This window comes from Thermosulfurimonas dismutans (assembly GCF_001652585.1).
GTDB classification, from domain to species: Bacteria; Desulfobacterota; Thermodesulfobacteria; order Thermodesulfobacteriales; family Thermodesulfobacteriaceae; genus Thermosulfurimonas; species Thermosulfurimonas dismutans.
Genome location: NZ_LWLG01000010.1, coordinates 1 through 56,523 on the forward strand (window position 1 = coordinate 1; position 56,523 = coordinate 56,523).

54 protein-coding genes and 1 tRNA gene (1 of these 55 only partly in view) are annotated in these 56,523 nt (G+C 52.9%); 35 read left to right on the forward strand and 20 right to left on the reverse strand.

Annotated elements, in window-relative coordinates; genetic code table 11:
- Positions 1-97 precede the first annotated feature (97 nt).
- The 5 genes from TDIS_RS06850 (at position 98) to TDIS_RS06870 (ending at position 4,580) form a co-directional block, all read left to right on the forward strand.
- Complete coding sequence (locus tag TDIS_RS06850) at positions 98-1,780, forward strand: flagellin N-terminal helical domain-containing protein (RefSeq protein ID WP_068670661.1); 1,683 nt, start codon at positions 98-100, stop codon at positions 1,778-1,780.
- 62 nt (positions 1,781-1,842) lie between these two features.
- Positions 1,843-2,226 (forward strand): flagellar protein FlaG, encoded by a 384-nt coding sequence (locus TDIS_RS06855; protein WP_153303798.1) that lies wholly within the window; start codon positions 1,843-1,845, stop codon positions 2,224-2,226.
- A gap of 320 nt (positions 2,227-2,546) precedes the next feature.
- Positions 2,547-3,878 (forward strand): flagellar filament capping protein FliD, encoded by a 1,332-nt coding sequence (gene fliD, locus TDIS_RS06860; protein ID WP_068670663.1) that lies wholly within the window; start codon positions 2,547-2,549, stop codon positions 3,876-3,878.
- Positions 3,875-4,330, forward strand: coding sequence for a flagellar export chaperone FliS (gene fliS, locus TDIS_RS06865; protein WP_068670665.1), 456 nt, complete (start codon positions 3,875-3,877; stop codon positions 4,328-4,330). The genes fliD and fliS overlap by 4 nt, the downstream gene beginning before the upstream one ends.
- Positions 4,296-4,580, forward strand: a complete 285-nt coding sequence (locus TDIS_RS06870) for a hypothetical protein (protein ID WP_153303799.1) — start codon at positions 4,296-4,298, stop codon at positions 4,578-4,580. Before fliS ends, TDIS_RS06870 begins: the two co-directional genes overlap by 35 nt.
- Positions 4,581-4,629: 49 nt before the next feature.
- Here TDIS_RS06870 and flgL read toward each other — a convergent pair whose 3' ends face one another.
- The 12 genes from flgL to TDIS_RS06930 form a co-directional block, all read right to left on the reverse strand.
- On the reverse strand, positions 4,630-5,571 hold the full coding sequence (gene flgL, locus TDIS_RS06875) for a flagellar hook-associated protein FlgL (protein WP_068670669.1): 942 nt from the start codon (positions 5,569-5,571) through the stop codon (positions 4,630-4,632).
- 11 nt (positions 5,572-5,582) lie between these two features.
- Entirely contained in the window at positions 5,583-9,146 is a 3,564-nt protein-coding gene (gene flgK, locus TDIS_RS06880) for a flagellar hook-associated protein FlgK (RefSeq protein WP_068670671.1), read from the reverse strand.
- Positions 9,147-9,148: 2 nt separating this feature from the next.
- Positions 9,149-9,487, reverse strand: coding sequence for a hypothetical protein (locus tag TDIS_RS06885; protein ID WP_068670673.1), 339 nt, complete (start codon positions 9,485-9,487; stop codon positions 9,149-9,151).
- On the reverse strand, positions 9,480-9,836 hold the full coding sequence (locus TDIS_RS06890) for a rod-binding protein (protein ID WP_068670675.1): 357 nt from the start codon (positions 9,834-9,836) through the stop codon (positions 9,480-9,482). The genes TDIS_RS06885 and TDIS_RS06890 overlap by 8 nt, the downstream gene beginning before the upstream one ends.
- Positions 9,837-9,847: 11 nt before the next feature.
- A complete protein-coding gene (locus TDIS_RS06895; protein WP_068670798.1) occupies positions 9,848-10,927 on the reverse strand; it encodes a flagellar basal body P-ring protein FlgI in 1,080 nt (359 codons plus the stop codon).
- A 23-nt stretch (positions 10,928-10,950) separates the two neighbouring features.
- Positions 10,951-11,646, reverse strand: a complete 696-nt coding sequence (locus tag TDIS_RS06900) for a flagellar basal body L-ring protein FlgH (RefSeq protein ID WP_068670677.1) — start codon at positions 11,644-11,646, stop codon at positions 10,951-10,953.
- A complete protein-coding gene (gene flgA / locus TDIS_RS06905) occupies positions 11,646-12,386 on the reverse strand; it encodes a flagellar basal body P-ring formation chaperone FlgA (RefSeq protein ID WP_068670679.1) in 741 nt (246 codons plus the stop codon). The genes TDIS_RS06900 and flgA overlap by 1 nt, the downstream gene beginning before the upstream one ends.
- A gap of 3 nt (positions 12,387-12,389) precedes the next feature.
- The gene (gene flgG, locus TDIS_RS06910; RefSeq protein ID WP_068670681.1) at positions 12,390-13,172 is read right to left on the reverse strand and encodes a flagellar basal-body rod protein FlgG; all 783 of its coding nucleotides are present in this window, start codon (positions 13,170-13,172) and stop codon (positions 12,390-12,392) included.
- 15 nt (positions 13,173-13,187) lie between these two features.
- Positions 13,188-13,955: a flagellar basal-body rod protein FlgF gene (flgF, locus tag TDIS_RS06915; protein WP_068670683.1), complete on the reverse strand. Its 768-nt coding sequence runs from the start codon at positions 13,953-13,955 to the stop codon at positions 13,188-13,190.
- A gap of 133 nt (positions 13,956-14,088) precedes the next feature.
- Complete coding sequence (locus TDIS_RS06920; protein ID WP_068670685.1) at positions 14,089-15,678, reverse strand: AsmA family protein; 1,590 nt, start codon at positions 15,676-15,678, stop codon at positions 14,089-14,091.
- Positions 15,679-15,684: 6 nt separating this feature from the next.
- Positions 15,685-16,758: an LptF/LptG family permease gene (locus TDIS_RS06925; RefSeq protein WP_068670687.1), complete on the reverse strand. Its 1,074-nt coding sequence runs from the start codon at positions 16,756-16,758 to the stop codon at positions 15,685-15,687.
- Positions 16,755-17,840 (reverse strand): LptF/LptG family permease, encoded by a 1,086-nt coding sequence (locus TDIS_RS06930; protein WP_068670689.1) that lies wholly within the window; start codon positions 17,838-17,840, stop codon positions 16,755-16,757. The genes TDIS_RS06925 and TDIS_RS06930 overlap by 4 nt, the downstream gene beginning before the upstream one ends.
- 16 nt (positions 17,841-17,856) lie before the next feature.
- Here TDIS_RS06930 and TDIS_RS06935 point away from each other — a divergent pair, with 16 nt between their 5' ends.
- The 13 genes from TDIS_RS06935 to pnp all read left to right on the forward strand — a co-directional run bounded on the left by TDIS_RS06935 (position 17,857) and on the right by pnp (position 30,417).
- Complete coding sequence (locus TDIS_RS06935; protein WP_068670691.1) at positions 17,857-19,413, forward strand: hydantoinase B/oxoprolinase family protein; 1,557 nt, start codon at positions 17,857-17,859, stop codon at positions 19,411-19,413.
- Positions 19,413-20,540: a radical SAM family heme chaperone HemW gene (hemW, locus tag TDIS_RS06940; protein WP_068670693.1), complete on the forward strand. Its 1,128-nt coding sequence runs from the start codon at positions 19,413-19,415 to the stop codon at positions 20,538-20,540. The genes TDIS_RS06935 and hemW overlap by 1 nt, the downstream gene beginning before the upstream one ends.
- Before the next feature lie 71 nt (positions 20,541-20,611).
- Positions 20,612-20,686 (forward strand) — tRNA-Gly (locus tag TDIS_RS06945).
- Between the two features lie 91 nt (positions 20,687-20,777).
- On the forward strand, positions 20,778-21,245 hold the full coding sequence (locus TDIS_RS06950; protein ID WP_068670704.1) for a ribosome maturation factor RimP: 468 nt from the start codon (positions 20,778-20,780) through the stop codon (positions 21,243-21,245).
- Between the two features lie 11 nt (positions 21,246-21,256).
- On the forward strand, positions 21,257-22,507 hold the full coding sequence (gene nusA / locus TDIS_RS06955) for a transcription termination factor NusA (RefSeq protein WP_068670706.1): 1,251 nt from the start codon (positions 21,257-21,259) through the stop codon (positions 22,505-22,507).
- Positions 22,494-22,808, forward strand: coding sequence for a YlxR family protein (locus TDIS_RS06960; RefSeq protein WP_068670708.1), 315 nt, complete (start codon positions 22,494-22,496; stop codon positions 22,806-22,808). Before nusA ends, TDIS_RS06960 begins: the two co-directional genes overlap by 14 nt.
- Positions 22,786-25,374 carry a translation initiation factor IF-2 gene (gene infB / locus TDIS_RS06965; protein WP_068670710.1) on the forward strand — a complete coding sequence of 863 codons (2,589 nt, stop codon included), beginning with the start codon at positions 22,786-22,788 and terminating at the stop codon, positions 25,372-25,374. Before TDIS_RS06960 ends, infB begins: the two co-directional genes overlap by 23 nt.
- A gap of 8 nt (positions 25,375-25,382) precedes the next feature.
- Positions 25,383-25,673, forward strand: coding sequence for a DUF503 domain-containing protein (locus tag TDIS_RS06970; protein WP_068670712.1), 291 nt, complete (start codon positions 25,383-25,385; stop codon positions 25,671-25,673).
- 16 nt (positions 25,674-25,689) lie between these two features.
- Positions 25,690-26,037, forward strand: coding sequence for a 30S ribosome-binding factor RbfA (rbfA, locus tag TDIS_RS06975; protein ID WP_161939497.1), 348 nt, complete (start codon positions 25,690-25,692; stop codon positions 26,035-26,037).
- Positions 26,012-26,989 (forward strand): DHH family phosphoesterase, encoded by a 978-nt coding sequence (locus TDIS_RS06980; protein ID WP_068670716.1) that lies wholly within the window; start codon positions 26,012-26,014, stop codon positions 26,987-26,989. Before rbfA ends, TDIS_RS06980 begins: the two co-directional genes overlap by 26 nt.
- A 2-nt stretch (positions 26,990-26,991) precedes the next feature.
- The gene (gene truB, locus TDIS_RS06985; protein WP_068670718.1) at positions 26,992-27,930 is read left to right on the forward strand and encodes a tRNA pseudouridine(55) synthase TruB; all 939 of its coding nucleotides are present in this window, start codon (positions 26,992-26,994) and stop codon (positions 27,928-27,930) included.
- A gap of 80 nt (positions 27,931-28,010) precedes the next feature.
- A complete protein-coding gene (gene rpsO / locus TDIS_RS06990; protein ID WP_068670720.1) occupies positions 28,011-28,280 on the forward strand; it encodes a 30S ribosomal protein S15 in 270 nt (89 codons plus the stop codon).
- A gap of 19 nt (positions 28,281-28,299) precedes the next feature.
- On the forward strand, positions 28,300-30,417 hold the full coding sequence (gene pnp, locus TDIS_RS06995; RefSeq protein WP_068670722.1) for a polyribonucleotide nucleotidyltransferase: 2,118 nt from the start codon (positions 28,300-28,302) through the stop codon (positions 30,415-30,417).
- Here pnp and argF read toward each other — a convergent pair.
- Entirely contained in the window at positions 30,406-31,314 is a 909-nt protein-coding gene (argF, locus tag TDIS_RS07000; protein ID WP_068670724.1) for an ornithine carbamoyltransferase, read from the reverse strand. The genes pnp and argF overlap by 12 nt on opposite strands.
- Before the next feature lie 53 nt (positions 31,315-31,367).
- Between argF and TDIS_RS07005 the strand changes: the two genes are divergently transcribed.
- On the forward strand, positions 31,368-32,033 hold the full coding sequence (locus TDIS_RS07005; RefSeq protein WP_068670726.1) for a 5-formyltetrahydrofolate cyclo-ligase: 666 nt from the start codon (positions 31,368-31,370) through the stop codon (positions 32,031-32,033).
- Here the strand turns inward: TDIS_RS07005 and TDIS_RS07010 are convergent.
- Together TDIS_RS07010 and TDIS_RS07015 are read right to left on the reverse strand one after the other, a co-directional pair.
- Positions 31,927-32,928 (reverse strand): potassium channel family protein, encoded by a 1,002-nt coding sequence (locus TDIS_RS07010; protein WP_068670728.1) that lies wholly within the window; start codon positions 32,926-32,928, stop codon positions 31,927-31,929. The two genes, TDIS_RS07005 and TDIS_RS07010, sit on opposite strands and share 107 nt — an antisense overlap.
- Position 32,929: 1 nt before the next feature.
- On the reverse strand, positions 32,930-34,612 hold the full coding sequence (locus TDIS_RS07015; protein ID WP_068670730.1) for a phosphoheptose isomerase: 1,683 nt from the start codon (positions 34,610-34,612) through the stop codon (positions 32,930-32,932).
- Positions 34,613-34,729: 117 nt separating this feature from the next.
- Here TDIS_RS07015 and TDIS_RS07020 point away from each other — a divergent pair, with 117 nt between their 5' ends.
- From TDIS_RS07020 to TDIS_RS07040, 5 genes are read left to right on the forward strand one after another with little or no spacing between them, the layout of a single operon-like run.
- Positions 34,730-35,614 carry a branched-chain amino acid ABC transporter permease gene (locus TDIS_RS07020; protein ID WP_068670731.1) on the forward strand — a complete coding sequence of 295 codons (885 nt, stop codon included), beginning with the start codon at positions 34,730-34,732 and terminating at the stop codon, positions 35,612-35,614.
- A 2-nt stretch (positions 35,615-35,616) separates the two neighbouring features.
- A complete protein-coding gene (locus TDIS_RS07025; RefSeq protein ID WP_068670733.1) occupies positions 35,617-36,564 on the forward strand; it encodes a branched-chain amino acid ABC transporter permease in 948 nt (315 codons plus the stop codon).
- Positions 36,545-37,315: an ABC transporter ATP-binding protein gene (locus tag TDIS_RS07030; protein WP_068670735.1), complete on the forward strand. Its 771-nt coding sequence runs from the start codon at positions 36,545-36,547 to the stop codon at positions 37,313-37,315. Before TDIS_RS07025 ends, TDIS_RS07030 begins: the two co-directional genes overlap by 20 nt.
- A 37-nt stretch (positions 37,316-37,352) precedes the next feature.
- On the forward strand, positions 37,353-38,522 hold the full coding sequence (locus tag TDIS_RS07035; protein ID WP_068670800.1) for an ABC transporter substrate-binding protein: 1,170 nt from the start codon (positions 37,353-37,355) through the stop codon (positions 38,520-38,522).
- Entirely contained in the window at positions 38,509-38,958 is a 450-nt protein-coding gene (locus TDIS_RS07040) for a phosphatidylglycerophosphatase A family protein (RefSeq protein ID WP_068670737.1), read from the forward strand. The genes TDIS_RS07035 and TDIS_RS07040 overlap by 14 nt, the downstream gene beginning before the upstream one ends.
- A 279-nt stretch (positions 38,959-39,237) precedes the next feature.
- Here the strand turns inward: TDIS_RS07040 and TDIS_RS07050 are convergent, their stop codons facing one another.
- Together TDIS_RS07050 and TDIS_RS07055 are read right to left on the reverse strand one after the other, a co-directional pair.
- Positions 39,238-40,446 carry a type II secretion system protein gene (locus tag TDIS_RS07050; protein ID WP_068670744.1) on the reverse strand — a complete coding sequence of 403 codons (1,209 nt, stop codon included), beginning with the start codon at positions 40,444-40,446 and terminating at the stop codon, positions 39,238-39,240.
- A 69-nt stretch (positions 40,447-40,515) separates the two neighbouring features.
- Positions 40,516-41,187, reverse strand: a complete 672-nt coding sequence (locus tag TDIS_RS07055; RefSeq protein ID WP_244147492.1) for a precorrin-2 dehydrogenase/sirohydrochlorin ferrochelatase family protein — start codon at positions 41,185-41,187, stop codon at positions 40,516-40,518.
- Positions 41,188-41,280: 93 nt separating this feature from the next.
- Here TDIS_RS07055 and deoC point away from each other — a divergent pair, with 93 nt between their 5' ends.
- The 5 genes from deoC to TDIS_RS07080 are packed head-to-tail and all read left to right on the forward strand — an operon-like array spanning position 41,281 to position 44,729.
- A complete protein-coding gene (gene deoC / locus TDIS_RS11250; protein WP_068670746.1) occupies positions 41,281-42,408 on the forward strand; it encodes a deoxyribose-phosphate aldolase in 1,128 nt (375 codons plus the stop codon).
- A complete protein-coding gene (locus TDIS_RS07065; protein ID WP_068670753.1) occupies positions 42,384-42,941 on the forward strand; it encodes a UbiX family flavin prenyltransferase in 558 nt (185 codons plus the stop codon). Before deoC ends, TDIS_RS07065 begins: the two co-directional genes overlap by 25 nt.
- Positions 42,942-43,796, forward strand: coding sequence for a 4-hydroxybenzoate octaprenyltransferase (locus TDIS_RS07070; RefSeq protein WP_068670755.1), 855 nt, complete (start codon positions 42,942-42,944; stop codon positions 43,794-43,796).
- A gap of 15 nt (positions 43,797-43,811) precedes the next feature.
- The gene (greA, locus tag TDIS_RS07075) at positions 43,812-44,282 is read left to right on the forward strand and encodes a transcription elongation factor GreA (RefSeq protein WP_068670757.1); all 471 of its coding nucleotides are present in this window, start codon (positions 43,812-43,814) and stop codon (positions 44,280-44,282) included.
- A complete protein-coding gene (locus TDIS_RS07080; RefSeq protein WP_068670759.1) occupies positions 44,283-44,729 on the forward strand; it encodes an Lrp/AsnC family transcriptional regulator in 447 nt (148 codons plus the stop codon). It abuts the gene before it with no gap.
- On the opposite strand, the gene TDIS_RS07085 is transcribed toward TDIS_RS07080, so the two are convergent.
- The 3 genes from TDIS_RS07085 to TDIS_RS07095 all read right to left on the reverse strand — a co-directional run bounded on the left by TDIS_RS07085 (position 44,724) and on the right by TDIS_RS07095 (position 46,431).
- Positions 44,724-45,344: a DedA family protein gene (locus tag TDIS_RS07085; protein WP_068670761.1), complete on the reverse strand. Its 621-nt coding sequence runs from the start codon at positions 45,342-45,344 to the stop codon at positions 44,724-44,726. The genes TDIS_RS07080 and TDIS_RS07085 overlap by 6 nt on opposite strands.
- A 60-nt stretch (positions 45,345-45,404) precedes the next feature.
- Positions 45,405-45,617, reverse strand: coding sequence for an FmdB family zinc ribbon protein (locus tag TDIS_RS07090; RefSeq protein ID WP_068670763.1), 213 nt, complete (start codon positions 45,615-45,617; stop codon positions 45,405-45,407).
- Between the two features lie 70 nt (positions 45,618-45,687).
- The gene (locus TDIS_RS07095; RefSeq protein ID WP_068670765.1) at positions 45,688-46,431 is read right to left on the reverse strand and encodes a tRNA lysidine(34) synthetase; all 744 of its coding nucleotides are present in this window, start codon (positions 46,429-46,431) and stop codon (positions 45,688-45,690) included.
- Between the two features lie 21 nt (positions 46,432-46,452).
- Here TDIS_RS07095 and TDIS_RS07100 point away from each other — a divergent pair, with 21 nt between their 5' ends.
- The 6 genes in view from TDIS_RS07100 to TDIS_RS07125 are tightly spaced (at most 58 nt apart) and all read left to right on the forward strand, a layout consistent with a single transcriptional unit that may run on beyond the window.
- Entirely contained in the window at positions 46,453-49,260 is a 2,808-nt protein-coding gene (locus tag TDIS_RS07100; RefSeq protein ID WP_161939498.1) for a UvrD-helicase domain-containing protein, read from the forward strand.
- Positions 49,257-50,525 (forward strand): efflux RND transporter periplasmic adaptor subunit, encoded by a 1,269-nt coding sequence (locus TDIS_RS07105; RefSeq protein ID WP_084271016.1) that lies wholly within the window; start codon positions 49,257-49,259, stop codon positions 50,523-50,525. The genes TDIS_RS07100 and TDIS_RS07105 overlap by 4 nt, the downstream gene beginning before the upstream one ends.
- The gene (locus TDIS_RS07110; RefSeq protein ID WP_068670771.1) at positions 50,506-53,604 is read left to right on the forward strand and encodes an efflux RND transporter permease subunit; all 3,099 of its coding nucleotides are present in this window, start codon (positions 50,506-50,508) and stop codon (positions 53,602-53,604) included. Before TDIS_RS07105 ends, TDIS_RS07110 begins: the two co-directional genes overlap by 20 nt.
- 58 nt (positions 53,605-53,662) lie before the next feature.
- Positions 53,663-55,153, forward strand: coding sequence for a lysine--tRNA ligase (gene lysS, locus TDIS_RS07115; RefSeq protein ID WP_068670773.1), 1,491 nt, complete (start codon positions 53,663-53,665; stop codon positions 55,151-55,153).
- The gene (locus TDIS_RS07120; RefSeq protein ID WP_068670775.1) at positions 55,153-56,385 is read left to right on the forward strand and encodes a lipoprotein-releasing ABC transporter permease subunit; all 1,233 of its coding nucleotides are present in this window, start codon (positions 55,153-55,155) and stop codon (positions 56,383-56,385) included. The genes lysS and TDIS_RS07120 overlap by 1 nt, the downstream gene beginning before the upstream one ends.
- On the forward strand, positions 56,378-56,523 hold the 5' portion of the coding sequence (locus tag TDIS_RS07125; protein WP_068670777.1) for an ABC transporter ATP-binding protein. It continues 568 nt past the right edge of the window; 146 of the gene's 714 nt are visible here — the first part of the coding sequence; the start codon lies at positions 56,378-56,380; the stop codon falls past the right edge of the window. The genes TDIS_RS07120 and TDIS_RS07125 overlap by 8 nt, the downstream gene beginning before the upstream one ends.

Consider the following 56,523-nt stretch of genomic DNA (forward strand, 5'->3'; position numbering starts at 1 on the left):
AGGGAGGGTCCAAGGGTCTTTAAAGTTTTTCCCACCACTTCCGATACGTATAACAGAAAGGCAGATAAAAAGGAAAACAAAGCTAGGAGGTGTAGCCATGGCCTTAAGAATTAACTTCAACTACGAAAGTGCTTCAACGCACACGGCGTTGAAGGCCAACGAAAGAATGATGAACCAGTCGCTCCTGCGCCTTTCTACGGGATTACGTATCCTTTCAGCGCAGGACGACGCGGCGGGGCTTTTCATCGCCGACCAGCTCTCGGTGGTGGCGGCCGGTCTTTATCAAGGTAACCAGAATATTCAAACCGGACTTTCGGCTCTCCGGATTGCGGAGAACAGTTTAGGACAGATTTTCACCAAGCTTCAAGCTATGTATACAAGGGTTGAAAGTGCTGCGAATGATATTAACGATGTAAACGCTAGGGCGGCTCTTCAACGGGAAATTGATAATTTTAGAGATGCCATCGATAAAATCGCTGCAGACACCGAGTATAACGGGATTCACCTTTTGAACGGAGATTTCCAGGGCAAAAAAATCCACTATGGCGCCAGGAAAGATCAGACGGTTACCGTTAATATATCTAACATGAGGGCTTCCCAGCTAGGAGCTTATCTTGAGACCGGAAACGGAGGGGTTAGTACTAAATTTGAAGCCCAAACCAGTGGAGGAAGTCTAGCTAATTTTACTGCTAATGTTAATACTGTAGCCAATAATTTTGTTCTTTCCGGGACTAGTGAATATGTAAGAATTGCTGGGACAACGGTTTATCAGGGAGATGCTACTACTAACTATTTGATTGACGCCAAAAGTCTAGCCGACGCTATTAATAGCAATGATACTTTAAGCAATCTTGGGATCACAGCTACAGCTTCTAACACTAGTACTGCGGATACTACTTACAATACAGCCAATGTAGTAAATGCTAGTGCTACTGCAGCGGCCGGTGCTAGTGATGAAACTTTTACTGTTTACCTGAATTTTTATATAGGAGATGGTTCAACTTCTTTTCAAGTACAACTCGGGACAATTACGGTTGCAGCTGGTTCTACTACTGTTTCTAAGAATATAGCTGATCTTGATACTTTAGTGAATCGTATTAATACCGCTGCTGGGGCTGCTGGAGCTCCGATTGTAGCAACCAATAGCGATGGAAAACTTCAGCTAACCACCAATGATGGAGAAACTATTGGTATTGAAGCTCAAGTTACGGCCCCTGCCGGCACAAGTGCGGCGCCTGATGTCACCATAGATTTTAGCCAACTTTTACAAGGGGGAAATAATGCTCTCCAAGTGGCAAGTGCTTTGGCAGCTGGTACTTCGGAGTACGGTGGTCAAGTGAAGGTAGGAACCATTAATATTGGTGGAATTGATAGCTTTCTTTTTGAATATGCTGGTGTCTCTGGAACTACTAGTGGAAATGTAGGATTTAATTTTACCGATACCAGTGGAACTAATGTGGGATTAACCTCTATTACGGCCATTGATGTTTCCAGTAATAGTAATGCTGAAACTTACTTGCTCGTTGTGGAGAAAGCTCTTCAAAAAGTGGATAAGGTCCGCTCCCAGATTGGTGCCATCATGAACAACCTGCAGTCCATCTATGATGCCCAGAAGACAGCCTACGACAACACCAAGGAGGCCGAGAACGTCATCCGGAACGTGGACTATGCCGAAGAGATGAGCCGATTCACCACCTTCCAGATTCGGATGCAGAGCGGTATCGCGATGCTGGCCCAGGCCAACCAGTTGCCGCAGCTGGTACTCCAGCTTCTCCGATAATCTAACTAGCCCCGGCCCCACCTGGGGCCGGGTTTTTTTAATATTGGAGCGGGGGCGTAGAAATGAAAGTGCTAGCAAGTATGAGTCAGGCCGTTTCCCCCGAAATAAGGGCCCCGGCAAAAGGGAAGGCCATCTCGAATGAGGAAGCTTTTAGTATTTTGAGAACCGGTGTTGCCCCTTTTAAAAAACCCTCCAGACAAAAGTCTCAAAATACGGAAATAAACTCTCAAGAGCTGAAAAAACTCATTGAAGAGCTCAAAAAGAAATTCGATCTCTTCAGTAAATATCTCAAGATCGAGATAGACGATGAGTTAGACATTCCGGTAGTAAAAATTGTGGACAAGGAAACCAACCAGGTCATTCGGCAAATTCCTCCGGAGTATCTGCTCAAGATTATGAAGAACATCGATCAAATGTTAGGGGTTTTGGTGAACAAAAAAGTGTAAATAGGTTGCAAAAAGGAATAAATTTCGGTTTTTGGAATGTTTTCTTGAAATAAGGGTATATTATAACTAAAAAGACCTCTAAAAACTTCCCGTTTTCGCTAGGGAGTTCCCCCGGATCCTTTTTTTAGTATTTTATTATTACGGTTTCTTATAGAGATTTCTCCCCTTTGGAAGGGGGAGCAGGGGAGTTCCAAGACCCCCACCCGGCCTCCCCTTACAAGGGGAGGAGTTGATCCCTTTCTAAGGTGGGAACTAGCATTTAAGTCTCCAAGGTCTTTAGCCGATAAGTAGAGTAGAAATTGATAAGGTAGGGGGCCGGAATGGCAGGAGAAATTTATCTTAGTAATTTGACAGGGGCCTTCGATTCTGCGGGCATAGTGGAAAGGATCATGCAACTCAAGGCCCGTCCCCTTGAAGTCCTGGCCCAGAAAGAGCAAATCCTTCAGGTCAAAAAGCAATCCATAGACGACCTAAAATCCACGGTCGATTCGTTGGAGACTTTCTTTACGGATGCCAATATCGAAGAGCTCTTCAAGGCCAAGAGTGGAACTTCCTCGAATACCGACGTGGTTTCCGTGTCGGTGGATCAGACCGCCCCGGACATCTCCTTCGATGTTACGGTCTCCCAGCTTGCCCAGAAGGAAATCCGCGTTTCAAGTACCGGGGTCTCGGACCTTACCACTATCTTGAGCACCGCTACCTTCACCCTGCGGTACAACCTCACCGGCACAAGCTACGAGGAATACACCATCGACTTCGGAGGCGGAACGCTCGAGGATCTAGTAAACGCCATCAACTCCGCCCAGAGCCGGGTGGAAGCCAGTGTATACTTCGACGGCAGCACGTACAAGTTGCTTCTTTCCGAAGCCGATGAAGGGGCCTCTACGGTTGAGACCGACACCGTAGGCGGCACCTATGCCATAGAAATCTCTTCCGGGGCTTTGCCCACGGAACTCGGAGCCCTTGACACCAATGTCATCCAAGAGGGCAAGAACGCACAGCTCCAGGTGGGGACCGGGAGTCCGGTCTACAGCCCCACCAACACCTTCGAGAACCTCATTTCAGGCGTGACCCTTACGGCTAAGGCCGCAGGCACAGCCCAGATCTCCATCTCCGAGGACTATTCCCAGGTTTCAGGATTTCTCAATAACTTCGCCCAAAACTACAACCAGATTATCGACAAGATCCGGGAATTCACGGACCTCAAGACCGGTATCTTCTTGGGCGAAAATTTTGTAAATTCCTTGGAATCTTCACTCTCCAATCTCCTTGAGCCCTTAATCGAAAAAGGCCTTATCGAGTTCGACGACACGGGCCATATCTCCATCAACACCGAGAACTTGAACCAACTTCTGGAAACCAACGCGGAGGAAGTCAAAAACACCCTTAGCCAGCTAAAAACTGGCTACAGCCAGTATCTAGAGATAGAAACGAATTACTTGGGAAGCCTCTCCTCGCAGTACGAAGATCAAATCAATAGGATTGAAGAAGAGGCCCAGAAGATTCAAGAACAACTGGCCCGCGAGGAGGCACGGCTCAGGCAAGAGTACGGCAAGCTAGAGGTCTTCATGAACGAGGCCCAAAACACCATTCAGAGGCTTCAGGACTACATCGTAACCTTATCACAAATGTGGGGAGGTAATAAAAAATGACGACTAATCCTTACCTTGAAAACATGGTAAAGACGGCAAGCCCCGTAAGGTTGGTGGTATTGCTCTATGATCGGGCCATATCGAGCCTCAAGACGGCCTTGGAATTCATGGAAAAGAAAGAGGAAGACCCTGAGGAGCTTCAGAAAAAACTCGAAGCCCTTTCCAAGGCCGCGGATATCATCGCCACCTTGGACGGCACCCTTAACTTTGAAAAAGGGGGCGAGATCGCCCAAAAGCTTCACGAAATCTACGACTCGCTTCTTAATGAGCTGGTCACCCTCAGCGCCAAAGACAATCCCGAGATCGTAAGGAAAATGATCAAGATCCTTGAGGAACTTCGAGAGGCCTGGCAGGATGTGGAAAAGGAGGTTAAGGTGAACGGAAACGCCGGGCCGCAGGCCGTGAGGAAGACCCCAGATGCCCAGTCTCAGGGAGTGGTTGCTACGCTGTAAGGAGGACCTAGCCCAAAAGGATCTGGATCGTCTTCTCGAAGACTTCAGACATTTCCAAGCCCTTCCCTTGAAGGGTCTTAGCCTTGAGGAGGCTCGGGAGTGTGCGGCTCTTCTGGAGGAGCTTCTCCTAGAGGCCGAAGCCCTAAAGGCTGATTATGAGACGGGGCTTTCCGGATTATCGGAAATACGCGAACGTCTCCACACTTTTTTTCAACAGTTGCGTTACTTATTATTGTCCCACAACTTGTAGGATGCGGATTTATTAGGGGCGGGTATAAAGCCCGCTCCTACCAATTCCCTTAAATGAAATTCACCAAACTGAGTCCCATGGTCTGCGTGGCAGCCTTTAAGGCGGCTTCGTAAGCGGTGCGCTTGGCGTTTAAATTGGTCACGGCCTCGAGGTAGTCGGCCTCTTCCACCTCGCCCAGGTTACCGATGAGCACGTCTTTGAGCCCTAGATAAAGATTGTCCTTGAGTTCCAAGTGATCCATCCGAGCTCCGAGGGCCGAACGTTCCTCTAAAATATGGTTCAGTACTCGATCAAGACGACCGATGTGGGTTTGGATGTCCTCGATCTCCTTTCTAGGATCGGGAACGTTGTTGGCGGAAAGGGTCTTCTTTAGGCCAATTAGGGTCTGAAACAATTCGGAAGCCATGAGGACCTCTTCTCCGTTATGGGCAATCAGGATCTTCCTCCCTTGGGTGTAGCCCATATAGAAGTCCTCAGAACCTCCGTTATAGACCACCCGTTCCACCACTTCTCCGTTGGGGAGAGTCTCCTTAATCAGTTCAAAAGGCCTCTCCCCTTCGGGATAACCTGATGGACGGTTGCCGGCAAAGACATAGCGGTCGCCGTGCTGGGTGTTGGCCAGGGCTAGGGCTTCCTCAAGCAGGCCTTCGATCTCCGCGGCGATGGCCTGGCGGGTGCTTGCGTTCTGGATATCGTTGGCGCCCTCTAGGGCCAGTTCCTTGGCTCGCTCGACCACCTTTTTTAAACCGTCAAGGGCCCCTTCCACGGTGCGAAGGAAACTCTTGGCTTCGCGGATACTTTCCTGATAGCGCTCAATCTCTTTAAGGGCCTTACGGTAGCCAAGGGCGTAAGAAAGCTCCACCGGAGCCTCTGAAGGCCGGGTATACTTTTTGCCCGTAGCGATCTGCGTCTGATATTTGTAGATGTCCTCCGTAATATGCTCGAGATCGGTAAGAAGACCGCCGTAGATAGTCCTCAAACTAAGACGCATGAGTTATCCCCCTAACGCTTGGACTCGATCAAAGTCATGAGCATCTCGTCCGTAGTAGTCAGAAGTTTGGCCGCCGCCGCAAAGGCCTGCTGATACTTCATGAGGTTGGCCATCTCCTCGTCCAAAGAGACCGCGGAGATGGAATCCCGCATAAGCTGGAGCTGTTTGATAAGATCTTCCATAAAGGTCTTGGCCTCGGAAACCCGTTTCCCGGCCACGCCGATCTCACCAACCACCGCAGTGTAGTAGTCGTACAGGCTGGCTTCGCCCAAGGCTTCCCGTTTGGAGTCTGAAAGATCCGAAATTCTCAAGGCGTTGCGGTTGTCTCCAGACTTAATATCGAAGCCCTGAAGGGTATCGGCCAACGCCTGTGTTCGTCCGAAGACCCTTCGCGCCAGATAGGTAGCCAGATTACCTTCCTCTGTGGTTCCTAAACTGGATTCCAGTCTAAAACGTACCCAATCAGGCCGCCCGTCGTTGTTGCGATCAGAGTCCTTTACACGGATCACGAGCCTGCCGGAATCATCCTCCTTTACCTCAAAATCCGCCTGACCGTCACCGTCTGAGTCTAGGGAACGGAGCTGAGAGATGAAATCGTTGAGGGTAAAGCTGGCTCCAAAACTAAGGGTTTCGGTGTGCACGATATTGTTGTCGGCGTCCTGGTAATTGATCACGATGTCCTGGGGGGAAAAGCTGTCGCCCGTGGAGACCGCCTCGTCCGTAAGGAAATACCAAGTATTGGTGTCGGAATCAAAACGGTTGGCGTACACGGTTCCGGAAAAGGCCTCCCGGCGAAAGGCATCGGTGACCACAAAGCTGCGGGTGTCGTAAAGACCGGTAGTCTTTACGAGTAAGCGTCCGTTGGCGTCGATCTCGGCCGAAAGCCCCCAGCGGGCGTTTTCGGTGGCGTTGTATTTGTTGACGATTTGGATGAGCCCCTGGTCGGTAGTAAGAGTCACCCGGAAAGGATCCACCACTTTATTGGCGGTATCGGTATCAATGGGCTTGCCAGTTTCATCATAGACCCAGTTCTCAAGGGTACCCATGGTAAAGGTTAGCTCATAAGGTGTTCCGGCATCGAGCTTTATTTTTCCCCAAGAACGGGCCGTATCGTCGCTTTCGATCACAAAATAGGCTATTTCCGGGGGAGCTCCGCCTTTATCTAGAGCCATGACCACCTGGCCGTGATCTATATAGGCCTTTAGATTGGTGCTTCCATCGATGGCCGTTATCAGATCCTGAAGATTGGTGGCTCCAGAAAAAGTTTCTGAGCCCACTTCTTCCCCCTGAGAATTGAAATAGCGTATCGTAAGCGTTCCCGAAAAACTTAAAGAAGCGGGGTCAAGGCTTCCGATATTTCCTACGTACTGCGTAGGCTTTACCAAAGGTTCGAGTCCGGAAAAGATTTGAGAATCGTTTACAGGATCTCCGGTATGTATATACTGCGGCACCCATACTCCCTCATCCCGAAGGTAGGCCAAAAAAGAACCCGTAGTATTCGGATCCTCCACACCGAGTTCAAAATAGGCGTACGATTTGGAACTGTTCGGATCGAGGCCCAGAACAAGGCGTCCCTCCACATCTATATAGGCCCGCAAGCCTTCTAGGGCATCCAGTTTATCCAAGATGTCTGCAAGACTATCCCCAGAAGCCACATCCACCCCGAGCTCCTCAACCAGCTTCCCCTGAGCATCAAAAAACTTGACGTAAAGGGTATGGTCCGGTTCGGAAAAGATGAGACTATCCGGATTGACTATGGCCTTGCGGCTCCGGTAAAGACCGGTCACAGGGATCTCGCTTCGCCAGGCCTCCCGATCAAGTCGTGCCGCAGCTACGTATTCCGGATGAACCGAGAGAAGTTCATTCACCTCAATACTGGCCGCATCTATCCCGGTAAAAAAGACGTTAATGCCGGTGGAGGCCAGGATACCGGAAGTGTCGTTGGAGAAGGCAAAGGCCCAGCCCTCCTGGGCCTGAAAGACTAACCGCCCATTTCGAACGGTAGCCCTAACCGTTTGATTGGGATCAAACCCCTGGGCCAAAATAGCCGCATTAATCTGATCGGCAACATCAGTAAGTAAGGCGTCTGAGGGGAGTTCGAAGTCCACTCTAACCGGAGTAAGGTTGCCACTGGGATCTTTAATCCAGATAAAAAGGCTACCATTGCGGTTGAGATCCAAAAAGAAAGGAAGGGTCTTGATGTAATCTGCGGTCTGGTAAGTGCCCTCTAATTCCCCAGTAAAGAACTTGAGGCCAACCCCTTCGGAGTGGATCCGATTTATGGCCCGAATGAGCTCCTCGGCGAAGGCCGAAAGTTTTCCGGTGAGGTTTAATTCCTTCACCCGGTAATTGAGACCGGGCTCATCGAAGCGTCCGAAATCGAGGGGTGAACGTGTAAAGGCAAACTCAAGTTCTCCTGACCCCCGATAGGCATCCTTGATAAAGATCCGACCATCCTTGAGATAGGCGGTAACCGTAAAACCATAGGCCTTTTCGATCTCGTCAAGGAGATCCCTTACGGTCTTGTCAAGATCCTCGATGCTTTCGATCCTAAAAGAACCGCTTACGGCGTTTCCGAAATGATCCGTCCCGGAAAATTCAAAGGTATCCCCCACCGAGAGACCAAGTTCTCGAAAAGTAGTATCCTCAAAAAGAGGACTACCATCTTCTTTGATAATAGCCCTGGTAGAAGAGACATATTCGTGATTCCACTCGTCGGATATTTGTTCCAAAATCCTCAGCCAACCCCCAAATTCTCCGCCTGAGATTTCCTGACTGGTAAGACGGGCCCTTTCTCCTCGGTGTCCCACCCAATAAACTTCGGTCCCGGAAAGATCAAGCTCCCAGGAGCGGTCTACATCTACCAAGTTGAAACCCCGACCGAGGATAACATTGTAGGCCCCGTCTTTGTTTTCGAAGTAACGGATAGGGGCCAGCTTTGAAAGTTCGGCTATCAGGCGATCCCGCTGATCACGGAGATCGTTGGCTTGATGCCCTCCAGTCTCTGCCGCCGTTATTTGCAAATTGATCTCTGCGATTTCCTTGGCCAAACGATTGATTTGTTCTACAATACTTTTAAGTTTTTGGCCTACGTTGTCCTCAAGCTCCTTTAAAGTCCGGAATTTTTCCGAAATATTTTCCGCAAGTAGCTTGCCCTTTTCCACCACTAAACGCCTTTCCGGAAGCCCCTCCGGCCGGTTGGAGAGCGTCTGCCAGGCAGAGAAAAAGTCGTTGAGGAGTTGCGAAAGACCAAGTTCACCGGTCTCATTGAAGATGGACTCCACAAGCCGCATACCGGTCTCTTCTGCAGTAAAAAAGCCCAAATCCGTGCGTTTGAGATTAAGGTTGGCCTCAAGAAAGACATCAAAGTAGCGTTTGATCTGATCAATCTTGACTCCGCTTCCGATAGGACCTACCGGGGATGGAGAAGGTGGATAAGGAGTAGTTACAATTTTCTGCCGGCTGTAGCCCTCAGTATCAACATTAGAGACGTTGTGACTGGTCACATGAACCGCAGTCTGAAAAGCCAAAAGGGCGTTCTTGGCAATATTCAGGGCACTTGTAATACCGGACACGCCTAAGCCTCTCGGGAAATGATTTGGGCTCCAGCCGAAGAAACTCCCTCGCCGGCGTGGGAGTAAAAGGTCTCGGGTTTCATGGATTTAGAAAGCACCCGAAAGGCCTCCTCAATAAAGGAAAGACCAGCCTCGATCAAGGCCTTGTTACGTTCGTTTAGCTTCAGAACCTCTTCGAGAAGCTCCCGGTCGTCCTCGGAGAGCCCTTCTTCTTTAGCCTTTTCCACTAGCCGCGCCTTGTAAGAAGCCGTGCGCAAAACACTTTCGATAGCCCCTTTGAGAAGGGCCTCCCGTTCTTCTTCAAGGGCCTTTTTGAGTTCCAGAAGGGTCTTCTTAGCCATCTCTACCTCCTTTTTCGGCATTTTTCGACTTTGGCATAAATTTTTCTTCGGGGAGATAGCGAGAAAGCTCTCGATATAAGAGGTCCGAAAGCCCCAAACCTCGTCCGGCAAGCTCTCTCGAAATCTCCTGATAAAAGAGATCCCGGTAGATCTTGATCTCAAGACCCTCCGGGAAAAATCCGCTACGCATGACCGTACGATCAAGCCCTTTGAGGATCTGGTGAAGCAACAGGCCCTCGAATTCTCGGCAGGCCTTTTTCAGGGCCGAACGGGGATCTTTCTGGGCTAGACTCTGCAAGCGTCGCAATTTTTCAAAACTAGAAGTTGGATAGTAACCGTAAGCCTTCATATCCATGCCCCCTACATAATCACCAGTTCGGCCTGAAGGGCACCGGCGGCCTTAATAGCCTGAAGCACGGCGATGAGGTCCCGGGGAGTGGCCCCCACGGCGTTAAGCGCCCTCACTAGCTCTCCGATGCTGGCCCCTTCCTCAAGCACTACCACCCGGGCCTTCTCCTCTTTGGCCTTGACCTCGGTTCGGGGAACCACCACGGTCTCGCCCCTGGCAAAGGGCTGGGGTTGAACCACCTGCGGGGTCTCTCGTATCTCCACGGAAAGGTTCCCATGGGCTACTGCCACCCGAGAGACCCGCACATTCTCGCCTATGACCACCGTGCCGGTACGTTCATCAATAACCACCCGAGCGGGCACATCCGGCTCGACCTCAAGATCACCAACGTCTGCGAGCAACGCCACCACTCGTCCGCGGTACTTTGGAGGTACAAGGAGCTTAATCGTGCGTCCATCCAAAGCTTGAGCGAAAGGGCCATGCAGATAAGCGTTGATAGCCGAAACGGCTCGAGAAACCGTGGTAAAGTCTGCCTCACGAAAAGAAAGGGTGAGGGCCTCCTTACCATTCAGATCCACCGGAACGGTTCTCTCCACGATGGCCCCGTTGGGGACCCGGCCCACGGTGGGATGATTGACCTGTACCGAGGCTCCGGCTCCTCCGGCTCCGAATCCTCCGATGGAAACTGGCCCCTGGGCCAAGGCGTATACCTGCCCATCCGGCCCTTTTAGAGGAGTCAATAGCAAGGTTCCTCCTTGGAGACTTTTGGCGTCTCCGATGGAAGAGACCAGGACATCTATCCGCTGACCAGGCTTCACGAAGGGGGGAAGCTCGGCGGTAACCATAACAGCGGCCGCGTTTTTGAGCTTCACCTGAGCCCTGGGGACCCGAATTCCGAACCGCTCGAGCATGTTCACGATGGACTGAACCGTAAACTTGGTCTGGTCGCCGTCGCCAGTTCCTTTAAGACCCACTACTATGCCGTAACCCACGAGGAGATTACTCCTTACGCCCTCCACCGTAACAAGGTCCTTGATACGGGCCGCCAATCCCGACCCGAAAAGTAAGAGAAACCAAAGCACGAAAACCATTACCCTCTTCACCTAATTTCCTCCTAAAAGAGCCAGATAATATGGAGAAGCTGAGCCACCCAGCCCGGCCCCCTTATGATCTCTTTGTTGGGGCCTTTTCCGCTGTATTCCAGGGTGACATCCGAAAGCTGGGTGGAAAGCACGGCGTTGTCGGCGTCGATGTCTTGGGGTCTGACGATTCCGGTTAGCACAATGTATTCCAGATCGGCGTCTTGTTTGACCACCCGCTTGGCCTGCACCACCAAGTTGCCGTTGGGTAAAACTTTCACCACCCTAGCCGTAATAGTGGCCGTAATAGAGGTATTCCTTTGGCTTTGAGACTGAGCGTTCAAGTTGTATTGATAGGAGGAATCAAACATGGGATTGGCTGTGAATCGATGATTGTAATCTTCCATAGCCTTCTCGTATCCCAAAAGCTTTGCGATACCGGCCTTGATCCCGGTAGACCGAGAACCCTTGTTGCTTACTTGCTGGGAACTCTGGTAGCTTTCCACGATCTTGATGGTTACCAAGTCCCCTACCCGTCTGGCCCGGTGATCTTCGAAAAAGTAGAGACCACCGCCTTCAGTAAAAAGGGAACCCTCCGAAACGGGAGAGGGCTTTCCGGCCTTGATCTCAGGCACCTCCGGCGGTGGAGGGGGCACAATGGCCTCCGGCTTAGTGGTAGTACACGCCGACAGGATCAAAACCAATATCATGGCCCACCATGCCCACCGCATCAGAAACTCACCTCCACGGTGTCCGACGAAACTACCCGAGCGTAAATTTCTTTTTTGCTTGAGAGATTCCGGACCCGGATGATCTCCCCCATACGACCGTCTTGCCGGGCCTGGCCCTTGGCCACCACCGTAAGGTAAGAGGTACGGGCCAGGATTTTTACGATCTGGTTTCGCCGGATAATCGGTGGCTTTTCGATTTGGGAAAGTCGCAAGACCTTTCCGGCCGAAAGGCTGTACTTGACCCTTTTACCGAGGGCCTGGGAAGGATCAGTAAGCACATCGTGGGGAAGTCTGGTGAGTGGTCGAGGCTCAAGAGCCAAGACCTCTTTGGTAAGGATGGCCCCTCTAGCTACCGGTCTAGAAAGAACAACCACCGGAAGCAGGACCTCCACATATCCCACCAGCCTCACCCGAGCGATCAAACGACCATCCTTGAGATAGTCCACCAGGAGAGTATTGGAACCGGCCTGAGGATGGTTAACAAAATGGATTCTTTCTTCGGCCCCGTCTGGAATTTCAACCGGAAGGGGTTCCACGGCTAACCGTAAAATTTCTATCCGTTCCGTCGGCCAAGGGAGTCTTTCGGCCACCACCCTCTGGAAAAGTTCTCGGAAATAGGATTCTTCAAGCCTCTTGGCATGCACAAAACTTGAGGCCCAAAGCAACACGATAAAGGACCACAAGGCCAGAAATCCCAAGAAGATGAGAACCCGACCTATCCTGAAATCCCCCGTCTTCATGGCTTACCTCTTGAGGTTATTGGCAAGCTCAAGCATTTGATCCGCGGTGAGAATACCCTTGGAGTTGGCCTCGTAGGCCCGCTGGGTAATGATCATCTTGACCATTTCCTCCACCACGTCCACGTTGGACATCTCCAGATACCCCTGAGCAATGGTGCCGAGCCCCTGAGTTCCGGGGTTACCCTCAATGGGATCACCGGCAGCGTCTGTAGCACGGTAAAGATTCCGGCCAATGGCATCCAGACCTGCGGGATTGGGAAAATCATAGATGAGGAGCTGGGTCTGGGCCAAAGTATTGCCATTGGCATCCAAGGCCGTGATCATACCGTCCGGGGTGACCTCGATCCGAACCGTGCCGGTGGGCACCACAAACTCCGGCTGTAGCCGAGCCCCGTTGGCGGTCACGATGTAGCCATCCCGATCGATCTTGAAGTTTCCGGCCCGGGTGTAAAGTTCCTCCCCGTTCACCAGAACCTTAAAGAATCCCCGTCCCTCGATGGCCCAATCCAACTCCTGATTGGTCTGCTGATACTCGCCTTGAGTGAAGAGCTTGTGAATGGCAACCGGTCTTACCCCTAAGCCGATTTCCATGCCTACCGGAACCTGAGTTCCCTCCGCGGTGACCGCTCCGGCCATCTTGAGCTTTTGATAAAACAGATCCTCAAAATCCACCCGGCTTTTTTTGAAACCGGGAGTGTTCACGTTGGCCAAATTGTTGGCAATGGTGTCGAGCTGAAGCTGCTGTCCCTGCATTCCGGTAGCCGCACTCCAGAGCCCTCTAATCATGTCTTGACCTCCTTATTAAGTTCTTGAGGCCGTCTCTATGAGACGCCCGGTAGCCTCGTCCGAGGCCTTCAAGGCCTTTTGGACGGCCTCAAATTCACGATGGATCTCAATCAGAGAAACAATTTCCGTCAAAGGATTGACATTGGATTTTTCGAGGTACCCCTGCCGGAGCTGAAAGTCTTCGGCCGGGACTTCCCGGACCCCTTCGGCCACAAAGAGATTTTGGCCCAGTTTCCGAAGCTTAGAGAGGTCATCGAAGGTTACGATGTCCAGACGAGCCACGGTGGTACCGTCCACGGAGATGGTACCATCCTCGTAGATAAGAAACTTCTCGGTAGGCAGGGTGATAAGCCCCCCTCGAGCCAGACCTGGGTCCACGATCACCGGGGCACCGTTGGCCAACACTGGATAGCCCTCCGGGGTTACCAAGCGGCGATCCCGATCGATCCGGAAGTTACCGGCCCGGGTGTAGGCTATCCCCTGGGGAGTCTGAACCTTGAAAAAGCCCTCTCCAACAATGGCTAGATCCAAAGGATTTCCAGTAGGCTCGAGTTCACCTTGTTCAAAGATGGTCCTTTGGGTAGTCTCCTTGAAGATTCGCTGGTACCGGGGCCCAATCTTCCGCATGAAGACCTCGCGAAAGGAAAGGGCCTCACGCTTGAAACCGGGGGTGTCCACGTTGGCCAGATTGTTGGTGGTAACCGCAAGCCGCCTCTCAAGGAGCCTCCCGGCTTCAAGCCCTTCCAATAAACCCAGTTGAGGATTGACCTTAAGTCCACGCATGACACCAAAATCAATGCAAGGGATGTGCCATTGGAGAAGCGAGTGGATCCAAAGGAAAGCGGCTATCAGGAGGATCTTTTGCCCGTCTAGGTACTTATAGAATAGGAAAATTTTTCCGCTCGGAAAGATTTTCCTAGAGACCCAAAAGGCCCTTGAGTTTTTCCTCGATTGTTTCTTTTAATCTCCGTTCCAAGGGCCGAGATCTAAGAATTACTCTGGGTTTGCGGTAAGGCCCCTTTACCAGGACCGTAAGCTCCACTTCTCCCTTATCGTTTAGGAAGTGTCTGGCAAAAGGAAGACGCTGTGTCAATCTTTTGGACAATCCTGGAGAAAAGACGAGGTCAAAGGGCATATCGAGGTACCCCTCGAAATCGAGGGTGCCTGAGGGAAGGCTAGCAGAAAGCATAGGACCTACAAGTTCAGCTTTGAGAAAGAGTCGTTGGTCTTTGACCTCAAACTTTCCTCGCCCGTAGGAAAAGAGAATAATCTTGAGCTCCGGGAGATTGAGGAGTCGAGACAGGACTTCGGTAGCCGGAATGCCGGAGAGTTCAAGGGGTTTGACCTCAAAACCACCTTGACCGGCAAGCGTTCTCTTGACCTCCTCAAGGCTCAGGCCAGCTCCGGCAAACTCCCCCTCATAGCTGATTTGGCCATTAATTTTGCCGGGCAGATCAGGGTGAAGGCCGGAAAGAATTTCAGCCACCTCGATACCGACCCCGGTCTTCCTCACTTTCCAAGAAGGGACACGTGTTCTGAGATCGGCCTCTAGGTGGTCCCTTACCTTGCCTCCAGCCACCTCTCCCTGAAAGTCTGAAGTAAGTTTGCCGTCTCTAAAGGTAGCTATAAGTCGCGAGTTAAGGAGAGCTAGTTTCCGATAGATAATCTTCGTCAAGGTTATCTCTACCCGGGCCTTAGCCACCGGTATAAAAATAGTCGAGGATAGAGAACTCGATCGGGATGTCCCGGCCTGCGAAACCTGCCTTTTCTCAAACCCGCTTCCCTTGAGAAAAGGATTAAGGTCCAAGGTCTGGCCAGAAAGATTGACTTCGAGCTCAGGGGCAGACAGGTAGTCCTTTACTTTAACCACCAGCCTAAAAGGTTCCTTGAAGAGTTCAAAATCAGCTCTGGCAGAAAGCCCTTCCGGACTCAAAGAAGCCTTGACTTCAAAGGGGATCTCCATCTCGGGAAGGTCTCCGGTCTCGTCCTTGAAAAGCAACTTGCCGTTTCGAACCTCTAAATTCGGGATTAGCAAGGTCAAAACGGCTTTACCGAAAGCCTTCCCCCTAGAAGACGCGGCAGATTCCCCATTCTCCCTGCGGGTATCTTCTTTTTTGAGAATTTTCAGGGTTTCCCAGTTGAAGACCCCTTTTCTATCCTTTACCACCCGGAGGTAGGGACTATCGATTTCGGCCTTGGTAATAACAACCTTCTTCCTCAATAGAGGAAGTAATCGAAACTTGACCCTTAGGCCCTTGAGGCGGACAAAATCCGTTTGACCATCGCTTTCCTTTATGGTCAGCCCTTTAAGGAGTATCCCTTTAAATAAGCCTACTTCAATTTTTTGGAGTTCTACCTTGCGCCCGAGAAGGGTCTCGGCTTTGGAGATCGTAAGATTGCGGATCTTTTCGGGCTTCAAATAGATATGAACCAGGAGGGCCAGGGCTGCTATAAAACCCACCAAAAGGAGCCCTAAGGTTACAAGGAAACGATAAAAAGTCTTCATTCCCCCTCAATAAGAATAGCGTCTTAAAAAGATGATAGCCAACAAAGTGGGCAAGATCAAACTCAAAGGGAGGGCGAGATACGGAGAGATATACCCTCCGGCTGAAAGGATCTTAGCCGAAAAGATGAGGGCGTAGGAGGCCACGATGATGAGAAGTCCCGCCGAAAGCCCCTTGGCCGAAGCCCTTTTACCCCGAAAACACAGAAAGGCCGTGAGAGCAGGAAATAGCATCACGGGCGCCAGGAAAGGATAAATCAAACGAAATACCATCTCTGAGAGGGGTTCGGCTGCTGAAAGGCCGGAGTCCTTGAGAAACCGATATCTCTCATAGAGCTCTCGAAGAGCCAAAGCCTTGAGAGGACGCTTTACCGAAAGCATAACCCCTGGCGAAAAAGGTATGTCAAATTCTTGACGATCAAAGATCTGGGGTTGAAAATTTCGGATCTTGTTTTCCACGACCCCGTGTTCGAGCAACCAACGTTTTTTCCCTAAAAAACGGGCCCTTCGGGCGTAAAGGATACGGACAGGAAGAAGGTCCCGGTGTTCAACAAAAAAGAATTCGGCCAGCCATTCGCCGCCGGGCTCAAGGGGTTTGGCGGAAAGCATAAAATCTCGACCGGTAAGAAAGAGCTTGCCCTCAGCAAGAAGACTTTGGGGGCGTTGGCCCTTAATTCGAACCTCCCAGGTATAGAGGGCCTGATAGGCACTTCGGGGCAAAGTCAAAGCTAGAAAGACCGAAGCCCCCAGGGAAAGGAGAAAGGCCACTGCCAGATAGGGTCCTATAAGCTTGCGGGGAGAAAACCCCAGACTTCTCAAAGCAAGAAGTTCCTGTCCCCGGGAAAGATAGGCCAGGGCCGCCAGGGCCGCAAAGGCCATAGCTGAAGGCCATATCTGAAAAAAGATTTCTGGAATCTTGAGCGCGAGATAAACCAGAAAATAATGGAAGGGGACTTTCTCTGAAAGAACATCCTCAAGCCTTTCAAAGAATTCCACCAATAGATAGAGGCCGGAGAGAGCCAGGACGAAAAGGGGAATAAAGAGCTTTAAGGGAGAAAGTAAATAGCGCTGATAGAGCCTCATCGTCCCTCTCTCTTCTCAAAGTCACGAAACAGGAAAAGTGCCAGACCCAAGAAGAAAAGATTGGGCCAGGCCAAAGCTAGAAACGGAGGGAGCTTGCCCCCTTCCGCCAGGGTGGTTCCAAACGAAAATAATAGATAATACAAGAGATAAAGGAGAAGGCCGGCAGCCAAGGCCAATCCCCGTCCTGAAGCTCTAAGCCTGGCCCCCAAGGGAAGCCCCAAAAGTGGAAGAATGAGGGCCGAAAAAGGGTAAAAAAGCCGTTGATAGAACTCCGCAAGGTATTTGCGACGCTTGCGAAGAGGAAGCTTGGGGTCTCGGGCCTTCTTTAACAGAGCCCCCAAATCTAACTCTCCGCGCTTAAATTCCCTTTTCTTTATCAGCCTTTCCATCGGAATCCGATAGATGTAGGTGCCGAAATAGAAATTTTCGGCCTCCGAAAGATCCTTTGAAAGGAAATGGCCTTCTCCCTTCTCGAGACGTAGTTCTATTTCACCTCTTTTTATCCGTAATTCTCCCTTTTCGGCATAGACAAATCCCACCTTTTGATTACCACTCTCCTCAAAGAGATAAAAATCCTTGAAACGAAAGCCCTTTTTAACTTTATGAGCATAAAGAAGAAGGCCCGGGAACCAATCCACAGGGGTCTTTTCTGGTAATCCTTTTTCAAGCCGACGTTTAAACACCCCAAATAGGGTATCCCGCATATGACGCTTGGCTACCGGGAGGAAGACGAGGTTAAGAACGAGAATGATCAGGAATATGACTAACGAAAAATAAGTTACTGGAATTAAAAGTTTTCGAGGAGATACTCCGAGAGCCGAAAAAGCCAGGATCTCCTGGTCATGAGCCAAACGCATAAAAGCCAATAAAGTTCCAGTAAGAGCCGCTAGAGGAAGAGCAAAAGGCAAAAGAAAGAATAGTAAGTAACCAGAAAAACTTATCAAATCAGAAAAGGTGCCACCTTTTTGGAATAATTCTGGACCAAAATCCATTATTCTAGTTAAAAAGAGCAAGAAAAGAACTACAAAGAGAGCGACTAAAAAGTTTGAAAGAATCTCCCTTATGAGATATCTTTTGAGCACGTATTGATTTTAGACTATGGGTGGCTTCTCTGCCATAGAACTTTCAGTCTTTTACGCCCTTTTTACCTCGGTGGCCGAGGAGATGGGGACAGTACTCCAGCGTTCGGCTTTCTCTCCCAATATCAAGGAAAGGAGAGACTTTTCCTGTGCCCTTTTCGATGGCCAAGGCCAACTATTGGCCCAGGCCGCCCATATCCCAGTTCACTTGGGAGCCCTTCCGGACACCGTGGCCGAAGTTCGGCAGGCATTCGAACTTCGGCCCGGAGACGTAGTGATCACCAACGATCCCTACCGGGGAGGAACCCACCTTCCGGATATCACTCTCATAAAACCGGTCTTCGTAAAAAACGCGCTTTCTTTTTTCTTGGCCGTGAGGGCCCATCATGCGGATGTAGGTGGTAAACATCCCGGCTCCATGAGCCTTGCCCGGCACATTGAAGAAGAAGGCCTTTTGATTCCGCCCACCAAACTTTTTGCAGAAGGCAAGTTCAATCATGAATTTTGGGAAAACTTTCTTTCTAAGGTAAGAGGGCGGGAAGAACGAGAGGGCGACCTGAGGGCCCAGTTGGCCGCCCTTGAGCGGGGGGAAGTACGACTGGTGGAATTGATAGCCCGTTACGGTTTAACCGAACTCCAGAACAGGGGGAAGGAACTTCAGGCGTACTCGGAACACTATATGCGTGAAATCATAAAAGAGATACCTCCAGGACGTTACTTCTTTGAAGATTATCTGGACGATGACGGTCTGAACACTAACCGTATAGCCATCAGGGTTAGGATAGAGAGCCTAGGCGAAGAGGTAGTCGTAGATTTCAGGGACTCGGCCCCTCAATTAGAAACCAGTCTTAACGCCGTGCGTTCCGTAACTCGAGCAACGGTCTTTTACGTCTTCTTATGTCTTTCCGGAGGGCTCATCCCTCCGAACCAGGGAGCCCTCAGACCTTTGAAGATCCTTACTGAGCCCGGGACGGTGGTGGACGCCGTTTATCCGGCCCCGGTGGCCGGAGGCAATGTAGAGACCTCCCAGAGGATCGTTGATGCCCTTTTGGGGGCCTTGGCCCAGGCTCTACCGGAACGTATACCGGCGGCTTCATGTGGTTCCATGAACAATATAGCCTTTGGCGGCCTTTTCCAGGGTCGGGAGTTCGCCTACTACGAGACCATCGGGGGCGGCATGGGCGGAAGACCGGGAGCCCCCGGCCTTTCCGGAATTCATACCCATATGACTAATACCTTGAACACCCCCATCGAGGCCCTGGAACAGGGACTCCCGGTGGTAGTGGAGCGGTACGCCTTGAGGGAACGTTCCGGCGGGAGAGGGAAATTCCGGGGCGGCGACGGGCTTATCAGGCGCTTCCGCTTCACCTCTCCGGCCACGGTGAGTCTCCTTGCGGAGAGACGAAGACTGGCGCCTTATGGTCTTTTCGGAGGCGAACCGGGTAAAAGAGGACAAAATGTCTACTTCGACCGTTACGGACGCAAACACATCCTTCCTGGAAAGGTCACCCTGGAGGTGGCCGCCGGAGAGGTCATTGAGATCCGTACTCCCGGCGGTGGGGGCTATGGGAAATAATGGAAGCGGCCCTTTATTTACATGTTCCCTTCTGTCGGCAAAAATGTCCCTATTGCGACTTTTACTCGGTACCCACAAAGCCAGAGGAGAAGATCTATCTCAAGGCCGTCCTACGGGAGGCCGAAATCTGGAAATCTGCGATCTCCGGAGACCTGAGCTTTGTGACCTTTTATGCCGGAGGCGGGACTCCCTCCCTCCTGTCTCCCTCTTTCTATGAAAAACTCTTTGAAGGCCTTGGCCGACTTTTTGACTTCCGGCCCGAAGAGCTCACCCTAGAGGCCAACCCCGAAGGTTTAAACCGGGGGATACTTACGGCTTACCGAAAGGTGGGCTTTAACCGATTGAGTCTGGGACTTCAAAGCCTTTCCGAAAAGGGGCTCAGGGCCCTGGGGAGGAGACACACCCTGGAGAAGGCCTTCCGGGCCATTTCGGATGCAAGGGAGTCCGGGTTCGAAAATCTATCTGTGGATCTCATCTTCGGCTGGCCTGGAGAAACCCTAGAGGATCTCCAGAGGGAACTCGAAGGTATCCTCCGAATTTCTCCGGAACATCTTTCTTATTACGAGCTCACCCCAGAGAAAGGCACGCCTCTTTTTGAGGAGCTGGCGGCGGGGCGAACTCGGCTTCCCGAGGAGGATACAGTAGTAAGCATGTATCTAACCATTCACGAAAGCCTCTCCGCGGCGGGCTACCACCATTACGAAATCTCAAACTACGCCCGACCGGGCCATACCTGCCGCCACAACCTCTTTTACTGGAAGGCCCTCCCCTATTTAGGGCTTGGACCGGGAGCAGCCTCTTTCCTAGAGAACAAGCGCTATCGCACCCCCCCAAACCTCACTCTATATTATCGCGCTCTTTCCGAGGATAAATTTCCGGCCATCCTTGAGGAGACCCTTTCCCCGGAAGAGGCCTTCCGGGAGGCCATCATCTTAGGCTTGAGGCTCCTTGAAGGCGTTTCAGCCCTCGAGCTCTACCGTCGCTTTGGTTTTGATCTTTTTCAAATCTTCTCCCAAGAGCTCGAAAAGCTCCTAAAAACCGGCTTAATAATCAAAGAAGGAGATCGGCTTAGGCTTAGCCTTCGCGGCGTTATCCTCTCAAATCAGGTTAAACTTTATTTTCTTTAAAGAATCCCCAACTTTTGGCCAAATTCTAGCCTGATTGACTTTTAAGATGAAAGCGTTATATATAGTAATGGGCGGGCATAGCTCAGGGGTAGAGCATCAGCTTCCCAAGCTGAGGGTCGCGGGTTCGAATCCCGTTGCCCGCTCCAAAAAATTTAGATGCCCAAAAAGTGGGCCTGAGTGCCCACTTTTTTGTTATGGTCTCCTGAAAAGGGGATGGGAGCTTAAAGAAGGGGAAATATGGAAAAGGAGAAATTAATAAAAGAAATCTGGGAACTGGCCGAGCCATTGGTACTCGCCAAGGGGATGGAGTTGGTGGAGGTAGAATGGCAACGGGAGCGACAGGGCTGGGTACTGCGGCTTTATATTGACAAACCCGGAGGGGTAACCCTCGGAGACTGTGTAAAAATAAGCGAAATCGTGAGTGATTTATTAGATGCCAAAGACCTCATCCATCATTCCTATCACCTGGAGGTCTCCTCTCCAGGTATAGATCGGCCTTTAAGGAAAAAGGAGGACTTCAAGCGTTTTGCTGGAGATAAGGTGAAGATCAGTTTAAAAACACCCCTTGAGGGAAGGAAGAACTTTACGGGCATTCTCAAGGGTATAGAGGGTGAGGAAGTGATCCTTGAAGTGAGTGAGGGCGAGGTAAGGATCCCTTATGGAGAAATAAAGAAGGCCCATCTTAAGGCCGAAATCGAATTCTAAGGGGTGGAATCATGGCCGAGGATGTAAGGAAAATTGTGGAGATCATGAGCAAAGAGAAGGGGCTACCGAAGGATGTGATCATTTCAGCCCTGGTGGAGGGTATGCGCACCGCGGCCAAAAAACGCTTGGGGTCACAGGCCGAAGTGGAAGCCATCTATAACGAGGAAGAAGGCAAGATCGAAGTCTATCGTCTATACGAGGTGGTTGAGGAGGTCCACAATCCGGAAAAGGAAATTTCGCTGGCAGAGGCCCGCAAGAAGAACGCTTCGGTACGAGTGGGAGATACCATTGGCGAGCCGGTCAATATCAAAGACCTCGGCCGTATCGCCGCCCAACTTACCAAGCAGATCCTAACCCAGAAGATCCGAGGAGCCGAAAAGGAACTCATTTATCAGGAATATAAAGACAAAGTGGGACAAGTGGTGAGTGGTTTTGTGCACCGATTCAGTCGCAAGGATGTCATCCTCTCTATAGGACGGGCCGAAGCCATGCTTCCCGAAAACGAACAGATCCCTACGGAACGCTATCACAGAGGAGAAAGGCTTAAGGCCCTTATCCTTGAGGTTCGCCGCACTGGTGATCCCCAAATCATCGTCTCCCGCACTCATCCGGAATTTCTAAAGAAACTCTTTGAACGGGAAGTTCCCGAGATTCGGGAAGGGATCGTCAAAATTGTAGCGGTGGCCCGAGAACCCGGAAGGCGAGCCAAGATGGCCGTAACTTCAAAGGATCCCGACGTCGATCCGGTAGGAGCCTGCGTGGGACTGAGGGGCTCAAGGGTCCAAGTGGTGGTGCAGGAGCTCAAGGGAGAAAAAATAGACATCATTCCCTGGGATCCCGATCCGGCCAAATTGGTCTATAACGCCCTTTCGCCTGCGGAATGCACGCAGGTCATCGTAGACGAGGAGAACAAGACCCTTGAGGTCATTGTGCCAGATGACCAGCTCTCGCTGGCTATCGGCCGTGAGGGTCAAAACGTGCGGCTGGCCTCTAAACTGCTTGGCTGGCGGATTGACGTTTATAGTGAAAGCCAGTACGCTCGAAGGCAAGACCCAGAATTTCTAAAAATGCTTGAAATCGATGGGCTTTCGGAGGAAGTGGCCGGAAGATTATATGATAATGGATTTAAGAGTCTTAAAGAACTTGCGGATGCCGAGCCAGAAAAGATTGCAGAGGTTGGCCGAATAAAACTCTCGGAGGCCGAAGAGTTGATAAGGAAAGCCAGGGAGAAGCTCTCCGCGGGGGGCGATGGGCAAGGGTAAACACGTTCCCATCCGAACCTGCATTTTTTGTGGCCGAAAGATGGCTAAGTATGAGTTGCTACGGCTCGTTCTTGATGATGAAAAGCGCCCGATATGGGACAGAAAAAAATGTCTTCCCGGAAGGGGAGCTTACGTATGTCCTAGAGACGAATGCCTTCGTAAACTCGAAACCCAGAAAGGGAGGCGGCGTCTGGCCAAGGCCTTCAGAGGGCGTCTGGCCAGAGAAAATCCCGAACTTTTTAAAGTGCTTATAGAAGCCGCAGGAGGCCAGGATAAATATGACCAAAATCAGGATTTATGACCTCGCAAAGGAGCTTGAGATTTCCCCTAAAGAGTTAGCCGAAAAGATCAAAGCTATGGGGATAGAGATCAAAAGTCATTCCTCCACCCTTACGGAGGAAGAAGTGGAAAGGGTAATGGACATAATTTCTGAGGAAAAGAAACGGCCCGAGCCGAAAGAAAGCCCGAAGGTTTCTGAAGAGGAGGAGAAGTCTTCTCCTCAGGCCATCATCATAAAAAGACGTGAGGAAAAGGAAGCCAAGCCCAAGCGCATCAAGCTCAAGATTCGCCGCAAAAAGCCCAAGGCTGAAGAAGCCGCCCCTCCTGAACCCGTTCCCGAAAAAGGGCCTCCTGAGGCTAAACCCCTAGAAGCTCCCGAAGAAGTAGCTCCTCCAGAAAAGCCGAAGGAAGAACCTGAAGGCAAACCCGAAGAAACCATCGAACTCAAGGCTCGTATAATCTCTAGGATAGAGACCGAAAAATTTGTCCCTGAAAAGAAACCCAAAAAGCGGATAGTCAAGGACTTCAAACCTCGCAAGCCGGCGCCACCTCCACCTCCGGAAGAGGTCAAGGAAGAAAAAGAAAAGGAAAAGAAAAAGAAGAAGGTTAAAGTCGAACGACCGGAAGCGGAAGAGAAGCCCAAGAAAAAGAGTAAGAAAAAAGGCGCTCCTCCTAAAAGAGAACGGGAAGAGATCCTTGAGGAACTGGAATTGATGGAGGAACTCGAAAAAGAGCCCGAAGGGCTCGAAATGCTAGCCGAAGAGGAGGAAAAGGAGGAGGCCAAGAAGGTTTCCCAAGAGAAAAAGGTTGAAAGGCCTCCTACCCTTCCTCCCAAGAAGAAAAAGATCAAAGTCCATGAAACTATTCAAGTGGGAGAACTGGCCAAGCTCATGGGGGTTCGGGCCGCGGATCTCATCAAGAAGTTCATGGAACTCGGTACCATGGTGACCATCAATCAATCTATCGATGCCGAGACCGCGGCTATCGTGGCCTCGGAGTTCGGATACGAGGTCGAGGCCGCCACAGTGGAGGAGGAGGCCCTTCTAGAGTACGTGCCACCTTCTCCAGAGGAACTAAAACCCCGGCCTCCTATCGTGACCGTTATGGGACACGTGGATCACGGTAAGACCACCCTGCTTGATGCCATCCGGCACACGGATGTAGCCGCTAAGGAGGCCGGTGGTATCACCCAGCACATTGGAGCCTACAAGGTGAAGCTCCCCGATGGGCGAGAAATTACCTTTATCGACACTCCGGGACACGAGGCCTTTACCTCCATGCGAGCGCGCGGGGCCCAAGTTACGGACATTGTGATCTTGGTAGTGGCCGCTGATGACGGGGTCATGGATCAAACCAGAGAAGCCATTGATCATGCTAAGGCAGCCGGAGTCCCTATCGTAGTAGCCATCAATAAGATAGACAAGCCCGAGGCCAATCCCGAACGAGTAAAGAGCGAACTTGCGGAACTCGGGCTGGTCCCTGAGGACTGGGGTGGCGAAACCCTTATGGTTGAAATTTCGGCCAAGAAACGGCAGGGTATAGAGGATCTCCTTGAACTAGTCTTGCTTCAGGCCGAAATGCTTGATCTCAAAGCCGCCCCGGATCGTCCGGCTCGGGGACGTATTATTGAAAGCCGGCTCGATAAAGGCAAAGGGCCGGTGGCCACGGTCATCATCCAAGAAGGCACCCTCCGGGAGGGCGATCCCTTTGTGGCCGGTATGACCTACGGCCGGGTGCGGGCCATGCTAGATGAGTACGGTCGGAGGCTGAAGGAGGCTCCTCCGGCCACTCCGGTGGAAATCCTCGGTTTTGAAGAAGTCCCCCAGGCCGGTGACGACTTCATCGTGATGCCGGACGAAACTAAAGCTCGCCGGGTGGCTGAATATCGGCAGAGAAAGGCTCGCGAGGCCGAAGCCGCCAAAGAGGCCAGGCTTTCCCTGGAAAAGGTCTTCGAGAAGCTTCAGGAAGGCGAGATCAAAGAACTCAAGATCGTTCTCAAGGCCGATGTCCAAGGAACCCTTGAGGCTCTCTCCGACGCCCTCCGCAAACTCTCCACCGAAGAGGTCCGGGTGACCATCATCCGTTCCGGGATCGGAGCCATTTCCGAAAGCGATGTCATGCTAGCAGCGGCTTCGGAGGCCATCGTCATAGGTTTTAACGTCCGGCCCACCTCCAAAGCCAAAGAAATCGCCAAACAGGAAAAAGTGGATATCCGCTATTATGACGTCATCTATCACGCCCTTGAAGAGATCAAAAAAGCCCTTTCCGGGTTGCTCGAGCCCGAATATGAGGAGAGGCTCTTGGGGGTGGCCGAAGTGCGGGCTACCTTCCGGGTGCCTAAAGTGGGCACGGTAGCGGGTTGTTACGTAAAAGAAGGGAAAATCGTCCGTGGAGGAAACGTGCGCCTCCTCCGGGAAGGAGTGGTGGTTTATACCGGAAAGATCGCCTCCCTCAAACGCTTCAAGGAAGACGTCAGGGAAGTGGCAGCCGGTTATGAGTGTGGTGTTGGGCTCGAAAACTTCAACGACATCAAAGAAGGCGATATGCTCGAAGTCTACGAGATGGTAGAAATCAAGCGGGAGATTTAATCACCGTCATGGTGGTAGGAGTGGTGCGCATGGAATTCTTCATTCCGGGGAACAACTCCCTTAAAGGAAAGAGACAACTCGTAAAGAGCTTGCTTCACCGCCTTGAGGCTCGGTTCAAGAAACTTTCGGTGGCCGAGGTTGATGAGCAGGACCTCTGGCAGAAGGCTGTGATCGGGATCTCCACCGTAGGTACCGATAAAGCTCTGGTGGACCGGCGTCTTAATCAGGTCCTTTCCTTTGTAGAAGACTTCGATGGCCTTGAACTCGTTTCCGCGGAAATAGATTTTATTTCCTATTGAAATGCACTATCGTCATTTGCGAGTTGCCGAACTCATAAAAGAAGCCTTGGGGCTCATTTTACTAGAAGATATCCGGGATCCGGACCTTCAAGGCCTTATCACCATCTCTGAAGTAGAGGTCACCCCTGATCTTAAAAGGGCTCGGGTCTACTACCGTGTTCACGGCGAAGACGAGGAATGGGCTCGAGCAGAAAGGGGGTTCAAACGGGCTCGCAAATACATTCGACACCTCATTGGGGAACACGTCTTCCTGAAATATATTCCAGAAATAGATTTTTTCCCCGATCGTCGGCCGGAAGATCTGGAAAAGTTCGAAAAAGTCTTTCGGGATCTGTCATATGGAAAGGATCAAGAAGATTCTTGAGGGAGAAAGATATTTTATCCTGGCCACCCATGTAAATCCGGATGCCGATGGTCTCTCCTCGGTGCTGGCCATGACCTTGGCCCTCAAGAACCAGGGAAAAGTGGCCCTGCCGCTTGTGGAAGAAGCTCCTCCGGCTTTCCTTGATTTTCTGCACGGTTTCAGGGAATTGCGAATTCCCGAGGACTTGCACCAGGAGAATCTTCCTTTGAGAGAAGCCGTGGCCATGGTCTTCGATCTTTCGGAGGAACACCGTCTGGGAAAAGTTGCAGAAGTGGTCAAGGAGACCAAAGAACGCGTCATCCTGGATCACCACGCCTTAGCCGGCAAATCACTTCCAGGGGTAAGACTCATCGATCCCAAGGCCTCGGCCACCGCCCTTTTGGTGCTGAGAGTGCTTGAGAGTCTAAATTGGCCTATCTCGGCGGAGGTGGCCGAAAACCTTTATGCCGGCCTCTATAGTGACACTGGCGGTTTCCGGTTTGAAAACACCGGGGAGGATACTTTTTTGGCGGCCGCTAGGCTGGTTCGTCTCGGGGCTAGACCGGCCTTCGTAGGCGAAAAGCTCCTAGAAAATTATCCCCCGGCTCGGTTCGAACTCCTGAAAAGGGTCCTTGCCCGTCGAGAGATCCTGGCCGGGGGAAAGGCCGTCCTTTCTTACCTGACCCTATCGGATTTCGAAGAAGTCGGAGCCCGACCTACAGAGGCCGAAGACTTTGCCACTTTCTTGAGGAGTATGCGTGGCGTGGAACTTTCGGCCTTAATCAAAGAAATCCGTCCCGGAGAGATTGGGGTAAGTCTCCGGAGTCGAGGGACCATCAACGTGGCCGAATTGGCCTTCCAAGAGGGCGGAGGCGGACATCTCAGGGCCGCTGGTTTCAAGAAAAATGGTTTTACCGTAGAGGAGGTAGTGGCCCTGGTCAGAAGCAAGATCCTCGTGGTTCTAGGAGGTTAAAGATGGCTAGAAACTTAAACGGAGTCCTCGTTCTAGACAAACCCAAAGATATAAGCTCCACCGAGGCGGTGGAAAGGATAAAGAAAATCCTGAGAGTTCGCAAAGCCGGACACGGAGGTACTCTGGACCCCTTTGCCACCGGAGTCCTCCCCATTTGCATCGGAAAAGGGACCAAGATTGCGCAGTTCATCTTGGAGGGCGACAAAGTCTATGAAGGCTGTTTCGAACTGGGGATTGTTACGGACACTTACGACCTTACCGGAGAGGTAATAGAAAAGAACCCCGTTCCGGAACTTTCGGCGGAAGAAATCGGAAAGGTGATGGAAGGCTTTCTGGGAATCATTGAGCAGGTCCCCCCACCCTATTCGGCCGCGAAATACAAGGGACGACCTCTCTACAAATGGGCCCGGAAAGGCATCAAGATCGAAAAAAAGCCCAAAAAGGTAGAAATTTTAGAATTTAGACTCAAAAAATTCGAATCTCCCCGGGTCTATTTCGAAGTTTATTGTAGCAAGGGGACTTACGTTCGTTCCTTGATCCATGAGGTGGGACAGAGACTGAACTGCGGGGCCGTGCTCGTAGAACTTCGGCGCATACGCAAGGGACCTTTTACCATTGAAGAGGCTTTGGCTTTCGAGGAAATCGAAAAACTCGCCCAAGAAGAAAGGCTTATGGAAAAGATAATCTCACCGGCAGAGGCCCTGTCCTTCATACCGGCCGTCACGATTTCGACGAGCATGGCCCAGAGAATAAGGCAGGGCCGCCCGGTTTCCCTGAACGTCCTAGGAAATCTGATAAAACTCCAGAAAGTGCCCCGGAAACACCGAGTTCCCTGGCTCAGAATCGTAACTGAGGAGGGAGACCTGGTAGCCGTAACATACTATCCGGAAAAACTCTCTGGAAACGGTTGGGCCGAGATGTTGCGGGTTTTCGTTTCCTGAGTTTAGATTAGGGTAAGCTCCGGGGAAGGCCGATGAATCCTCCCAGGGGCTTAAATTTATATTGAAAAAGGAGGTTGACTATGCCGCTTGATCCCGAGATTAAAACCGAGATCATCAAGAAATTTCAGCGTCATGAAGGAGATACAGGCTCTCCCGAAGTACAGATTGCCCTTCTTACAGCCCGGCTCAAACAGTTGGAAGAACACTTCAAGGTCCACAAGAAGGACCACCATTCCCGACGAGGGCTTCTCAAACTAGTTGGTCGTCGGCGAAAGCTGCTCAACTACCTGCGGCGTACGGATTTTGCCCGTTACCGTAAGCTGGTACAGGAACTGGGGTTGAGAGGCTAAAAATCAAGTGGAGGCATAGATGCATCGTGTAGAAACCGAGATAAATGGGCGGAAATTCGTCCTTGAAACTGGAAAGATGGCCAAGCAGGCCCACGGAGCGGTCCTGGTTAGCTACGGCGACACGGTGGTGCTGGTTACGGCCGTGGCTTCAGAAGAAACTCGCGACATGGATTTTTTGCCCCTTACAGTGGAATATCAGGAGATGTACTACGCCGCCGGGCGTATTCCCGGAGGCTATTTTAAACGTGAACTAGGGCGGCCTAGTGAAAAGGAGACCATCACCGCCCGTCTCATCGATCGGCCTATAAGGCCGCTTTTTCCAAAGAACTGGCGTTACGATACCCAAGTCATAGCCACCGTACTTTCGCTCGATCCGGAAATCGACCCTGACATCCTGGCCATTACCGGGGCCTCTGCGGCCCTTGAAATCTCGCACATCCCTTTCTCTGGCCCCATCGCGGCCGTACGAGTGGGCCGTATAAATGGTGAGTTCGTACTCAATCCCCGGGCCTCGGAGCTCAAGGAGAGTGAACTCAATCTGGTGGTAGCCGGGAGCGAAGAAGCCATCGTGATGGTAGAGGGCATGGCCCGGGAGGTTCCCGAAGCCGTGATGGAAGAGGCCCTGTTTTTTGCCCACGAAGCCTTGAAACCTCTTATTACTCTTCAGAAGGAACTCCGTGAGAAAGTTGGACGTCCTAAACTTGAGATCCCGGAGCCTCAACCCGACGAGGTCCTCAGGGAACGGGTCTGGCGTCTGGCCGAAGAAAAACTTGAAGAAATTTTGAGTACCCCAGGCAAGGTAGAACGTAACCGCAAGCGCAGGGAACTCTACGCTACGGTCCTTTCCGTTTTGGGAGAAGAGGTTCTCGGCCGGGAAGCCGAAGTGCGGGAATATCTGGATGAACTTGAAAAGAAGCGCATGCGAGAGATGGTCCTCAACCAGGGACGAAGAATCGATGGCCGAGGACCGAAGGACATCCGGCCCATTTTCTGTGAAGTCAACGTCCTTCCAAGGACCCATGGTTCGGCCCTTTTTACCCGCGGTGAGACTCAGGTTCTAGTAGTCACCACTTTAGGTAGCCCGGAAGAGGAACAACGCCTGGATCTTCCAGGGGAGGAAATCTTCAAGCATTTCATGCTCCACTACAATTTTCCTCCCTTCTGTGTGGGGGAAGTCAAGCCTCTTCGTGGTCCCTCCCGGCGTGAGATCGGACACGGAATGTTGGCCGAAAGGGCATTGACTCCGGTAATCCCAAATGAAGACGAGTTTCCTTACACCATTCGGGTAGTCTCTGATGTACTGGAATCTAACGGTTCCTCCTCCATGGCCACCGTCTGCGGGGCCACGCTTTCGCTCATGGACGCGGGTGTGCCCATCAAGGACATGGTAGCTGGCATCGCCATGGGCCTCATCAAGGAAGGTGACCAGGTGGTGGTGCTTACGGACATCCTGGGCGATGAGGACCGGATGGGAGACATGGACTTCAAGGTGGCTGGCACGGAGAAAGGCATCACGGCCTTCCAGATGGACGTCAAGATTGCGGGGATCACCCGAGAGATCATGACCCGAGCCCTGGAACAGGCCCGCGAGGCCCGACTGGCCATCCTTTCCAAGATGCGGGAAACGTTAGGCAAACCCCGGGAAAGCCTCTCGGCCTATGCCCCGAGGGTGCTTACCCTTGAAATCAATCCCGAAAAGGTGGGCCAGGTCATTGGTCCGGGGGGCAAGACCATCAAGGGTATCATCTCGGCCTGTGGTGACGTCAAGATCGACATCGATGATCAGACTGGCCTGGTAAGAATTTACTCTTCGGATCTCGAGAACGCCGAAAAGGCCGCCAAGATGATCAAAGAGCTCACCCAGGAGGCGGAGGTCGGCAAACTCTATCTCGGCAAGGTCACGCGGGTTACCGACTTCGGGGCCTTTGTGGAGCTCTTCCCCGGCACTATTGGCCTCATCCACATATCTCAGCTCGATCATCGTAGGGTACGCAAGGTCTCGGACATCTTGAAGGAAGGCGACGAGGTCATGGTCAAGGTCATAGACATCGACAAGGCCGGACGCATAAAACTCTCCCGAAAGGCCGCTCTTGAAGAATCGGTAAGGGAGCTTGAAGAGAAACCTTCAAGCGAGTAGATACTCCAGCACCGCGGCATGTAACCACATCTTGTTTTCAGATTGCTCCCAAACCACCGATTGTGGACCCTCCAGGACTTCCTCGGTGATCTCCTCTCCCCTGTGGGCTGGCAGGCAATGCAGCACGATAGCTCCAGGGGCCGCATGCTGCAGAAGTTCCTGGTTGACCTGGTAAGGTTGAAAGATCTGTCGACGCTCCGCCGCTTCGGCCTCCTGACCCATACTGGCCCAAACGTCGGTATTGATCACATCAGCCCCCTTGACGGCTTCTACCGGGTCCCGCGTAAGGAGAATAGGTTTCTTGGCGTGTTTTCTGGCCTCGGAAAACACGTCTTCGTCAGGATCGTAGCCCTCCGGACACGCAAGCCGTAATTCGAATCCGAAAAGGGCCGCGGCCTCCAACCAAGAATTGGCCATGTTGTTGCCGTCCCCCACCCAAGCCACTTTGAGATCTTCGAGCCTCCGGCCAGTTTCGACCACGGTCATGAGATCCGAAAGTACTTGACAGGGATGAAACTTATCCGATAGGCCGTTTATGATCGGCACCGAGGCATAGGCCGCAAGCTCGTCTACCACCTCCTGGCCGAAAGTCCGTACTACGATACCGTCCACATATCGGGAAAGCACCCGAGCCGTATCCTTCAAAGGTTCTCCCCGGGCAAGCTGAAGGTCGCGGGCCGAAAGAAAGATGGTCTCTCCGCCGAGCTTCAGCATAGCGGCCTCAAAAGAAACCCGCGTGCGGGTAGAAGGTTTTTCAAAAATCAAGGCCAGGATTTTACCCGTAAGTGGCCGGTGGGGTATTCCAGATTTCACTCTCTTTTTGAGTTCAAGTCCCCTCTTAATGAGGCTCTCGGCCTCCTCCACTTCAAGATCAAAGATGCGTCTTATGTGTCTCATGTTTTTACTCCTCAAAAGTGGTATAGTTGGGATTTAATTGCGGGAAGGGAAAGATGTCAAGCATAAAAGAAGAAAAAAATCGGCTCCGCAAAAAAATCCTGGCCGAAAGAGCCAGGCTTACGATAGAAGAAAGGAAAAATCTTTCCCGGAAAATCATAGAAAATCTCCTGGCCACCGAGATCTTCTCCCGGGCCGAAACGGTATTTCTCTTCGTATCCTTTGGAAGCGAGGTTGAAACCCTGGAACTTATAGGTCAAAGCCTCCTTCTCGGCAAGAAAGTGGCCCTACCTCGTACCCTCCTTTCGGAGAAGAAACTCGTTTTTCATCGGCTGTACACTCTGGGGGAACTCGTCCCCGGGGCTTATGGCATCCTAGAGGCGCCGACAAGAAATCCGGTAATCCCTCCGGAGGAGGCCGATCTAGTGGTTGTCCCGGGAGTGGCCTTTGATCGCAAGGGCCATCGTCTGGGCTACGGAGGCGGTTTTTACGACCGCATGTTCTCAGAGACTCAGGCCGTCAAAGTGGCCCTGGCCTTTTCCCTTCAGGTCCTCTCCGAGATTCCCACTGAACCTCACGATATAAGGGTGGACTATATCCTTACGGAGAAGGAACTCATTTCTTGCCGGAAGCCAGTTCCTCAAGACGCGCAAGACCTTTTCTCTCTCCGAGAGCGATCAAGACGTCTCCAGACTCAAGCACGTACTGCGGCGGGGGATTGAAGACCATGTCCCCCGAAAGTTTTTTCACCGCCAAGATGATGGCCCCGGAAATTTCTCGAATGCGGCTCGATATTAAGTCTTTGCCCACTAACGAAGACTTCGGACAGAGCCTAACCTCCTCGAGCTGTAGCTCCAGGTTGATCTCTGGCGTAGTAAGTTCAAGAAAATCGGTGACCGCGGGCCGCAGGAGGGCCAAGGCCATCCGGCGAGCTCCGATGAGATAAGGCGAGAAGACCTTGTTGGCTCCGGCCTGACGCAGACGCTTGACCACCTTCTCGTCGTCCGCCCGGGCCATGATGAAGATGCGGGGGTTGAGGCTGCGGGCGGTAAGGGTAATGTACACGTTGTCGGCGTCAGAGCGAAGGACAGTGACCAGCCCACGGGCCCTCTCAATCCCGGCCTTTATCAAAACCTCCTCGTTGGTGGCATCCCCCTCGATGAAGAGGAAGCCCTCAGCTTCGATTTCTTCGATCACGGCGGGATCGTTCTCGATGACCACAAAGGGCAGTTCCCGGGCAATCAGATTACAGATGTGCTTGCCGATACGACCGTAACCGCAGACGATGTAGTGATCCTTCAAAGCCTGGATCTTCTTCTCCACCTGTCGCCTCCCGAAGACATTCTGAATGGTCCCTGAAAGGACCACCTCACTTATAAGTCCGAAGGCGTAAAAGAAAAGCCCCGCCCCTCCAAGAATCAAAAAAATGGCAAAAACCTTGCCGGCCTCGGTCTGGGGCACGATGTCGCCGTATCCCACGGTGGAGATGGTGATCACCGTAAAGTAAAGGGCCTTGAAAAAGGAAAGCCCCTCAATGAAATAGAACCCCAAGGTGCCCACGGAAAGAAGAAAAATCAAGAAGAAAAACCCGAGGGCAATACGTTTAAAATGATGCATATTATAGTCTTAAGGCTTCTTCAAAAAGATCATAAAGCCTCTTCAGATCCTCCTGATAATTTTCACCGAGGTGAATGTGAATAACCGGCCGTTTGGCCTCCTCCAGGGCTCGGAAATCACCATAAGCCTGGGCGAACTGGAGATCCCAAAAAGTGATATCTTCCCCAGGAATAATTTGTTCCGGCCGTCGGCCCTTGCGCGTGAAGATCACAAAGCGGCCCGAGAGGGTCCCGCCCTTGAAGAGCTGACCGGTAGAGTGAAGGTAACGAGGCCCAAAACCGAAGATCGTGCTACACTGCCGGCGACCGCGGATAAGGGTCCTAAGGTCTCGGAAGAATTCCTCAAGTTCCGGCTCCGGTGGCAGGAAGGCCAAGAGTCCCACGTAGCCCCAGGGAGGCATTTCCTGGAAGAACTTCTTCACCAAAGCCGAAAGTCGGGGATACTCGATCTTCGTGGTCTCTGCGTAAAGGAAGCCAATCCCCAAAGCCTCATCCAAATAGAACTCAACCGGAAACTCGCCGGTCTTCTTGAACTCGGAAAGAAACTCTCTGGTCTTCTGTTTGGTCCGAACCACATCCGGCTCGTCGAAAGGATTTACCCCCATGAAGGCCCCGCAGAGGGCCACCGCTAGCTCCCAGCGCACGCATTCCGCAAAGATCTCGTAACGATCCTCTAGAAAATAGGTCTTGAGAGCAAAGTCCGCCTCCCGAAGATCGGAAAAGAGGCGCCTGTATAGGTTTTCCCGTCCGCGTAGGCCGATATAGACAAAATAACGGTCCGGACCATAGACCGTGGGTGAGCCCGGACTCTCGCCCACCACCGGAATGATGCCTACGAAGTTTTTGCCCAGGCTTTCAGCCACGAGCTGTTCTATCCAAAGGGCAAAAGTTCGAAGAAGAGGATCCGTCATAATAGTCAGTTTGTCCTTCCCGTGTACGAAGTGTTCGGTCATGAACTCCGCCAGCCAAGCCGAAAGATTGTACTCCCACGGAAGCTCTGGAAGGGAAGCCTCAAACATCTCCTCCGCCTTGGAAAGGGCCTTCTCCAAATCAAGCCCCATAAGGGCCGCCGGCAAAAGTCCCACCTCTGTCAAAGCCGCATACCGCCCCCCTACGTCTGGGGGATGGTGAAAAACTCGCAAGAAGCCCTTTTCCTGAGCCTCTTTTTCAAGTGGACTTCCCGGATCCGTTAAGGCTACGAACTTCGAGCCTGGTTCGATACCGGCGTCCTCAAGCTTTTTCCAGAAATAACGATACTGAGAGAGAGTTTCCACGGTAGTTCCAGACTTACTTGCGATCACGAAAAGGGTCTTCTCAAGGGACACCTCTTCCTCTATGCGGGCGATAACTTCAGGATCGTCGGTATCAAGGACCGTAAATCGAGGATACCCGGGCTGAGGACCAAAGATCTCCGCCAGGGCTAGAGGAAAGAGGCTAGAGCCTCCCATGCCGCACCATATGATTTCCTCGAAGCCCCCCTTGACCTCCTCGGCAAAAGCCGAAAGCTCAGAAATTTTGGGACGCATGCGTTCCACAGCTTTCACCCACCCGAGGCGGTGGGCTATCTTCTCCTTTTCGGTTGCCTCCGTGGTAAAGGCTTCCGGATCTCCGGTAAGGATTTTAGCCAGCAGAGCTTTTTTTTCCTCTTCGCTCATCCTGGAGGGTCTTCTGATTCTGGATTTCATCGGGCCTCCTTTCCCTGGCAGAAATCTTTTCCATAATACCTAACACATACTCCTTGCCAGACCAACCCTTTCGGTGATTGTCTGGGCCTCAATTTTAGGGTAGGGATTTAGGGGCATATGAGTGAGAGCAGCTTGTTCCTACAGTTCCTTTTCTCCGGGCTTACAGCCGGGGCTATCTATGCCCTGGTGGCGCTGGGATTTTGCGTAGTAGAAAATAGCCTCCGAATCGTAAACTTCGCCCAGGGGGACTTCCTCACTTTGGGTGGCTTTTTCATGACCACTTTTCTGCTATCCCTGAAGATACCCTGGCCGCTAGCGGCCCTATGTTCCATCCTGGCCGTAGGGCTCTGCGGATACCTGCTCGAACGCATAGCCCTGCGCTCGGCTAAGACCCACGATCCCTTGACATTGATCTTCATCACCATCGGAGCCTCCATCTTCATTCGGGGCCTCATTAAGCTTTTCTGGGGCAAGAACCCCCGTATATTTCCGCCGCTGATAACCGGAGAACCCATCAGACTACTCGGGGCCAGCCTTACCAGGGAAAGTCTTCTCATCCTCGCAGTAGGGTTCTTTTGCGTAACCATTCTGCACCTCTTTTATCGTGTAAGTCGATCGGGGAAGGCCCTTCGGGCCGTAGCCTATAGTCCGCGGGCCGCGGCCCTCATCGGACTCCCGGTAGGTTTCCTGAACTCGGTCTCCTTCTTTTTGGCCGGGGCCCTCGGAGCCGTGGCTGGGCTTCTCATCGTTCCGGTTACCGGGGTGAGCTTCGACACCGGGGTCATACTCGGGCTCAAAGGCTACGCTGCATCCGTTCTCGGGGGTTACGGGAGCTTCCCCGGCGCCATAGCCGGAGGACTGCTCTTGGGCGTGATGGAGGCCCTCGTGGCCGGTTTCATTTCGAGTGGTTTCCGGGACGTTTTCGCCTTTGCTCTCTTGTTCTGCGTGCTCGCAATAAAACCATCGGGACTTTTCGGAACGCATGAGGAGGAGAGAGTCTAACCGTGTCCTCAGGTCTTAAGAGGGATAGAAGAATTCTAGCCGGTCTGGCCACCGCTATAGGGATGATCCCTTTTTTGATTAACAACCCCTATTACCTCACAGTACTCAATCTCTCGGCCCTCAATATCCTGACCGTGTGCGGACTTACCCTTCTCATAGGTTATGCCGGTCAGATCTCTCTGGGGCATGCCGGGTTCTGGGCGTTAGGAGCTTACGGTTCGGCTCTCCTATCCCTTAAGACCGGTCTTAATCCCTGGCTCACTACCGCTCTGGCCTTAGGCTTTACCCTGGCTGTATCTGCGGGCATGGGTTTTACGGTCCTCCGCCTGAAAGGAAATTACCTAGTGATGGCCACCCTGGCCTTCAACCTTGCGGTTTACTTCTTCCTAGTCGAGGCCGAGGAGCTCACTGGTGGCCCCCCCGGGCTTCCAGGCATCCCACCCTATACCCTGGGAAGCCTAGCTTTCGTCACCGATCTTGCGGCTTACTACCTCATCTGGCCGGTGGTTCTCATTACGCTCTTTTTAACTTTCAATCTAGTCCACTCCGGGGAAGGCCGAGCCCTGCGGGCGCTCGCCTCGGGAGAGATCGCCGCCGCCTGTTTGGGCATCAATCCTAGACGATATAAGGTCTTGGCCTTCGTGTTGAGCGCGGCCTACGCCTCGCTTGCGGGCTCCCTCTACGCCCACTACTTCTCTTTTATTAGTCCCAAGACCTTTGACATCTTCTTTTCCGTGGAATTGGTGGCTATGTGCCTTTTTGGAGGCAAGGGCTCCCTTTGGGGAGCGGTCCTAGGAGCAGGCCTCCTGACCCCCTTACCCCACTTCCTCTCTATTTTTGACGAATACCGGGATCTGATCTACGGGGGCCTTCTGATGGGCGTGTTGATCTTCTTCCCCGATGGTCTTTCGGGGCTGATGAGGAAATTATATGGCCGAAAAGCGCCCTAAAATCCTCAAGGTGGAAAACCTATCCAAGAATTTTGGTGGGGTACAAGCCCTGCGGGGGGTCTCCCTGAATCTGCGTGCCGGAGAAATCTTGGGGCTCATCGGTCCCAATGGGGCTGGTAAGACCACCTTGATCAACATCGTCTCCGGGGTGGTCCGCGAGGATGCCGGCACCATCTTCTTTGAGGAACACCTTCTCAACGAACTATCTCCCTGGCAGAGGGCGGCCCTGGGGCTGGCCCGAACCTTCCAACACATTCAGATTTTTGCCGGCCTTACAGTCCTCGAAAATGTGATGTGCGGAGCACATCGTCTTCGAAAAACCGGTTTCTGGGAGACCTTTCTGAGGCTTCCCCGGGCTGTTGCCGAGGAGGATGAGTGCCGTCGGCAGGCCCTTTCTATCCTCAGCGAACTAGGACTTGCAGATAAGGCCAACCTTCCAGCCGAAAACCTCCCTTACGGGGAGCAAAAGAAAGTGGTCATAGCCCGGGCCCTCGCAAGTCGTCCTCGGGCTATTTTACTGGATGAGCCCGCCGGAGGTCTGAACGAAAAGGAAACTGAGGAACTTGGGGAAATCATCCTGAGGCTCCGGGAAAAGGGACTCGCCATTTTGCTCGTAGAGCACGATCTCAACCTGGTCATGAGGATCTGCGAGCGGGTGGTGGTGCTTAATCAGGGCGAGGTCATCGCCGAAGGTCCGCCTTGCGAGATCCAGAACGATCCTCGAGTCCTTGAAGCCTACCTCGGAAAATGATATGAAGCGGAAAACACTCAAGAAGGAGGTTGCCGCCATGAAAAAATGTGGTTTATGGGGCCTGGTTTCAATCTTTCTCTTTTTAATTTTTTCAGGATCTCTAGCGGCCAAAGAGCCCATCAAGATTGGAGCCTTCTTTGCCCTTTCTGGACCAGCGGCCTTTATCGGTACGCCCACCAAGCTCGTAGCCGAGATGGCCGTGGCGGAGATCAACAAGAAAGGGGGCATTAACGGCCGACCACTTGAACTGGTTATAGGCGATACCGAGGGTGACCCCAGCAAAGCCGTGGCCATTGCCAAGCGCTTCATTTACAAGGACAAGGTGGTGGCCATCATTGGCCCTACCCGCACCGGAACCGGTATGGCTGTGAAACCCATCGTGGAGGCCGCCCGCGTGCCCACCATCATGACCGTAGGGGGCGATCCGGTAATCATGGGAGGAAAGTTTGGTTCCTACCGCTACGTCTTCAAGACCCCTCAGCGCTCAAGCACCGCCGTTCGCAAGATCTATCAATACCTTAAGAAAAAAGGCCTCACCCGTATTGCTATCCTCACGGCCACCGACGGTTTTGGAAAAGACGGGCGCAAGTGGTTGAAAAAACTCGCCCCGGAATACGGCCTTACCATCGTGGCCGAAGAAGCCTTCAACCCTCGGGACACGGACATGACAGCCCAGCTCGCCAAAGTCTGGAAGGAAAATCCTCAGGCCCTCGTCGCCTGGACCATCGGGCCCGCTGGAGCCATCGTGGCCAAGAACGTCAAACAGCTCGGCATCACGGCCCCGCTCTTTCAGTGTCATGGTCTGCCTGATCCCAAGTACATCGAGCTCGCCGGACCGGCATCCGAGGGCAACCTCATGCCCTCCACCAAGCTCATGGCCTGGGAACAATTGCCAGACACCGATCCCCAGAAACCGGTGATCGCCCATTTCGTACACCTCTACAAGGAGGTGTACCACTACGACCGGAGGTTCCCTATCAATACCCACTCCGGCTACGCCTGGGACGCCATCATGATCCTGGCCCGGGCCCTGGAAAAAGTTGGGCCTGATCGGGAAAAACTTCGCGAGGCCATCGAGAACACCAAAGGCTATGTGGGCATAAGCGGGGTCTACAACATTACTCCCGAGGATCATAACGGTCTCGACGAGTCCTCCATGATCATTGTGAAGATAGTTAAAGGACACTGGGTCCTTGAGGATTACTAACCCCTGGCTCCTGCTAGCCACCTTTTTCGGTCTGGGAAAGATCCCCTGGGCCCCGGGCACCTGGGGCTCAGGGGTAGGGGTCCTCCTTTACTGGGCTACGGGAGATCTCCCTCTGTGGGGACAGCTCCTCTTTTTTGCTCTTCTCACTCTTCTGGGAACCCTGGCCTCCCACCGGGTGGCCTTGGCCCTGGGCCGAAAGGACCCTTCCTGCGTAATCATCGACGAGGTAGCCGGGGCCTATCTGGCCCTTCTGGGACACCCGGCTGATCCTTTACATTTGGTCGCGGGCTTTCTCCTCTTTCGGATTCTTGACATCTGGAAACCCTGGCCGATCAGAATCACCGAGAGACTTACCGGAGGCCTTGGCATCATGGCCGACGACCTGACCGCCGGAGGGATGGCGAACCTGTTGCTCTTCCTCCCGCAGATCCTGTGAGTCAGGCCGCCATCACCAGTTCTTTAGCACCTTCCACCCCATCGAATCTTTTAGAGCTTATTCCCGGCTTCCCGTAACACCCTCGATGTAGTATTCCAAATCTTAAGTTTAATTCGGAGGACTCTGGTTCCGGATAAAACACCAGCCCCTGGGTCTCTTCCTCCGGCCTCGCCTTTTCCACAGGGAAGGTCAGATAATGCGACCGCTCTCGGCATCATGGCCACCGATCTGGCCGCGGGATGGATTGCGAATCCAGTATTATAATTGAAAAATATAATATCAGTCACTAAGTACACCATTGTTATAACTCACTACACAATCTCGAGAGATATCTGCACTATAAGCATCATCGTAACTAAATTTGGTTTCACGTCCTCTACAGTTAGATTTTCTATATACAGTCGCACACTGGTTAAAACCAATAGATATAGAAGTAAACTCTATACACGAACCACTAGAAACACACAAAAAGCCAAATTTACTTCCCACTTCAACATATCTAGTACCCCCAACATTATTTACTATAATAGGCGTACCATAGGCGCATGTTCCGCCGCCTCCCCCGCCTCCGGGGCTTCCTGAAGAGTTTATGGTGAGAGCTAGAGTTTTTTGGGTGGTATTATTGTCCGCATCTTTAACAAAGAAAGTTAAACTAAAAGTCCCTGTAGCACTTGCGTTTCCGGAAATCTCAATCTGATCGCACTGATTCCAGGTGGGCTCACTGCTACAATTAGCAGAAATCGTGGCGCTACCGGTTCCACAGATAAAATCAATACCAGCTCCTTGAAGATTTGAGGGATCCTCCACACACCAACGATATTTTCCACCGCTGGTATAAGGCACCCCGCCGGCAGCATAGACCGTGGCGTTGTAAGAAGAACCCTCAAAACCGTAAGGCAATTCGTTGTTCAAAATCCGCAAATATTCTTCAGAATAAGGACACTTTAATTTGGCCTTAAGCTCGGCAAGACTGACATAACGCACCATGTCATCGTAGGGCTCAGGGCGATCCATATCAGTGGTGTAATCGTCTACATTTGGATATCCGGGAATATAAATGTGAGTAGTAGAACTGCCGGAAGTCTGAACATTGTAATTCGGTCCTCCGCTTATGATCACAAAAGCTATATTTTCGTGGGTGGCGTTGTCGTTGTCGTCTATTACCTGAAGGGAAGTGGTTTTACGAGCGCAGGCGCTACTTTTGGTCAATTCCAGGGCGGTAATACAGACAAAATCTTTCCCCCACACATCTTTAGCGTTTCTAAGATATTGACTACAGTTAGCCGAGTCAGGAAGGCGTCCATTATTAGTCAAGGCATATCCGAGTAAGGCCTCCACATTGGCCTCAAGCCGCTCCCGGTTCTGGTTGTAATGGACACGCTTGATGAGAAGCCCGACTATCCCTGCCCCTATCCCGGCGAGGACCCCCAGGACAACCAAAACAATGGCCAATTCAATGAGCGTAAAACCTCGCCTTCTGTCTTTCATTTTGTCATAAGTTCGGGAAAAATTCCTTCTAAATAGCAAGAAAACAAAATTCGAACCGAAAATCAAGCCTTATTCTTTAAAAAAATCTTCTACGAACAACCCTTCTCTTTCGGCAATGGCTCTTATATAGTGCCAGTCACCGTTCCGGATCCATTCCGGGATGGGGGCCATGGCCAGTCGCGTGAAGATCTCTCGTCGTTTTTCTTCGGGGAGATCTCGCGAAAGGATCTCTTTCCGCCAGCGGGCCATGAGCTCGAGATAGACCTCCCACTCCGGCCCGAACTCGTCCTCGAGTCTTTCCCGAATCCTTCTCGCCGCCGCTGGACTAGCCCCGGAAGTGGAAATGGCGAGTTGTAACCGTCCTCTCCGCACCACCGAGGGGACAATGAAGGAGCAGAGTTCGGGCTTGTCCACCACGTTACAAAAGATACGACGCTCTTCGGCCTCGGAAAATACTTCCTTCTGGACCTCCGGATCGTCGGTAGCGGCCACACACAACCAGGCTTCGGAAAGATCCCCCCAACGGTAAGGACGCTTGAAGAGCTCGATCCTTCCTTCATCAGCCCACTTTTCTATTTGCCAGGTGATCTGCGGGGCAATAACGCGCACCTTGGCCCCGGAGGAAAGCAAAACTTCCACCTTCCGCTCCGCCACCTCCCCTCCCCCCACCACCACGCAGAGCCGCCCCTCAAGATTGAGAAAAACCGAATAATAGGACGCACCCTTTTCCATGTAAGTCATTTTAATCCTTGTAAAGGATAAAACAAAGGTTAAATTTCAAATAATGTTTTCTTGAGCTTCAGAGGCCCGTGGTGGAGAACATGGGGAAACTATATGCCTAAACTCTTTAACCCTGCCCCCTATATAGATCACACCTTGCTTGCCCCTACTGCCACGGAGAAAGACATAAAGAAACTCTGCTCCGAGGCCCAAGAATACGGAATGGCGGGAGTCTGCGTGCCTCCGGTTTTCGTGCCGCTGGCCAGGAAGGAGCTCTCCGGTACCGGGATACGGGTGGTCACGGTGGCAGGTTTTCCCCTGGGATTCCAGCCCACAGAGGTGAAGGTCCACGAGGCCCGGCTATATCGAGATCTCGGAGCGGATGAAATTGATATGGTGATAAACCTCCATCTGACAAAAAACGGTCGGGTCCGTGAGGCCGTAGAAGAAGTAAAACAGGTGGTCAAGGCCGCTAATCCGACCGAAGTTAAGGTGATTATTGAGTGTGCCTATCTTAAAGCCGAAGAAAAAAAATTACTTGCCGAGCTAATTCCAGGAACCGGAGCGGCCTACCTCAAGACCTCTACCGGATTCGGGCCGGGGGGAGCCACCCTTGAAGATGTAAAGCTCCTCCGGGAGGCCTCCGGCGGTAAGATCAAGATCAAGGCCGCGGGAGGAATTCGGACGCTTGAGGAATGCCTGGCCTTCATTCAGGCTGGGGCCGAAAGAATAGGGACCAGCGCCGGAGCCAGCATTGTCCGAGAATATCTAGCCCGGACCGGCCAACTTCCCTATGAAGAGGTAGAAATCTTTATCGACGGAGCCTGCCTTGGAAATCCGGGACCAGGTGGTTTTTCGGCCATCTTGAGGGCCCGAGGACACGAAAAAGTTCTAACTGGAGGAGAGGCCGAGACCACCAACAACCGCATGGAGATTAGAGCCGCGGTAGAGGCCTTGAAGGCCTTGAAGAAACCCTCTCGGGTAAAAATGTATACCGATTCGAAATATCTCCTTTCCGGGGCCACGGATTGGCTCCCTCGCTGGGAAAAAAGGGGATTCCGGACTGCGGATGGCAAACCCGTCAAAAACCGTGACCTCTGGGAAGAATTGAGCCGCCTGCTTAAAATCCACGAGGTGGAGTGGATTTGGATTGAGGGACACGCTGGGCACCCTGAAAACGAACGATGTGATAAACTGGCGAAAAACGAGGCTAAGAAATGGAAAAACTCCTCGTCGGCATAACCGGAGCCAGTGGAGCCCCCTATGCGGTGGCCTTTCTCAGGGTCCTGCGAGAACTAGGCGTGGCAAGCGAGGTCATCATCACCCGTCCCGGCGAAGAAGTCTTACGTCACGAAACCGGACTTTCCTTGAAGGACCTTATGGAACTAACCGAACGCCTATACCGAGAGGACGAGATTTCGGCTCCTCCGGCAAGTGGTTCGGCAGCCTATCGGGGGATGGTGATCATTCCCTGCACCATGGGGACCCTTTCGGCGGTGGCTCATGGGGCCGCACGCAATCTCCTTCAGCGAGCCGCGGATGTCATGCTTAAGGAACGCCGGCCCCTAGTTCTCGTTATACGAGAAACCCCGCTCAACTTGATACATCTAAGAAATATGGTTCTAGCAACCGAGGCTGGTGCCGTAATTTATCCCGCCATGCCGGCCTTCTATCACCGCTCACAAAATATTGAGGATATGATAGAATTTTTCGTCCGGAGGCTCGCCGAGTTTTTAGGCTTTGAGGTCAGAAATTTGCCTCGATGGGGAACTTAAATGCTCCGCAAGATTAAACTCCTCCTAGAGATGATAAAGTTTGAGCACACCATTTTTGCCCTCCCCTTCGCCTATACTGGAGCTGTGCTTGCGGAAAAAGGCTTCCCTGCGACCAGAACTGCCCTTCTTATTTTGGGCTGCATGGTGGGAGCCCGCACCGCGGCCATGACCTTCAATCGCCTGGCAGATCTCCCCTTCGATGCCCAAAATCCCCGTACCCGCAATCGGCATCTGGTGATAGGTCTGGTGAAAAAGACTGAGGCCTGGATTTTTTTCATAACAGCCTCGGTTCTCTTCTTCCTCTGCGCCGCAGCCTTGAATCCCCTGACCCTAAAACTTTCCCCAATCGCCTACGCTGTAATCCTGGCCTACTCCTATACCAAACGTTTTACCTGGCTCTGCCATATCTTTCTCGGGGCCGCCCTGGCCCTAGCGCCCCTTGGCGGCTATGTGGCCGTGAAGGGCACCCTCACCGATCCGGCGATATTCATTCTCGCTCTCGGAGTGGTTTTCTGGGTAGCTGGGTTCGATATCCTTTACGCCTGTATGGACGAAGAGTTCGACCGAAAGATGGGACTACACTCCATCCCGGCCAAATTCGGCCGGAAAAAGGCCTTCCTTATCTCCGCCCTCTGTCATAGCTTGGCCTTCTTTCTTTTCGCTACCGCGGGATACCTTTTCGGACTCTCATATCCCTATTACTTGGCCTTGTTTGTTACGGCCGCCCTTTTCATCGCCCAGAGGATAACTGTAAATCCGCGAGATCTTACGGGGCTCGATATGGCATTTTTTACCTTTAATGGAGCCATTAGCGTGGTAATATTCTTAGGAGTCCTTCTTGATAATTTAATCTAAAGAGAGGGTATCGAGATGGAAAAGATCCCCTTTACTCCGGAAGGCTTTCAAAGACTCAAGGCCGAGCTTGAACGCTTGAAGACCGTGGAAAGAAAAGAAGTTATCAAGGCCATCGAAGAGGCCAGGGCCCACGGCGACCTTTCCGAAAACGCCGAATACGAGGCCGCCAAGGAAAGACAAGGACACATCGAAGGTCGAATCCAGGAACTTTCGGATCGTCTAGCCAGAGCCGAAGTCATTGAAATACCCAAGACTCCTCCGGAGAAGATCCAGTTTGGGGTAAAAGTCAAGCTCCTCAACCTCGATACCGACGAGGAAGTCGTCTATCGCCTGGTTGGCCCCTATGAGTCGGACGTAGACAAGGGGCTTATCTCCGTGACCTCTCCTCTAGGACGGGCCTTGATAGGCAAGGAAGTGGGGGACGAGGTTGAGGTACACACTCCGGCTGGAGTGCGTACCTTTGAGATTTTGGAAATAGAAGTCTAAATGCTCACTCCGGTCGAAAAAAGGCTACTTGATCGTTTGCAGGCTGGCCTGCCGCTTGCCCCCAGGCCTTTCAAAAAACTTGGTGAGGAGCTCGGACTCTCCGAAGCCGAGGTCATAGACAAACTCAAAGAACTCAAAGAACGAGGCATACTGCGGCATCTCGGTGCCAGTCCCGACTCCCGGAGATTGGGTTTCGTGACCACCTTGGCCGCGGTCTCAGTGCCTCCAGAGAGGGCCGAAGAGGTCGCCCGAGGTATCGGAGAACGTCCGGAAGTTACCCATTGCTACCTCCGGCGGCACCGAATGAACATCTGGTTTACCATCGTGGCTCAGAATTTCGAGGAAGTGGAAAAGATACTTGAGGAAATCTCCCATGAGGCCAGAGCCACGGCCCGTCACTTCCCGGCCGAAAAACTCTTCAAACTCCGGGCTACCTTCAAATTATAATTTGCTCCTTTTTCTTTTGTGATACCACATATAGACGAACACACACAGACCGGCCAAAAGGAGTACCCCAAAGGTGCCCCGGTGAAGGGCCTGTTTTAGCAGGGCTTCATTTCGACCCAAGAAGTATCCGCAGAGGGCAAGAAAGGTGACCCAGATTCCGGCCCCTAGAGCCGTAAAAATGGTAAAAAAAAGCCCGTTCATACGCCCGATGCCAGCCGGAAGACTGATATACTGTCTTACTCCCGGGATAAGTCTTCCCACGAAGGTACTGATGTGACCGTGTCGTCCGAAAAACTCCTCTACCTTAAAAAGGGTGGCCTCACTGAGAAAGAGATAGCTCCCGTACTTTCGGAGGAACTTCACCAAGGCCGGACGCCCCAGTTTCAGGGCCAAGAAGTAGTTAAACCAGGCCCCGGCCACGCTACCCCCTATTCCGGAAAGGATCACCAGCCCGAGATCCATCTCACCCCGGGCCGCAAGATAAGCCGCCGGGGGTATCACCACCTCGCTCGGAAAAGGAAAGAGCGAGGACTCAAGGGCCATGAGTAGGAAAATCCCAGGATACCCCAGGCGGCCGATGGTCTCGAGCAAGAAATTTACGACTTCAGAGAGCACCTAATGCACATCCTCGAAAGGATATGAGGAGGGGCGGACCGCCCCTCTGAGGTTTTAGGCTCAGCCGAAGCCGAAACCATGCCCCCTGCTTCCACAGGAACCAAAGCCAAAGGAACCACTTCCGCCTAGACCACAGGCGAAACTCGAAAGTTCCTTCCTCACCCGGTGGCTCCCACACCGGGGGCAGTTGATCTCCCTTTCATCGCGGAGACCGAAGCAAAGCTTCTCGAATTTCTCTCCGCAATCTTCACACCGGAATTCATAAATGGGCATAATCTCACACCTCCCTTCCGATTTATCCGATCTCTAAAATTTAAGCTCCATCTTTCAAAAGTAAAGTCTATCAACGCGGAAGGTATTCCGGGCGCCAGTTGAAAATGGCCCGAAAAACCGACCCCCTTACCTTGGGATTGATGGTGTAGAGGTGTTCCTCAAGCCATCGCTCCATGAAGACTCGACGGGTCTCCCCGGAAAAGGGGCAGGGATTCTCCACAATGGGGAAACCCTCCTTTTGGGCGTAGGCCTTGAGGGACTCCTTTTCAACCAGGACGAGGGGCCTTATTAGATAGAGTTTGCCCCCAAACATTTCCTGGACCGGAAGAATGGTAGAGAGCTCCCCGTGAAAGCACATATTGAGAAAGAAGGTCACCACCAGGTCGTCCCGGTGGTGGCCAAAAGCGATCTTGTTGAAGTTCTCCTCCCCGGCCAGTCTGAAAAGATGTTTCCGGCGATGCCAAGAGCAGACGAAACAGGGCGAGGCCGTACCCGCATCCGCAGCCTCCATGGCCTGAATTCCGCAATCGGTCTTGATGAGGCGAAAGGGGACCTCAAGATCTTTACAGAAGGCCTCAAGTTTTCCCAGGCCCTCATCATAGTCCTTCCCCCGGGGAAACCCCATATCTAAGTGGACCGCCAGCAACTCGTACTCGAACTTCACCTTACGTCGCCATTCTGCAAGAAAATAGGTAAGGACCAGACTGTCCGCCCCCCCGGAAAGGGCAATTAGAATACGATCCCCGGGGGCCAACATCTCGTACTTATGAAGGGCTCGACCTATCAAACGTTTGAGACGATGGTAAAGAGACATGGGCTAAGGTATAAAGGAAATATGGCCGAAAGCAAGCCCTTTGGGCTTGATCATGATCAGAAAGTAGCGACTACAGCCAAAAGTTCGATGCTGGTGGTGGCTGGCCCTGGGGCCGGCAAAACCCGCGTTCTTATCGCCAGGGCCGCCCATCTCCTGGAAAACGGTATCCCGCCAGATCGTATCCTCCTTCTCACCTTCACGGTCAGAACCCGTCGGGAACTCAAGGAACGACTTACAGAAGCTGGCCTCGGGGAAATCCGAGTTGAGACCTTCCACGCCCTGGCCTACGATCTCCTCTACGAGGCTACTGGGAAGCCTCCTCGCATTGCAGATGAGGAAGAGCTTGAAGAAATTGTCAAGCCGGTATTGCGCAGGGCTGGTCTGAAACTCTCCCCACGCAAGGGGCTCGAAAAACTCTACTACGGTGGAGAGGCCTTTTCGGACGCAAGAAGCGAATACCTGCGCTATCTATCTGCCCGAAATCTTTACGACTACAATCGTCTTCTTATTGAGGCTGGGAAATTGGTCCGGAAAGATTTCTCAGGATATCACCTACTCATTGATGAATTTCAGGATCTATCCCCGGAAATACTTTCCTTTCTCAGTATCTTCCGGGGAGCTGAGTTTTTCCTGGTGGGCGATCCGGCCCAGGCCATCTATAGTTTCCGAGGGGCTCGGCCCGAAAAACTCAGAAATTTCCTTACGGAAAACCTTCCGGAACTAAAAATCCATGTTCTCCGGCACAGTTACAGGGTACCGGAAGGCATCCTACGGATGGCCGAAGGCCTGAGGTTTGACCCCTTCAACCTGGGACTCTCCCTTACTGCCACCAGGCCCGGTGGAGAGATCCTTGGCTGGCGTTATCCCTCGGTCAGGGCTGAGGCCATCGGTGTGGCCAAAATGGTAGCCGAACTCTTGGGTGGCACGAGGATGGAAACCGCAGGTTACACGGATCTTTGCCCTGGAGACATCATGGTCCTTGCTCGCCTCCGGACTGTACTTGCCCCTCTAAAAGAAACCTTCCTCAAAGAGGGCCTTCCCCTTTCCGAACCCGAGGAGGAAGCCGAGAGGCGGGCCGCACTCGTAAGGGAACTCGCAAAGTATGCGGACGATCCGGAAGGATTCAGGGAGAAACTTTCGAGGCTCCCCGCGGACCTTAAAGAGGGAATCAGCGATATTCTGGCCGGAGATCTAGAGAAAGAGAGACTCGTGGCGAGGCTCAAGCTTATCTCCATGGCCGACTTCCTGCGTCCTTCAACCACAGGAGTAAACCTTCTCACCATCCACGGAGCCAAGGGGCTTGAGGCCCGGGTGGTCATCCTAGTGGGGGCGGAAAAGGGACTTCTCCCTCTGAAGGTGCTTCCGGATAGTGATCCTGCCGAGGAAAAACGCCTCCTTTACGTGGCCCTGACGAGAGCCCGCGAGAAATTCATCTTTACCACCGCCCCGGGTCGAAGACTCTTCGGAAAAAAACTCTCCGGGGAGGTCTCTCCCTGGCTCAGGAAGATTCCCCAGCGGGAGGAAAAGATGCCCTCACGCCGTCCGAAACAAGTGGGCCTTTTCGGTATTATCCTATTCTTCCTTCTCATCTGGACTTCGCCGATCCACGGAATGAACCTGATGGAAGCTGTTCACCAGTGGGAAAACGTCCTCCGACAAAAACACCCCGCCCTCAAAGCCCTACGGGCCCGAATTGAGGCCCAAGAACAGAGGATTGAGCCCGCCGGGGCCCTACCAGATCCCCGTCTGAGTTTCATTGTGCGCAATGTTGGAGACCCTGTTCCGGCAAATACCCTGGGGGAAGAGGCCATGAGTCTTACCGGGGTGAGGCTCGAACAGGGACTTCCATGGCGGGGCAAAAGACCCACCCGCAAAAAACTTGCCACTCTAAGAACCGAAGAACTCCGTATCCGCTATGAGGACCTCTTCTGGCGCCTCCGGGGGGAAATGCTGAAAGGTGCTCTCGAACTGGCTTACCTTGAAGGGGAAACCCGAATACTGAAGGATATCTTCAACCTCCTTCAGACCTTTGAAGAGGTGGCTCTTACACGGTATGAGTCTGGAGCAGGCCTTCAGGCCGATATTCTCCGCGTCCGCACGGAGAAGAGTTTTATCCGCAAACAGCTCCTCCGCAACGAGGAGAGACGCAAAAGCCTTTCGTGGCTCCTCTGTCGCAAGTACCTGGTGACGGGCTGCGACCATCCCGTACAAATTGAGTTTCCCGAAGAACTACCCCCGCTACCCCCTGAGGAAAGACTCCATCCCCTGCTCGAGGACTCCCCACGCGTGCGAATATTCCGCATCCGGGTACGCGAGAGGAGCCTTTCGGCCAGACTGGCCGAACTTGAACGCTATCCGGACTTCAGGATCTTTGCAGGCTGGTACTCCCGGGGAAACCTCCCCGAGATCTATGAACTCGGGATAGGGTTAGATATTCCCCTCTTCATCAGTCGCAAGCAGGGCCCCCTCCTAGAGGCCGCTCGTAACGAGGTCTCGGCAGCCGAGGAAAACCTCGAGGACATAAAAAACGATCTCTCCTTCAGGCTGGAAAACCTCCTCATCAAAGCCCGCACCGAGAAGGAACTTGTAAACCTCTACCGGAGGGAAATCCTCCCCCAGGCGGAAGCCGATCTTGAGTCCGCAAGGTATTATTACGAGAATGGAAAGCTGGACTTTCTCAATCTCATCGAACGCGTAAGACATCTCCTCACCTACCGTAGGGAACTCCTGAGACATCGTACGGACTATCTTTCGGCCATTTTTGAAATTGAAAGCCTCCTCGGAAGGGCCCTTCTTTTCACGGAATCTTCAGACGGAGGTCGTCCATGAAAAGGTTTATTGGATTGATCCTGGCGGGGACGATCCTCCTCGTCTCGCCCGCAACACTAGCAAAAAGTAAGATCTACATCTGTCCAATGCACCCCTCGTATCGTGCGGAAAAACCGGGGAAGTGTCCCATATGCGGAATGGATCTCGTACCTCTGAAGACTGAAGAACCCCTAAAAACACCTCCCCCGGCTCACGAGAAAAAAAACCATCTAACCCCTAAAAAATCTGCTCTTCCGCTGGCCCCGGTCAAACTCTCTCCGGAAAGAGCGCAGCTCATAGGAGTAAAACTCGCCAGAGTGACCCATGAAAAGGTGGTCATCTCCCTGAGGGCTCCGGCCCGGGTGAAATATGACGAGACCCGCCTCTTTACGGTTCATACCCGAGTGGCCGGCTGGGTGGAGGAGGTCCGGGCGGATTACACCGGAAAATTCGTAAAACGTGGAGAGGTCCTCTTCACCCTCTACGCCCCGGAGGTTCTTTCTACCCAGGAAGAACTCATCCGCGGGCTCAGGTGGCTCAAAAAGCTCCAGGAAATGAAGGCCTCCCCAAAACTCATATCCGAGGCCGAAAACCTCATCCAGAGCGCCCGTAGACGACTGGCGCTCTGGAATTTCCCGGAGGAAGCTCTAAGAGAGGTGGAGCACACCCTAAAGCCCCTAAAGGCCTTTCCGGTTGTCTCACCGGTTTCGGGCTGGGTGGTGGCCAAACAGGTCTTCCCTGGAAAGAGAATTGCCCCGGAAACTCCGCTTTATACCTTGGCGGACGTCTCTAAAGTCTTCATTGAGGCCGATTTCTACGAAACCGAGCTTCCGGAGATCCGGCCCGGGCTTAAGGTGGAGGTGGTGTTCCCCTATCTCAACCGCACCTTCCGGGGAAAGATAGAAGAGGTCTATCCCTATATGGAAGCGAAACTCCGGGTCCTGAGAGCCAGGCTCACACTCGATAACCCGGAGGGTCTCCTCCGGCCCGGAATGTGGGCCGAGGTGCGGACAGAGATCCCCTTAGGCATGCGGATGGTCATCCCGGACGAGGCCCTTATCTACGGAGGCGGACATTACTATGTGTTCATAAAGAAGGGAGACGGGCTCTTTGAACCCCGCATGGTCAGGGTCGGCAGAAAGGTGGGGGACAAGAGAATAGTCCTTTCGGGAGTTTCTCACGGCGAGGAGGTGGTGGTCTCGGCCAACTTCCTGATAGATGCCGAATCCAGACTAAAGGCTGCCCTTTCGGCCTTCGGAGGAGGCCATGATCACGCGCATCATTGAAACCTCAGCCAGAAACCCCTTGATGGTATGCCTTGTGGTCCTGATGATGGTGGTCTTCTCCTGGTACGCCATCCATAGGGTGCCCCTTGACGCCATCCCGGATCTTTCGGACATCCAGGTTATCGTGGTGGCGGAATGGCCCGGTCAGAGCCCGGACCTCATGGAGGATCAGGTAACCTATCCCCTGGTCTCGGCCCTGGTCTCGGTTCCCAGAGTTAAGACCGTGCGAGGCTATTCCTACTTCGGACAGGCCTTCATCTACGTACTCTTTCAGGATGGAACCGACCTCTACTGGGCACGAAGCCGTATTCTGGAATATCTCCAGCAGATAAAGGACCGTCTGCCGCAGGGGGTACGGGTGAGCCTCGGTCCGGATGCTACCGGGGTGGGCTGGGTCTTTCAGTACGCCCTGGTGGATACCACCGGAAAACACGATCTTGCGGAGCTACGATCCTTTCAGGATTTCTACCTCAAGTACTGGCTTGAGGGCGTCCCCGGGGTGGCGGAAGTGGCCAGCGTGGGAGGATTTGTACGCCAATACCAGGTCCTTCTTGATCCGGTAAAACTTTATGCCTACGGGCTCTCGGTCTCGGAGGTCATAAAGGCCATCCGGAAAAGCAATCGCGAGGTGGGGGGACGGGTACTCGAGTTTGCGGGCAAGGAATTTTTCGTAAGGGGAAGGGGCTACCTCAAAGGACTGAGAGACCTTGAGCGGATAGTGATAAAGGTGGACCCCGAAACCGGAACCCCGGTGCTCTTAAAGGACATCGCGGAGGTCCGTCTCGGGGCGGAGCTCAGGCGCGGGGCCGCAGAATTAAACGGCCAAGGCGAAGTGGTGGGCGGGATCGTGGTCATGCGTTATGGGGAAAACGCCTTAAACGTGATCCGGCGGGTGAAGGAACGCCTCCGAGAGATCGAACCCGCCCTTCCAGAGGGGGTCAAAATCGTCATCACCTACGACCGCTCAGGACTCATCAAACGGGCCATCGGCACCCTGAAGAAGACGCTGGTTGAGGAAATGGTGGTGGTCTCTCTGGTGATCTTCCTCTTCCTGTTGCATCCCCCCTCGGCGCTGGTGGCGGTGATCGTCCTTCCGGTGGCCGTAGCTTTTTCGTTTATACCCATGGAAAAACTCCGGATAACGGCCAACATCATGTCGCTCGGAGGCATAGCCATCGCCATCGGGGCCATGGTGGATGCAGTGATCGTGCTCGTAGAAAACGCCCACAAACACCTGGAGCGCGAGACAGGCCCCCGCCGGGAGGTCATCCTCCGGGCGGCGAAAGAGGTGGGGCCTCCCATCTTCTTCTCCCTCCTAGTGATCACCATCTCCTTTCTTCCGGTCTTTGCCCTCGAGGCCCAAGAGGGGAAGCTCTTCAAGCCCCTGGCCTACACCAAGACCTTCTCCATGTTCTTCGCCTCCCTCCTTTCCATCACTCTGGCCCCGGCCCTCATGAGCTGGTTCGTGCGGCGGGCCTTGCCGGAGGGGAAGAACCCGTTCTCGCGCCTCCTCATCGCCCTCTACCGGCCGGTCCTAAGAAGGGCCCTAAAGTGGAAGTGGGCCGTAATTGGACTCTCGGTGGCGGCCCTTGCTGTCACCATCCCGGCGTGGCAACGCCTGGGCTCGGAGTTCATGCCGCCCCTCAATGAGGGAGACATCCTCTATATGCCGACCACCCTGCCAGGTATCTCCATTACCGAGGCCGTAAGGGTCCTCCAGATTCAGGATCGGTTACTCAAAAGTTTTCCCGAAGTGGAAACCGTCTTCGGCAAGGTGGGTCGGGCGGAGACCGCCACCGACCCGGCGCCCCTTTCCATGGTGGAGACCACGGTGCGGCTCAAGCCCCGGGATCAGTGGCGGCCGGGCATGACCTGGGAAAAACTCATCGAGGAGATGGATCGCACCCTTCAGATCCCGGGCTGGACCAACGCCTGGACCATGCCCATCAAGACCCGCATTGACATGCTCACCACCGGCGTAAGGACCCCCATCGGGATCAAGATCTACGGAAAGGATCTCACCACCATTCAAAAAATCGGCGAAGAACTGGAAAGGGTTCTTAAGGAAATCCCCGGCACCCGAAGCGTTTATGCCGAAAGGACAAGCGGGGGCTACTACGTGGATATTGTCCCGGATCGGACGGCCTGTGCCCGTTACGGCCTTACGGTGGGTGACGTTTTGGAGGTAATACGAACCGCGGTGGGAGGTATGGTCATAGACTACACCGTGGAGGGCCGGGAGAGGTATCCCGTTCAGGTGCGCTATGCCCGAGAATTCCGCGACGATCTGGAGGATCTGAAAGGAATACTGGTCAAAACCCCCTCTGGAGCCCAGGTACCTCTAGGGGAACTTGCGGAAATCAGGATGCTTGACGGCCCTCCCATGATCAAGGACGAAAACGGCTTTCGAGTAGGCTACGTGTATGTAGATGTGGCTGGACGGGATATCGGAGGCTACGTGGCCGAAGCCAAACGGCTGGTAAGGGAAAAGATCAAGCTACCACCGGGCTATTTCCTGGAGTGGAGCGGTCAGTACCAGTTCATGGAAAGGGTGAAGCGCAAACTGAGACTTCTCATACCTATTACGCTCTTTCTGATCTTCTTTTTGCTATACCTCCATTTCCGAAATCTCATAGAGGTCGTTCTCATCATGCTCTCCATCCCCTTTGCCCTGGTGGGCTCGGTCTGGATCCTTTATTTCCTCAAATACAATCTCTCGGTGGCCGTAGGAGTGGGCATGATCGCCCTTGCGGGGGTGGCGGCCGAGACCGGGGTGGTCATGCTGGTCTATTTAGACTCCACCTACCGCAAAAGGCTTGAGGCCGGGGGCGTGCGGGACAGAAGGGTGCTCCGTGAGGCCGTAGTAGAAGGGGCGGTCATGCGTCTTAGGCCCAAGGTCATGACCGTACTGACCACCATCGTGGGGCTCCTACCCCTTCTCTGGTCCCAGGGCACGGGGGCGGATGTCATGAGGCGGATCGCGGCCCCCATGATCGGCGGCCTCATCACTTCCACCCTAGTCACTCTCCTTCTCATTCCGGTCCTTTACGAGTGGTGGCGGAGTAGAAAAATAGCTTGAAGATTTGCGAATAAGGCAATATGGTTTCAAGACACATCCCCGCGGAAGGAGGTTAGCGGTGAAAGAGGAAAGCGCAGTCTTGGAGGCTCGGCGCAAAAAGGCCGAAGAATTTGAAAAACTAGGCCATCCCCTTTTCCCAAACGATTTCAGGCCCACGGATCGGGCCGGAGTGCTCCAGGATCTTTTCAAGGATTACGACAACGAAACTCTGGAAAAACTAGGAAAGACCTTTCGCCTGGCCGGCCGCATGATGGCCCGCCGGGATTTCGGCAAGGCGGTCTTCATCCATATCCAGGATGAGACCGGCCGCATCCAGGTCTTCGTCAAACGGGATGAAGTGGGCGAGGAACAGTTCAAACTCTTCAAAAAGTACTTTGACATAGGGGACATCATCGGGGTGGAAGGCCCCCTCTTTCGCACCAAGACCGGGGAGCTCACGGTGCTGGCCAAGGAAATCCGCTTGGTCACCAAGGCCTTCCGGCCCCTTCCCGAAAAGTTTCACGGCCTGCGGGATACCGAACTACGCTACCGCATGCGCTATGTAGATCTCATTATGAACCCCCGGGTGAGGGAGATCTTCCGCACCCGAACCCGCATCGTTCAATACTTACGGGATTATTTTATCTCCAACGGATTTCTAGAAGTAGAAACCCCTATGATGCAACCTATACCCGGCGGAGCCACTGCGAGACCTTTTAAGACCTTCCATCACGCCCTAGAAAGGGAGCTCTATTTAAGGATCGCCCCAGAACTTTATCTCAAGAGGCTCCTCGTGGGCGGCTTCGAGCGGGTCTTTGAACTGAATCGCAACTTCCGGAACGAAGGAGTTTCCACCCAGCACAACCCGGAGTTCACCATGCTCGAGTTTTACGAGGCCTACGCCACCTACGAGGACCTCATGCGCCGGACGGAGGAGATCTTCGTAGGCCTAGCCCAAGAACTAACCGGAGAAAACCGGATCACCTACCAGGGCGAAACCATAGACTTCACTCCACCCTGGCCCCGGATTCCTTTCAAGAAGGCCTTGCTGGAGATCGGAGGGGTACCGGAGGAAGTTCTAGAATCTAAAGAGAAAATTCTCGAATTTGCCAAACAAAGAGACATCAAAGTGGATCCCCGGGAGCCGGTGCTTCAGAAGCTCTGGGCCAAGCTCTTTGACGCCCTGGTGGAACCCAAGCTCATCCAGCCCACCTTCATCACCGAATTCCCGGTGGAGATCTCCCCGCTGGCTCGGAGGAACGACAAAGATCCTTCCATCACCGACCGGTTTGAACTCTTCATCGCTGGTCGGGAGATCGCCAACGCCTTCTCGGAGCTGAACGACCCCCGGGACCAGAGGGTCCGTTTTGAGGAGCAGATCCGGAAACGCCTTGAGGACGATCCTGAGATCCATCCGGAGATGGACGAGGACTTTATCCGGGCCTTGGAATACGGTATGCCCCCTACCGCTGGGGAAGGAATTGGTATCGACCGGGTGGTCATGCTCTTTACGGATTCGCCCTCTATCCGGGAAGTCATCCTTTTCCCACATCTAAGGCCGGAGGCTTGATGGGGCTTGCCTTCGAGTGGTTCATTTCTCGACGCTACGTCTTCTCCCGGAAGAGGGAGCGGCTCACCGGGGTGATCGCCAACATCTCCGTGCTCGCCATCGCCATCGGGGTGGCCGCCCTCATAGTAGTGATCGCAGTCATGACCGGTTTCCAGCAAATCCTGAAGGAAAAAATCCTTTCGGTGAATCCCCATGTGGTGGTGGAAAAGGTTCAGGGGCCTTTTGTAGAATACGAGGGGCTTGAGCAGAAAATTAGGACTTTCTTTGAAGAAAACGATTTCCCCCTTGAAAGCCTCTATCCCTTCGTTTCTCTTCAAGGGCTTCTGCTTTCGGGCCAAGGTGAAGCCGGGGTGATCCTCAAGGGTCTTCCCTTCAGCAAGGCTAAAGAACTCAAAACGTTGAGGCTCATCTCGGGGAACTTCACCGCTTCCTCCCAAAGCCCCTATCCCATACTCCTGGGGAAAAGGCTTGCCGAAAGACTCGGAGTTACAGTCGGAGATCGGGTGAGATTCCTCTACCCTCGCGGACGCATGACTCCCATCGGATTACTTCCCCGGTTCGTCCCCTTTGAGGTGGCCGGCATCTTTGAAACCGGCCTTTATGACTATGACCTTTCCCTGGCGCTGGTTCCCCTGTCGGTAGCCCAGAAAATAAGCGGCGAAGGGAAAAGGGTCACGGGCCTTGAAATCAAACTGGTGGACCCTTTCCTCTCCAGAGAGGTGGTCCAGAAGCTATCTCGGAGCCTGGGCTACACCTACTATGTAGTGGACTGGCAAACCCTCAACCGCAGCCTGTTTTCGGCCTTGAAGCTTGAGAAGACCGGCATGTTCGTAGTTCTCACGCTCATCGTAGTAGTGGCGGCCTTCAACATCGTGGCCGCCCTAGTAATGTTAGTCTCCGAAAAACGCCCGGACATCGCCCTTCTCAAGGCCTTAGGGGCAACGGAGAAAAACATCCTCCGGATCTTTCTTTTTTCGGGCTTTCTTCTCGGTATCATGGGTACTGCGCTTGGCTTGATCCTTGGTCTATCGCTTTGCGCGGTCCTTTCCCGTTATCCTGTGATAAAACTTCCGGGCGACGTCTATCCCGTGGACTACCTCCCGGTAAGGGTGGAATTTTTGGACGTGGCCACCATTGTATTCTCGGCTTTGATCCTCAGTTTACTCGCCGCCATCTTTCCGGCTCGACAGGCGGCCAAACTTCCGCCGGCGGAGGTCCTGCGATATGGTTAACCCCCCGGCTATCGAGGTCCGCGGCCTCCGCAAGGTCTTCCCTCATCCTGAGGGAGATCTTGAAATCCTTAAAGGTCTAGACCTTACGGTGGCTCCCGGAGAAAAGGTAGCCATCATCGGCCCTTCTGGAGTAGGCAA

Bases quoted from the DNA above. Each gene is read 5' to 3' on its own strand.
- TDIS_RS06850 (WP_068670661.1), top strand. From the start codon at position 98: ATGGCCTTAAGAATTAACTTCAACTACGAAAGTGCTTCAACGCACACG.
- TDIS_RS06855 (WP_153303798.1), top strand. From the start codon at position 1,843: ATGAAAGTGCTAGCAAGTATGAGTCAGGCCGTTTCCCCCGAAATAAGG.
- fliD (WP_068670663.1), top strand. From the start codon at position 2,547: ATGGCAGGAGAAATTTATCTTAGTAATTTGACAGGGGCCTTCGATTCT.
- fliS (WP_068670665.1), top strand. From the start codon at position 3,875: ATGACGACTAATCCTTACCTTGAAAACATGGTAAAGACGGCAAGCCCC.
- TDIS_RS06870 (WP_153303799.1), top strand. From the start codon at position 4,296: ATGCCCAGTCTCAGGGAGTGGTTGCTACGCTGTAAGGAGGACCTAGCC.
- flgL (WP_068670669.1), bottom strand. From the start codon at position 5,571: ATGCGTCTTAGTTTGAGGACTATCTACGGCGGTCTTCTTACCGATCTC.
- TDIS_RS06885 (WP_068670673.1), bottom strand. From the start codon at position 9,487: ATGGCTAAGAAGACCCTTCTGGAACTCAAAAAGGCCCTTGAAGAAGAA.
- TDIS_RS06890 (WP_068670675.1), bottom strand. From the start codon at position 9,836: ATGAAGGCTTACGGTTACTATCCAACTTCTAGTTTTGAAAAATTGCGA.
- TDIS_RS06895 (WP_068670798.1), bottom strand. From the start codon at position 10,927: ATGGTTTTCGTGCTTTGGTTTCTCTTACTTTTCGGGTCGGGATTGGCG.
- TDIS_RS06900 (WP_068670677.1), bottom strand. From the start codon at position 11,646: ATGCGGTGGGCATGGTGGGCCATGATATTGGTTTTGATCCTGTCGGCG.
- flgA (WP_068670679.1), bottom strand. From the start codon at position 12,386: ATGAAGACGGGGGATTTCAGGATAGGTCGGGTTCTCATCTTCTTGGGA.
- flgG (WP_068670681.1), bottom strand. From the start codon at position 13,172: ATGATTAGAGGGCTCTGGAGTGCGGCTACCGGAATGCAGGGACAGCAG.
- flgF (WP_068670683.1), bottom strand. From the start codon at position 13,955: ATGCGTGGACTTAAGGTCAATCCTCAACTGGGTTTATTGGAAGGGCTT.
- TDIS_RS06920 (WP_068670685.1), bottom strand. From the start codon at position 15,678: ATGAAGACTTTTTATCGTTTCCTTGTAACCTTAGGGCTCCTTTTGGTG.
- TDIS_RS06925 (WP_068670687.1), bottom strand. From the start codon at position 16,758: ATGAGGCTCTATCAGCGCTATTTACTTTCTCCCTTAAAGCTCTTTATT.
- TDIS_RS06935 (WP_068670691.1), top strand. From the start codon at position 17,857: ATGGGTGGCTTCTCTGCCATAGAACTTTCAGTCTTTTACGCCCTTTTT.
- hemW (WP_068670693.1), top strand. From the start codon at position 19,413: ATGGAAGCGGCCCTTTATTTACATGTTCCCTTCTGTCGGCAAAAATGT.
- TDIS_RS06950 (WP_068670704.1), top strand. From the start codon at position 20,778: ATGGAAAAGGAGAAATTAATAAAAGAAATCTGGGAACTGGCCGAGCCA.
- nusA (WP_068670706.1), top strand. From the start codon at position 21,257: ATGGCCGAGGATGTAAGGAAAATTGTGGAGATCATGAGCAAAGAGAAG.
- TDIS_RS06960 (WP_068670708.1), top strand. From the start codon at position 22,494: ATGGGCAAGGGTAAACACGTTCCCATCCGAACCTGCATTTTTTGTGGC.
- infB (WP_068670710.1), top strand. From the start codon at position 22,786: ATGACCAAAATCAGGATTTATGACCTCGCAAAGGAGCTTGAGATTTCC.
- TDIS_RS06970 (WP_068670712.1), top strand. From the start codon at position 25,383: ATGGTGGTAGGAGTGGTGCGCATGGAATTCTTCATTCCGGGGAACAAC.
- TDIS_RS06980 (WP_068670716.1), top strand. From the start codon at position 26,012: ATGGAAAGGATCAAGAAGATTCTTGAGGGAGAAAGATATTTTATCCTG.
- truB (WP_068670718.1), top strand. From the start codon at position 26,992: ATGGCTAGAAACTTAAACGGAGTCCTCGTTCTAGACAAACCCAAAGAT.
- rpsO (WP_068670720.1), top strand. From the start codon at position 28,011: ATGCCGCTTGATCCCGAGATTAAAACCGAGATCATCAAGAAATTTCAG.
- pnp (WP_068670722.1), top strand. From the start codon at position 28,300: ATGCATCGTGTAGAAACCGAGATAAATGGGCGGAAATTCGTCCTTGAA.
- argF (WP_068670724.1), bottom strand. From the start codon at position 31,314: ATGAGACACATAAGACGCATCTTTGATCTTGAAGTGGAGGAGGCCGAG.
- TDIS_RS07005 (WP_068670726.1), top strand. From the start codon at position 31,368: ATGTCAAGCATAAAAGAAGAAAAAAATCGGCTCCGCAAAAAAATCCTG.
- TDIS_RS07010 (WP_068670728.1), bottom strand. From the start codon at position 32,928: ATGCATCATTTTAAACGTATTGCCCTCGGGTTTTTCTTCTTGATTTTT.
- TDIS_RS07015 (WP_068670730.1), bottom strand. From the start codon at position 34,612: ATGAAATCCAGAATCAGAAGACCCTCCAGGATGAGCGAAGAGGAAAAA.
- TDIS_RS07020 (WP_068670731.1), top strand. From the start codon at position 34,730: ATGAGTGAGAGCAGCTTGTTCCTACAGTTCCTTTTCTCCGGGCTTACA.
- TDIS_RS07030 (WP_068670735.1), top strand. From the start codon at position 36,545: ATGGCCGAAAAGCGCCCTAAAATCCTCAAGGTGGAAAACCTATCCAAG.
- TDIS_RS07035 (WP_068670800.1), top strand. From the start codon at position 37,353: ATGAAAAAATGTGGTTTATGGGGCCTGGTTTCAATCTTTCTCTTTTTA.
- TDIS_RS07050 (WP_068670744.1), bottom strand. From the start codon at position 40,446: ATGAAAGACAGAAGGCGAGGTTTTACGCTCATTGAATTGGCCATTGTT.
- TDIS_RS07055 (WP_244147492.1), bottom strand. From the start codon at position 41,187: ATGACTTACATGGAAAAGGGTGCGTCCTATTATTCGGTTTTTCTCAAT.
- deoC (WP_068670746.1), top strand. From the start codon at position 41,281: ATGCCTAAACTCTTTAACCCTGCCCCCTATATAGATCACACCTTGCTT.
- TDIS_RS07065 (WP_068670753.1), top strand. From the start codon at position 42,384: ATGGAAAAACTCCTCGTCGGCATAACCGGAGCCAGTGGAGCCCCCTAT.
- TDIS_RS07070 (WP_068670755.1), top strand. From the start codon at position 42,942: ATGCTCCGCAAGATTAAACTCCTCCTAGAGATGATAAAGTTTGAGCAC.
- greA (WP_068670757.1), top strand. From the start codon at position 43,812: ATGGAAAAGATCCCCTTTACTCCGGAAGGCTTTCAAAGACTCAAGGCC.
- TDIS_RS07080 (WP_068670759.1), top strand. From the start codon at position 44,283: ATGCTCACTCCGGTCGAAAAAAGGCTACTTGATCGTTTGCAGGCTGGC.
- TDIS_RS07090 (WP_068670763.1), bottom strand. From the start codon at position 45,617: ATGCCCATTTATGAATTCCGGTGTGAAGATTGCGGAGAGAAATTCGAG.
- TDIS_RS07095 (WP_068670765.1), bottom strand. From the start codon at position 46,431: ATGTCTCTTTACCATCGTCTCAAACGTTTGATAGGTCGAGCCCTTCAT.
- TDIS_RS07100 (WP_161939498.1), top strand. From the start codon at position 46,453: ATGGCCGAAAGCAAGCCCTTTGGGCTTGATCATGATCAGAAAGTAGCG.
- TDIS_RS07105 (WP_084271016.1), top strand. From the start codon at position 49,257: ATGAAAAGGTTTATTGGATTGATCCTGGCGGGGACGATCCTCCTCGTC.
- TDIS_RS07110 (WP_068670771.1), top strand. From the start codon at position 50,506: ATGATCACGCGCATCATTGAAACCTCAGCCAGAAACCCCTTGATGGTA.
- TDIS_RS07120 (WP_068670775.1), top strand. From the start codon at position 55,153: ATGGGGCTTGCCTTCGAGTGGTTCATTTCTCGACGCTACGTCTTCTCC.